This window comes from Kitasatospora sp. NPDC059795, from assembly GCF_042732175.1.
Classification (GTDB): Bacteria; Actinomycetota; Actinomycetes; order Streptomycetales; family Streptomycetaceae; genus Kitasatospora.
This window is the reverse complement of sequence record NZ_JBHWID010000012.1, coordinates 56800-112881: the sequence shown is the minus strand read 5'-3', so window position 1 is coordinate 112881 and position 56082 is coordinate 56800. Positions and strand designations below refer to the sequence as shown.

General features: G+C 73.1%; 51 protein-coding genes and 2 pseudogenes (2 of these 53 cut by a window edge). 25 read left to right on the top strand and 28 right to left on the bottom strand.

From position 1 onward, the window contains the following. Nucleotides 1–434: the start of a thiopeptide-type bacteriocin biosynthesis protein gene (locus tag ACFV4P_RS24045; RefSeq protein ID WP_380474290.1), read on the bottom strand. 3220 nt of this gene lie to the left of the window's left edge; the window shows 434 of its 3654 coding nt (coding positions 1–434); it begins with the start codon at nt 432–434; its stop codon lies off the left edge, out of view. A gap of 480 nt (nt 435–914) precedes the next feature. Between ACFV4P_RS24045 and ACFV4P_RS24040 the strand changes: the two genes are divergently transcribed. Beyond that, nucleotides 915–1049, top strand: coding sequence for a hypothetical protein (locus ACFV4P_RS24040; RefSeq protein ID WP_274536992.1), 135 nt, complete (start codon nt 915–917; stop codon nt 1047–1049). Between the two features lie 87 nt (nt 1050–1136). Here ACFV4P_RS24040 and ACFV4P_RS24035 read toward each other — a convergent pair whose 3' ends face one another. From ACFV4P_RS24035 to ACFV4P_RS24020, 4 genes and pseudogenes are all read right to left on the bottom strand, one after another. Next, complete coding sequence (locus ACFV4P_RS24035) at nt 1137–2054, bottom strand: JmjC domain-containing protein (protein WP_380474287.1); 918 nt, start codon at nt 2052–2054, stop codon at nt 1137–1139. A gap of 303 nt (nt 2055–2357) precedes the next feature. Then, nucleotides 2358–2669, bottom strand: a pseudogene (locus tag ACFV4P_RS24030) (uracil-DNA glycosylase); the annotation flags it as partial. A 57-nt stretch (nt 2670–2726) separates the two neighbouring features. Next, entirely contained in the window at nt 2727–2942 is a 216-nt protein-coding gene (locus tag ACFV4P_RS24025; protein WP_380474284.1) for a DUF397 domain-containing protein, read from the bottom strand. Further along, complete coding sequence (locus ACFV4P_RS24020) at nt 2875–3840, bottom strand: Scr1 family TA system antitoxin-like transcriptional regulator (protein WP_380474547.1); 966 nt, start codon at nt 3838–3840, stop codon at nt 2875–2877. Before ACFV4P_RS24020 ends, ACFV4P_RS24025 begins: the two co-directional genes overlap by 68 nt. 102 nt (nt 3841–3942) lie before the next feature. Here ACFV4P_RS24020 and ACFV4P_RS24015 point away from each other — a divergent pair, with 102 nt between their 5' ends. The 3 genes from ACFV4P_RS24015 to ACFV4P_RS24005 all read left to right on the top strand — a co-directional run bounded on the left by ACFV4P_RS24015 (nt 3943) and on the right by ACFV4P_RS24005 (nt 6939). Further along, a complete protein-coding gene (locus tag ACFV4P_RS24015; RefSeq protein WP_380474281.1) occupies nt 3943–4509 on the top strand; it encodes a hypothetical protein in 567 nt (188 codons plus the stop codon). Nucleotides 4510–4837: 328 nt separating this feature from the next. Next, complete coding sequence (locus ACFV4P_RS24010; RefSeq protein ID WP_380474278.1) at nt 4838–5752, top strand: radical SAM protein; 915 nt, start codon at nt 4838–4840, stop codon at nt 5750–5752. A 53-nt stretch (nt 5753–5805) separates the two neighbouring features. Beyond that, nucleotides 5806–6939: a 50S ribosomal protein L11 methyltransferase gene (locus ACFV4P_RS24005; RefSeq protein ID WP_380474275.1), complete on the top strand. Its 1134-nt coding sequence runs from the start codon at nt 5806–5808 to the stop codon at nt 6937–6939. Between the two features lie 91 nt (nt 6940–7030). On the opposite strand, the gene ACFV4P_RS24000 is transcribed toward ACFV4P_RS24005, so the two are convergent. Genes ACFV4P_RS24000 through ACFV4P_RS23990 form a run of 3 tightly spaced genes read right to left on the bottom strand, consistent with a single transcriptional unit; the run spans nt 7031 to nt 9091 of the window. After that, the gene (locus ACFV4P_RS24000; protein WP_380474272.1) at nt 7031–7708 is read right to left on the bottom strand and encodes a uracil-DNA glycosylase; all 678 of its coding nucleotides are present in this window, start codon (nt 7706–7708) and stop codon (nt 7031–7033) included. Nucleotides 7709–7743: 35 nt separating this feature from the next. Next, nucleotides 7744–7989, bottom strand: a complete 246-nt coding sequence (locus ACFV4P_RS23995) for a hypothetical protein (RefSeq protein ID WP_380474269.1) — start codon at nt 7987–7989, stop codon at nt 7744–7746. Nucleotides 7990–8005: 16 nt separating this feature from the next. Beyond that, entirely contained in the window at nt 8006–9091 is a 1086-nt protein-coding gene (locus ACFV4P_RS23990) for an amidohydrolase family protein (RefSeq protein ID WP_380474266.1), read from the bottom strand. Nucleotides 9092–9211: 120 nt separating this feature from the next. Here ACFV4P_RS23990 and ACFV4P_RS23985 point away from each other — a divergent pair, with 120 nt between their 5' ends. The 3 genes from ACFV4P_RS23985 to ACFV4P_RS23975 all read left to right on the top strand — a co-directional run bounded on the left by ACFV4P_RS23985 (nt 9212) and on the right by ACFV4P_RS23975 (nt 12479). Continuing rightward, the gene (locus tag ACFV4P_RS23985) at nt 9212–10294 is read left to right on the top strand and encodes a pyridoxal-phosphate-dependent aminotransferase family protein (protein ID WP_380474264.1); all 1083 of its coding nucleotides are present in this window, start codon (nt 9212–9214) and stop codon (nt 10292–10294) included. Nucleotides 10295–10416: 122 nt separating this feature from the next. Beyond that, a complete protein-coding gene (locus ACFV4P_RS23980) occupies nt 10417–11763 on the top strand; it encodes an AAA family ATPase (RefSeq protein ID WP_380474262.1) in 1347 nt (448 codons plus the stop codon). Continuing rightward, a complete protein-coding gene (locus ACFV4P_RS23975; protein WP_380474260.1) occupies nt 11760–12479 on the top strand; it encodes a hypothetical protein in 720 nt (239 codons plus the stop codon). The genes ACFV4P_RS23980 and ACFV4P_RS23975 overlap by 4 nt, the downstream gene beginning before the upstream one ends. 1 nt (nt 12480) lies before the next feature. On the opposite strand, the gene ACFV4P_RS23970 is transcribed toward ACFV4P_RS23975, so the two are convergent. Further along, nucleotides 12481–13203, bottom strand: a complete 723-nt coding sequence (locus ACFV4P_RS23970; RefSeq protein ID WP_380474258.1) for an SMI1/KNR4 family protein — start codon at nt 13201–13203, stop codon at nt 12481–12483. 140 nt (nt 13204–13343) lie between these two features. On the opposite strand from ACFV4P_RS23970, the gene ACFV4P_RS23965 reads away from it, so the two are divergent. Next, nucleotides 13344–14954, top strand: a complete 1611-nt coding sequence (locus ACFV4P_RS23965; RefSeq protein WP_380474256.1) for a TauD/TfdA family dioxygenase — start codon at nt 13344–13346, stop codon at nt 14952–14954. 98 nt (nt 14955–15052) lie between these two features. On the opposite strand, the gene ACFV4P_RS23960 is transcribed toward ACFV4P_RS23965, so the two are convergent. Further along, on the bottom strand, nt 15053–16636 hold the full coding sequence (locus tag ACFV4P_RS23960) for an MBL fold metallo-hydrolase (RefSeq protein ID WP_380474254.1): 1584 nt from the start codon (nt 16634–16636) through the stop codon (nt 15053–15055). Nucleotides 16637–17085: 449 nt separating this feature from the next. After that, nucleotides 17086–17265: a hypothetical protein gene (locus ACFV4P_RS23955; protein WP_380474551.1), complete on the bottom strand. Its 180-nt coding sequence runs from the start codon at nt 17263–17265 to the stop codon at nt 17086–17088. On the opposite strand from ACFV4P_RS23955, the pseudogene ACFV4P_RS23950 reads away from it, so the two are divergent. After that, nucleotides 17243–17527 (top strand): annotated as a pseudogene (locus ACFV4P_RS23950) (phosphatase PAP2 family protein); the annotation flags it as partial. The gene ACFV4P_RS23955 and the pseudogene ACFV4P_RS23950 overlap by 23 nt on opposite strands. Nucleotides 17528–17710: 183 nt before the next feature. Here ACFV4P_RS23950 and ACFV4P_RS23945 read toward each other — a convergent pair. The 4 genes from ACFV4P_RS23945 to ACFV4P_RS23930 form a co-directional block, all read right to left on the bottom strand. Beyond that, nucleotides 17711–18415, bottom strand: a complete 705-nt coding sequence (locus tag ACFV4P_RS23945) for a response regulator (RefSeq protein WP_380474252.1) — start codon at nt 18413–18415, stop codon at nt 17711–17713. A 43-nt stretch (nt 18416–18458) separates the two neighbouring features. Further along, nucleotides 18459–19877, bottom strand: a complete 1419-nt coding sequence (locus ACFV4P_RS23940; protein ID WP_380474249.1) for a sensor histidine kinase — start codon at nt 19875–19877, stop codon at nt 18459–18461. Nucleotides 19878–19943: 66 nt separating this feature from the next. Then, nucleotides 19944–20099, bottom strand: coding sequence for a hypothetical protein (locus ACFV4P_RS23935; RefSeq protein ID WP_380474247.1), 156 nt, complete (start codon nt 20097–20099; stop codon nt 19944–19946). A 149-nt stretch (nt 20100–20248) separates the two neighbouring features. Further along, nucleotides 20249–22486 (bottom strand): SpoIIE family protein phosphatase, encoded by a 2238-nt coding sequence (locus tag ACFV4P_RS23930; RefSeq protein ID WP_380474245.1) that lies wholly within the window; start codon nt 22484–22486, stop codon nt 20249–20251. Nucleotides 22487–22607: 121 nt separating this feature from the next. On the opposite strand from ACFV4P_RS23930, the gene ACFV4P_RS23925 reads away from it, so the two are divergent. Next, nucleotides 22608–22811, top strand: a complete 204-nt coding sequence (locus ACFV4P_RS23925; RefSeq protein ID WP_073814792.1) for a hypothetical protein — start codon at nt 22608–22610, stop codon at nt 22809–22811. Nucleotides 22812–22872: 61 nt separating this feature from the next. Here ACFV4P_RS23925 and ACFV4P_RS23920 read toward each other — a convergent pair whose 3' ends face one another. Both ACFV4P_RS23920 and ACFV4P_RS23915 read right to left on the bottom strand, forming a co-directional pair. Next, entirely contained in the window at nt 22873–23277 is a 405-nt protein-coding gene (locus tag ACFV4P_RS23920) for a RidA family protein (RefSeq protein WP_380474242.1), read from the bottom strand. 42 nt (nt 23278–23319) lie between these two features. Continuing rightward, entirely contained in the window at nt 23320–24087 is a 768-nt protein-coding gene (locus tag ACFV4P_RS23915; protein WP_380474240.1) for a GntR family transcriptional regulator, read from the bottom strand. Nucleotides 24088–24376: 289 nt separating this feature from the next. On the opposite strand from ACFV4P_RS23915, the gene ACFV4P_RS23910 reads away from it, so the two are divergent. The 7 genes from ACFV4P_RS23910 to ACFV4P_RS23880 all read left to right on the top strand — a co-directional run bounded on the left by ACFV4P_RS23910 (nt 24377) and on the right by ACFV4P_RS23880 (nt 30261). Then, nucleotides 24377–25543 (top strand): ABC transporter substrate-binding protein, encoded by a 1167-nt coding sequence (locus ACFV4P_RS23910; RefSeq protein ID WP_380474237.1) that lies wholly within the window; start codon nt 24377–24379, stop codon nt 25541–25543. Between the two features lie 8 nt (nt 25544–25551). Next, nucleotides 25552–26586, top strand: coding sequence for an ABC transporter permease (locus ACFV4P_RS23905; protein ID WP_380474234.1), 1035 nt, complete (start codon nt 25552–25554; stop codon nt 26584–26586). Continuing rightward, nucleotides 26574–27404, top strand: coding sequence for an ABC transporter permease (locus ACFV4P_RS23900; protein ID WP_380474232.1), 831 nt, complete (start codon nt 26574–26576; stop codon nt 27402–27404). The genes ACFV4P_RS23905 and ACFV4P_RS23900 overlap by 13 nt, the downstream gene beginning before the upstream one ends. 23 nt (nt 27405–27427) lie before the next feature. Continuing rightward, nucleotides 27428–28510, top strand: a complete 1083-nt coding sequence (locus tag ACFV4P_RS23895; RefSeq protein WP_380474230.1) for an ABC transporter ATP-binding protein — start codon at nt 27428–27430, stop codon at nt 28508–28510. Between the two features lie 164 nt (nt 28511–28674). After that, the gene (locus tag ACFV4P_RS23890; protein ID WP_380474227.1) at nt 28675–29334 is read left to right on the top strand and encodes an HAD family hydrolase; all 660 of its coding nucleotides are present in this window, start codon (nt 28675–28677) and stop codon (nt 29332–29334) included. Beyond that, the gene (locus ACFV4P_RS23885; protein WP_380474224.1) at nt 29334–29654 is read left to right on the top strand and encodes a DMT family transporter; all 321 of its coding nucleotides are present in this window, start codon (nt 29334–29336) and stop codon (nt 29652–29654) included. The genes ACFV4P_RS23890 and ACFV4P_RS23885 overlap by 1 nt, the downstream gene beginning before the upstream one ends. A gap of 58 nt (nt 29655–29712) precedes the next feature. Further along, entirely contained in the window at nt 29713–30261 is a 549-nt protein-coding gene (locus tag ACFV4P_RS23880) for a DUF6584 family protein (RefSeq protein WP_380474222.1), read from the top strand. Nucleotides 30262–30294: 33 nt separating this feature from the next. Here ACFV4P_RS23880 and ACFV4P_RS23875 read toward each other — a convergent pair whose 3' ends face one another. From ACFV4P_RS23875 to ACFV4P_RS23860, 4 genes are all read right to left on the bottom strand, one after another. Next, complete coding sequence (locus tag ACFV4P_RS23875) at nt 30295–31521, bottom strand: glycoside hydrolase family 3 N-terminal domain-containing protein (protein WP_380474219.1); 1227 nt, start codon at nt 31519–31521, stop codon at nt 30295–30297. Nucleotides 31522–31625: 104 nt separating this feature from the next. After that, nucleotides 31626–32306 (bottom strand): phosphonatase-like hydrolase, encoded by a 681-nt coding sequence (locus ACFV4P_RS23870; RefSeq protein WP_380474217.1) that lies wholly within the window; start codon nt 32304–32306, stop codon nt 31626–31628. 34 nt (nt 32307–32340) lie between these two features. Next, nucleotides 32341–33462 (bottom strand): TIGR03364 family FAD-dependent oxidoreductase, encoded by a 1122-nt coding sequence (locus tag ACFV4P_RS23865; protein ID WP_380474215.1) that lies wholly within the window; start codon nt 33460–33462, stop codon nt 32341–32343. Nucleotides 33463–33569: 107 nt separating this feature from the next. Then, nucleotides 33570–34208 (bottom strand): phosphatase PAP2 family protein, encoded by a 639-nt coding sequence (locus ACFV4P_RS23860; RefSeq protein WP_380474213.1) that lies wholly within the window; start codon nt 34206–34208, stop codon nt 33570–33572. Between the two features lie 190 nt (nt 34209–34398). On the opposite strand from ACFV4P_RS23860, the gene ACFV4P_RS23855 reads away from it, so the two are divergent. From ACFV4P_RS23855 to ACFV4P_RS23845, 3 genes are all read left to right on the top strand, one after another. Continuing rightward, nucleotides 34399–34767: a BlaI/MecI/CopY family transcriptional regulator gene (locus tag ACFV4P_RS23855; protein WP_380474211.1), complete on the top strand. Its 369-nt coding sequence runs from the start codon at nt 34399–34401 to the stop codon at nt 34765–34767. After that, nucleotides 34764–35750 carry a M56 family metallopeptidase gene (locus ACFV4P_RS23850; RefSeq protein WP_380474209.1) on the top strand — a complete coding sequence of 329 codons (987 nt, stop codon included), beginning with the start codon at nt 34764–34766 and terminating at the stop codon, nt 35748–35750. Before ACFV4P_RS23855 ends, ACFV4P_RS23850 begins: the two co-directional genes overlap by 4 nt. Before the next feature lie 113 nt (nt 35751–35863). Continuing rightward, the gene (locus ACFV4P_RS23845) at nt 35864–37270 is read left to right on the top strand and encodes a GAF domain-containing protein (protein WP_380474207.1); all 1407 of its coding nucleotides are present in this window, start codon (nt 35864–35866) and stop codon (nt 37268–37270) included. Here ACFV4P_RS23845 and ACFV4P_RS23840 read toward each other — a convergent pair. Further along, entirely contained in the window at nt 37189–37686 is a 498-nt protein-coding gene (locus tag ACFV4P_RS23840; RefSeq protein ID WP_380474205.1) for an SsgA family sporulation/cell division regulator, read from the bottom strand. The genes ACFV4P_RS23845 and ACFV4P_RS23840 overlap by 82 nt on opposite strands. Before the next feature lie 285 nt (nt 37687–37971). On the opposite strand from ACFV4P_RS23840, the gene ACFV4P_RS23835 reads away from it, so the two are divergent. Next, the gene (locus tag ACFV4P_RS23835; protein ID WP_380474204.1) at nt 37972–38859 is read left to right on the top strand and encodes a hypothetical protein; all 888 of its coding nucleotides are present in this window, start codon (nt 37972–37974) and stop codon (nt 38857–38859) included. 489 nt (nt 38860–39348) lie between these two features. Here ACFV4P_RS23835 and pepN read toward each other — a convergent pair whose 3' ends face one another. Next, complete coding sequence (gene pepN / locus ACFV4P_RS23830; protein WP_380474202.1) at nt 39349–41841, bottom strand: aminopeptidase N; 2493 nt, start codon at nt 41839–41841, stop codon at nt 39349–39351. A gap of 139 nt (nt 41842–41980) precedes the next feature. On the opposite strand from pepN, the gene ACFV4P_RS23825 reads away from it, so the two are divergent. The 3 genes from ACFV4P_RS23825 to ACFV4P_RS23815 all read left to right on the top strand — a co-directional run bounded on the left by ACFV4P_RS23825 (nt 41981) and on the right by ACFV4P_RS23815 (nt 47633). Further along, a complete protein-coding gene (locus tag ACFV4P_RS23825) occupies nt 41981–43159 on the top strand; it encodes a TerD family protein (protein ID WP_380474545.1) in 1179 nt (392 codons plus the stop codon). 91 nt (nt 43160–43250) lie between these two features. Further along, a complete protein-coding gene (locus tag ACFV4P_RS23820) occupies nt 43251–47093 on the top strand; it encodes an RHS repeat-associated core domain-containing protein (RefSeq protein WP_380474200.1) in 3843 nt (1280 codons plus the stop codon). A gap of 9 nt (nt 47094–47102) precedes the next feature. Continuing rightward, nucleotides 47103–47633 carry a hypothetical protein gene (locus ACFV4P_RS23815; RefSeq protein WP_380474198.1) on the top strand — a complete coding sequence of 177 codons (531 nt, stop codon included), beginning with the start codon at nt 47103–47105 and terminating at the stop codon, nt 47631–47633. Between the two features lie 66 nt (nt 47634–47699). On the opposite strand, the gene ACFV4P_RS23810 is transcribed toward ACFV4P_RS23815, so the two are convergent. Together ACFV4P_RS23810 and pruA are read right to left on the bottom strand one after the other, a co-directional pair. Then, a complete protein-coding gene (locus ACFV4P_RS23810; RefSeq protein ID WP_380474196.1) occupies nt 47700–48629 on the bottom strand; it encodes a proline dehydrogenase family protein in 930 nt (309 codons plus the stop codon). Between the two features lie 91 nt (nt 48630–48720). Continuing rightward, nucleotides 48721–50349, bottom strand: a complete 1629-nt coding sequence (gene pruA / locus ACFV4P_RS23805) for an L-glutamate gamma-semialdehyde dehydrogenase (RefSeq protein ID WP_380474194.1) — start codon at nt 50347–50349, stop codon at nt 48721–48723. A gap of 352 nt (nt 50350–50701) precedes the next feature. Between pruA and ACFV4P_RS23800 the strand changes: the two genes are divergently transcribed. Continuing rightward, nucleotides 50702–52297, top strand: coding sequence for a PucR family transcriptional regulator (locus ACFV4P_RS23800; protein ID WP_380474192.1), 1596 nt, complete (start codon nt 50702–50704; stop codon nt 52295–52297). Between the two features lie 65 nt (nt 52298–52362). Here the strand turns inward: ACFV4P_RS23800 and ACFV4P_RS23795 are convergent, their stop codons facing one another. The 3 genes from ACFV4P_RS23795 to ACFV4P_RS23785 all read right to left on the bottom strand — a co-directional run. Next, the gene (locus ACFV4P_RS23795; protein WP_380474190.1) at nt 52363–53868 is read right to left on the bottom strand and encodes an alkaline phosphatase PhoX; all 1506 of its coding nucleotides are present in this window, start codon (nt 53866–53868) and stop codon (nt 52363–52365) included. 143 nt (nt 53869–54011) lie between these two features. Then, nucleotides 54012–55118, bottom strand: coding sequence for a hypothetical protein (locus ACFV4P_RS23790; protein WP_380474188.1), 1107 nt, complete (start codon nt 55116–55118; stop codon nt 54012–54014). A 181-nt stretch (nt 55119–55299) separates the two neighbouring features. Next, nucleotides 55300–56082, bottom strand: the end of a protein-coding gene (locus ACFV4P_RS23785; protein ID WP_380474186.1) for a hypothetical protein. Its footprint extends 810 nt past the window's final position; only the last 783 of its 1593 coding nucleotides appear in the window; its start codon lies off the right edge, out of view; its stop codon occupies nt 55300–55302.

Here is a 56082-nt window from a genome sequence, read left to right as displayed (position 1 = left end):
TCCGCACCGGCTGCGACCCCGCGCTCGGGCAGGTACGGCAGAACCAGCCGGTCACCGCGCACCACCGCCTGCTGGTCCGCGACCAGCAGCAGGCCGGGCAGAACGGCCGGATCGGTCCGCAACCGGTCCAGCAGCGGGAGCAGCCAGCCGAGGTCGGGGCGCAGCAGGCGGCGGTGGCCGCCGGCCCACCGGATCTTGGCCGCCGTGTCGAAGCGGGCGGGGGCCACGGCGGCCATCAGCCCGAACGGGGTGGGCCGGGTCGACATCCTCAGCCGGTAGCGGCCGACGGCCTCGGCCGCGCGACGCAGCGCGGCGGGCCGCAGCACAGCCCCGACGGCGACCTGCGCGAGCTGGTCGGCCAGCGAGGGGCTGGAGATCTCGATCGCCTCCCGCAGCACCGGATCGGCGGCGGCCTCGGCAAGGTACTCGGCCATCGCAGCCCGCCTGGCGTCCTCACCCCCGAGGCTCCCGACGCCCCCGACGCCCCCGACGCCCCCGAGGCCCGCGAGCCCCCTGAGCTCCCCAAGGCCCCCAAAGTCCACCGGTTCGGAGTCCACCGGTTCGGCCGGGACGGTCCTGCGGTGCCGGCGCGGCAGTGCCGGGCTGCGCAGCAGAACCGGCCCGGTGGCTGTGAAGAGTGGGTCCTGCCGCGCCGCCGCTGTCTCGCCCACAGTGCTCCTCACGCCGGTCGGGTGACTCCTGGGTGCCGTCGGCCGAGTTCGGACGGCATCCGGGTTGTGTATCGCGGCGATCGAGAACTGTCCATGGCCGATCGACCGTAGACGGATCGAGTCGATGATTGACCGAATACGATCGCCCGGCGGCGCAGAACCATTGTCCGGCCGGTCGCCCACTGCCTAACGTCCGATGCTGTCCGCCGCGTCCGATGCGGCAGCGAGGAAAGGGAGGCTCACATGGCCGACGACATGAACGAGCTGTTCGACCTGGACGTCCACGACCTGATCTCCACCGAGTCCGACGCGGCGGAGCAGGCCAGCATCAGTGACCTCTGCGTCACCGGGTCCTGCCACCGCCCGTACTGCATCTGACGCTTCGGCACCCACGTCAGAGCGGGGCGCGGCTGCCCGGACCGTGCGAACGGTCCCGGCTGCCGCGCCCTTGTGTGCGTTCCCGGCCTACACCGGGTCCTGACCCAGCGGCCCGTGCGGCCCGTGCAGCCCGTTCTCGTCCACCGTGGGCAGCGGTCCCCTGGCCAGGCGCAGCAGTTCCTCGGGGGTGAGTGCGGCCAGCCGCTCCCGGCCGAGCCGCAGCAGCTCGGCGGCGGTGGCCAGCAACTCCGCCTCGGTCGCGGGGCGTTGCGGCAGCGTCGCGGCCCGGCCGCCGCCCGCCAGCCACTCGCCGATCGCTCCCCACATCCCTCCGGTGCCCGCTTCCCGGACGGTGAAGGACAGGTGGACGGAGAGCCCCGCGTGGCCGGTCGCGGCATGCGGGGCGCCACGCGGCACGTACAGCACCTGCCCCGCCCGGAGCACCGTGGCGAGCGCCACCGGGCCGGGCTCCGGGGCCGGCCCGGGGTGCCAGCGCCCGTCGGCGGGCGCCTCGTGGACGGTCCACTCCTTCTCGCCGGCCAGCTGGACGACCAGCACGTCCGCGTCGTCCCGGTGCACGTCGAGCCCGCGCCGGCCTGGTCCGGTGGCGAAGCAGAACGCCTCGGTGCGCCGACCCAGGGTGCGCGCGATGTCGGCGGCCAGCGCACGCACGGACGGGTGCCACTGGTCCAGTTGCGGCAGCAGTAGCGTTGCTCCCTCGGCCAGCAGCGCACCGATCCGCTCGGGGTCGGCGAAGCCCTGCTCGCGACGTCCGGCCACGGTGCGGGTCGTGCAGAACTCCGCGGCCGGGACGACCTCCCCCGCCCGGACCATCTCGACGTACGGCACCCGCAGCAGCCCGCCGCGCAGCACCTCGTCCAGATCCTTCGGCCCGGGAACCCCGGCGGGCCAGGCATCCGGGGCGAACACCTCCGGCTGCCGTTTCGCCAGCAGCTCGACGAAGGCCGCCGTGTCCCCCACCAGTCCGGCCAGTGCTCCCGCCATCGTCCGTCCTCCCGCTCCCGCGACCGATCCGGGGCCGGCCGTCCCCCACCACTACGAACCGCGACCGGCCGCCGGTCCACCCCCGCCCGACCGATCGGTCGGCTATCGGCCACCTTTGCGCGGGCTTCACCGGCCGGCCACATCACCGCCGCCGCCACGACATCGCAGTTCACGGGACGTTACGTCCGGTAATCTCCGATCGGAGCGCCGAACCTCGCGAACTCCGCTCCGGCGGAGGTGATTTAGATCACAGCAACCGCGCCCGGCAGCCGACCGTACAGGACCGATTCGCCGCGCGCGCCGTTACGGCAGCCGCCAATCCACCGGCTGCCCGCCCTGGCGGACCAGCAGGTCATTGGCGCGGCTGAACGGGCGCGAGCCGAAAAAGCCGCGGTCCGTAGAGCGCGGCCTCGGATGCGCCGACTCGATGCCGCGGTGACCGTTGGCCTGACGGGTCTGCATGGCCAGCGCCCGGTTGAGCAGCAGCAGCACGCCCTGGTTCGCCCACGGCGTCAGGTCACCGTTGGACGGCGGCGGGAAGCCCAGGTCGGTGCTGTACTCCCGGTAGATGTTGATCAGAATGGACGGGTACGACGGCCCTGGACGCGCCCGAGGCCAACTGACAAGACCCCCCTCGCACCTGGCGAGGGGGGTCTTCTGCTGTTCCCGAGGTCAGGCGTTGCCGAACCGCCCATCCTTGACGGCCTCCACGAAGGTGTTGAAGGCGGCTCGGGAGACGACCAGCGCCGGCCCCTGGGGGTCCTTGGAGTCCCGGACAGGCACATGCGCCGCTGACACGTCGGCGCCGATCTCGATGCAGTTACCGCCGTTGTTGCTGTAGCTGCTCTTCACCCACCGGACCGTCGACAAGTCGATGATCTTGCTCATGTGAGAGCTCCTTCCTAACCGCCTGAATCAGGGCAAGTGAAGCGACCGTCGAGAGGGACTCCACCTGAAGCTGATCGTAGTCTCTGGCCCAGGCCGTGACTGTGTCTCGATTCCGCTCAAGGTGGCCTCGCGCCTGCGACTCCGCATACCCGATGACCACGCGATTGGGCAGGGTCAGCAGTACCAGCGGCATCGTGAATGGCGCGTACTCGCCCAGGTCGAACGGGGCAACTTGGATAGTGATTCGAGGGTGCTTGGCCAGCTTCTCCAGGTGAGCCAGTTGAGCTTCCATGACGGCCGGACCGCCCACTGGACGGCGGATGCAACTCTCGTCCATGACGACGTGGACAAGCGGCGGCACGGGCCGATCCAGCAGCTTCTGACGGACAGCCAGGAAGCCTACTCGGGCGTCCGCCTGCTCCTGACTGATGCCACTTCGCTGAACAGCCGCCGCGGCCAGCGCGGATGCGTAGGCCGGCGTCTGAAAGAGCCCGGGGATCACGCCAAGCTCGTACGCCTGAAGTCGCCGACACTTGCCCTCCGCCTCGGCGAACTCCTCGAAGCCCTCCAGCAGATTCGCCGCCAGGTACCTCCTGAACAGCTCCTCGAATCTGCCACCCGCGCCGAACACCTCGTCCGCCTTGACCGCAAAGTTAAGACTGACTGGCTTCCTCGCTCTTTCGACGTACGACACGAGCCCGGCCGAGTACTGCATGCGGCGCGCCAGTTCATCCTGGGACCAACCTCGCCCCACCCTTGACCTGCGAAGTTCCGCGCCAAAGCGCAAAGCTGGAGGTAACGTGGCGTCAACTTCCGGCTCTTCTTGCAATGTTGACCTTCTTAACTCGCAGGATCCGTCAGGAGTCAAGCCCTGGCGATCGTAGTGCCCCGCGCCCATGCTGATCACACGCCGACAGCGGAGCGGAACGGGTGGTGATCGCCCGCCTCCCGCCTGCCCATGACGTCGGAGCCAGTACTCACGGATCGGATCGAAGCTGCCATGACCACGGACACGGACGACATGGTGCAACGCGACTACAAGGCGAAGCCGGCCACGTCGCGTCACGGTACGCACGCCCTGATCACGGTGGCGTACGACGTGGTGTCGGTGCCGGAGGAGGAGCCCGTGGTCCTCGTCCTCAAGGCGTTCGAACCGGAGAAGCCAGGCCGCTGGGGCCTCCCGGGTGGAAGCTGGGGCAGGTACCCGGAGGAGACGCCGTTCGACACCGTCAGGCGGCTCGTCGAGGCCCGGTTGGGCATCGTGGCACCGATCTCCCCCGTCGTGCTCGGCGTCGACTGGACGCCGCAGGCCCGGTTCGCGCCCGGCATGAACTACATCTTCGACGGCGGCGTCCTCCCGGCCGCGTCCGCGGAGCAGATTCGGCCCGTGCCGGGCGGTGGCTATGCCGACGTGCGCATCCTCCCGCCGAGCCGCTTCAGCGAGATCGACATCGACCACGCGGCGGCGGCGCGCATCAGCCTGGCGCTGGCCCAGCGCCGCTCCCGAGCCGGCGTCCTGATGACCATGCGGGGCGAACTCATCTCGATCCCCGCTTCCCGCGCGTAGCGCCCCTCACCTGCCCGCAGCACCCGCCGGGGGGCAGGGGCGTGGTGCACCTCCGTCCGCCCGACGGGCCCGTTCCGCCGGCCGGGCTCGACAGGTTTCTCCGGCAGCAGGACGCGCGCCTTGTCGGGCCCCCGCCACCCGTCGTTGATCTGAGCGACGGCACGTCACCACAGGCTCCGCCCGATTCCCCAGGCAGTGCCGATCCGGGGTCGCCGAGGGGGTGGCCGGGATCGGCAACACCCGTCCTGGCGAAAGGAATTGGGGTGCCTCTGCCGGGACGGGGATCGTTCACACACCAACATGAAGGGGGTCCACTGTGACCGCGATCATGGATCGCCCCACGGCGTTCGCCGTGCCCGCGTCGGTCGAGCTGGAGCTGACCGGCAAGTGCCGGCTCTCCTGCGGCCACTGCTACAACGAGTCCGGACCCGCAGCGTCGCACGGCACGATGACGCCGGACGACTGGCGGACCGTCATCTCCGAGTGCGCCGAACTCGGCGTCACGACCGTCCAGTTGATCGGCGGAGAGCCCACCGCGTTTCCGGGCTGGGCGGACCTCGTGGACCACGCGCTGAGCGTGGGCCTGGACGTTGAGGTCTTCTCCAACCTGTACCACGTCACGGACAAGGGCTGGGCCGTACTCTCCCGGCCCGGTGTCAGGCTGGGCACCTCGTACTACTCCGTCAACGCCGGGGAGCACGACCGGGTGACCAACGTCGCCGGGAGCCACGCGAAGACCCGGGCCAACATCGTCGAAGCCCTCAAGCGCGGTATCCCGATCCGGGCCGGGATCGTCCGCTGCCACGACGGACAGCTCGAAGAACTGGCCCGTCAGGAGTTGTTGGCGCTGGGCGTGCACCACATCACCCTGGACGACGCCCGGGGAGTGGGCCGGGCCGGCGACGGGCAGGCGCCGACGACGGACGCGCTGTGCGGCAACTGCGCCCGTGGACGGCTGGCCGTCCTCCCCGACGGCACCGTCGCCCCGTGCGTGATCGGCCGGTGGCTGGGGTCCGAGAACGTGAAGGGACCGGGCGGACTCCGAGGTGTGCTCGGTGGGCAGGCATGGGCGAAGACCGCTGCCGGCATCCCGCCGAAGCGCACCCCCGTCATGGGCGCCTGTACGCCGAACGACAGCAACGACTGCGACCCGAGCAACACGCCCGCCTGTGCGCCCGCGTACGGCATCGCTCCGGTTCCGGTGCCGCTCGGGGGGTGCCTGCCGAACGACAGCCGGAGCTGAGCCCCGACCGAGACGGCGTGCAACCCTGCTTTCGGTCTGTAGAAGGGGACTTGATGAGCTGGACGAAGTACGCGCACGACCTGTCCAAGCAGACGACCGACCCGGATTCCCGGTGGCGACGCCCGGTTGCGGAGGTGCCCCGGCACCTGTTGATGCCCCGGTGGTGGGAGCCCGCCGAAGGCGGCGGCCGGCGACTCCAGGTCGGCGAGGACGACCCGGACCTCTGGTTCCGGCGCGCCTACGGCCACCAGTCGGTGGTCACCAGCGTGGGCGGGCTCCACGCAGACCACGCGACGCCGGGCGACGTTCCGGTTGGACGTACCACGAGTTCCGCCACGCTCACGGCGCTGGTGGTCAAGATGCTGCGGCACGGCCGGATCGGCGACGACCACACCCTGCTGGACGTGGGCACCGGAGCCGGCGGGCTGACGGCCCTCGCCTCCATCAGGCTGGGCGCGCACCGCGTCACCAGCGTGGACGTGGACGGGTACCTCTCGTTCGCGGCGAAGGCCCGTCTCGGTGAGATGGGCCTGAGGCCGGAGTTCATCACCATGGATGCCACCGGCCCGATCCCCGGTGAGTACGACCGGATCGTTGCCACGGTGTCCGCGCGTCCGATCCCGGTCTCGTGGCTCCGGGCACTGCGCCCCGATGGACGGCTCGTCACCACCATCGCCGACACCGCCCTGATCCTCACCGCCTGGAAGGACCCGGACGGCGGTGCCACCGGCGTTATCGAGCGGGACTGGGCCGGGTTCATGACCACCCGCCACGGCCCGAACTACCCGCCGAAGCTGGAGCACGTGTTCCAGGCGGCCCGCGAAGGTGAAGGCGAGGAGGTGAAGACGTACCGGTACCCGGTCGCGGACATTCGGGAGCACTGGGAGACGTGGTCCATGCTCACGATCAACGTGCCGGGCGTCGAACTCGACTTCGAAGCGCGCCCCGGCAAGCGAACCGCTCACCTCGCACACCCCGACGGATCGTGGGCCCGAGCGGAGGCGGAACGCTACGAGCCGCCGACGGTCCACCAGAGCGGGCCGCGCCGGCTCTGGGAAGACCTGGAGCGGATTCGGAACTGGCGGGAGGTCGAGGGCGGCCTTCCGCTGTACGGCTGCAAGGCCCGAATCGACCCCGACGGCGTGATTCACCTGTCCCGCGGACGCTGGGCGGCCGTAATTACCTGACGGACAGAACCATGCGATCAGACGGTCCACTGCCTGAGCCGCACCCCACCCAGCCCCGTCCGCATGAGCAGTGGCGGACGGGGCTGTTGCACTAAGGCAGCCGCCAATCCACCGGCTGTCCGCCCTGGCGGACCAGCAGGTCGTTGGCGCGGCTGAACGGGCGGGAGTTGAAGAAGCCGCGGTCGGCGGAGTACGGGCTCGGGTGCGGCGACTCGATGCTGGGCACCTGGCCCAGCCACGGCCGCAGTTCCTGCGCGTCGCGGCCCCACAGGATCGCGACCAGCGGGCCGCCGCGCGCCGCGAGCGCCTTGATGGCCTGCTCGGTGACGGCCTCCCAGCCCTTGCCGCGGTGGCCGTTGGTCTGACGGGTCTGCGTGGTCAGCGCCCGGTTGAGCAGCAGCACGCCCTGGTTCGCCCACGGCGTCAGGTCACCGTTGGACGGCGGCGGGAAGCCCAGGTCGGTGCTGTACTCCCGGTAGATGTTGATCAGACTCTTCGGAATCGGCCGGACGTCCGCGCCGACCGAGAAACTCAGACCGACGGCGTGGCCCGGCGTCGGGTAAGGATCCTGACCGACGATCAGCACCCGGACGTCCGCGAACGGCTGCTGGAAGGCCCGCAGCACCTGCGGCCCCGGCGGCAGGTACGTGCGGCCGGCCGCGATCTCGGCGCGCAGGAAATCGCCCATCACGGCGACCTGTCCGGCGACCGGCGCAAGGGCCTCGGCCCAGCCGGCTTCAACAACTTCGTGCAAGGGTCGTGCAGCCATGACGGAAGCCTATCGGCCGCACCGACAATGCCAGTTCAGCAGGTCGCCGCCCCCGGCCGCACCCACCGCGGCGCCCGCCCGTCGGGCGCCCCCGGACTCGCGAAGTGGAACGGCACCCGCAACGCCCGCGCCACCGCGACGCCGATCATCTCCGCCGCCACCGCGATGTGCGGCCGCCCGTCGTCGCTCTCCTCCGAACCGAGGTGCCGGGACGCCGTGCTCGCGTACACGCCCAAGCCGTCGGCCGACCACAGCGCGAGCACCTCCTCGTCCGCCGTCACGGCGCCTCCCGCTGCCTCACACCACCGCGCCGTTGAGCACGATGTGCCGCGGCGCCCCCAGGACCCGCAGGTCCGCGCGCGGGTCGGCGTCGTAGACCACCAGGTCGGCGGGGGCGCCCTCGGCGAGGCCGGGGCGGCCCAGCCACTCGCGGGCGGACCAACTGGCGGCGGCCAGGGCCTCGTTGGTGCTGAGACCGGCCTTGGTGAGTTCGATCGCCTCCTCGGCGACCAGGCCGTGCGCGAGCGAGCCCCCGGCGTCGGTGCCGACGTAGATCGGGATGCCGGCGTCGTGCGCGGCGCCCACCGTCGCGTAGCGGTTCTCGTGCAGGCGGCGCATGTGCGCGGACCACTGCGGGAACTTGGCCTCGCCGCCGTCGGCCAGGGCCGGGAAGGTGGCGATGTTGACCAAGGTCGGGACGATCGCCACGCCGCGCTCCACGAAGGCGGGGATCAGTTCCTCGGTGAGGCCGGTGGCGTGCTCGATGCAGTCGATGCCGGCGGCCAGCAGGTCGGGCAGCGACTCGGTGGCGAAGCAGTGCGCGGTGACCCGCGCGCCCTCGGCGTGCGCGGCGGCGATCGCCTCGGTGAGCGCGTCGCCGGGCCAGCACGCGGTGAGGTCGCCGGCGCCGCGGTCGATCCAGTCGCCGACCAGCTTGACCCAGCCGTCGCCGCGCCGGGCCTCGGCGGTGACGTACGCGGCGAGGTCGCCGGGCTCGATCTCGTGCGCGTAGTTGCGGATGTAGCGGCGGGTGCGGGCGATGTGCCGCCCGGCACGGATGATCTTCGGCAGGTCGTCGCGGTCGTCGATCCACCGGGTGTCGGCGGCGGAGCCGGCGTCGCGGATCAGCAGAGTGCCGGCGTCCCGGTCGGTGAGGGCCTGCTTCTCGCTGGTGGCCCGGTCGACGGCGCCGTGCGCGTCCAGGCCGACGTGGCAGTGGGCGTCCACCAGGCCGGGCATCGCCCAGCCGGTGAGGGTCACGGCGGGCTCGGCGGTGGGCCGCTCGAAGGTCACCCGGCCGTCCACGGCCCAGAGTTCGTCCCGGACGTCGTCCGGTCCGACCAGCACCCGGCCCCTGATGTGCAGCACCCCACCGTCGGTCATGCCTGGCACTGTACTCGGCGCCTGTGCGGGCGCACAGGACGATCTGCGGCAGACTGTTCGACGGCGGACCTCCCGTGCCGCCCCGGCGAAATCCCTCCGCTGCCCGAAAGGTCTTCCCGCATGCTGCTCGACCTCCCGCCGATGACCGCCGCCCGGTTCGCCGCGATCGAGGACAAGGTGGCGGCGCTGCTGCACACCGAGGCCGACGTGATCGTGACCCAGGGCGAGGCGCTGCTGCCGCTGGAGGCGGCGATCAAGGGCGCGGCGCACCCGGGCTCGACCGCGCTGAACATCATCACCGGCCCGTACGGCCAGACCTTCGGCGGCTGGCTGCGCGACGCGGGCGCCAAGGTGGTGGACCTGGCCGCGCCGTTCGACGCCGCCGTCACCGCCGAGCAGGTCGCGGACGCGCTGCGCGCCAACCCGGAGATCGACTTCGTCTCGCTGGTGCACGCCGAGGCCGCCACCGGCAACACCAACCCGGTCGCCGACATCGCCGCCGTGGTGCGCGAGCACGGCGCGCTGCTGATGCTGGACGCGGTGGCCTCGGTGGCCGCCGAGCCGCTGCTGACCGACGCCTGGGGCATCGACCTGTGCGTGATCGGCGGCCAGAAGGCGATGGGCGGCCCGGCCGGCGTCTCGGCGGTCTCGGTCAGCGATCGGGCCTGGCAGCGGATCGAGGCCAACCCGGCCGCACCGCGCCGCTCCTACCTCTCGCTGCTCGACTGGAAGGCCCGCTGGACCGACGCCGGCCGCACCCAACTGCCGCACGCCCCCGCCCAGTTGGAGATGCTCGCGCTGGACGCCTGCCTGGACGCGATCACCGCCGAGGGCCTCGACGCAGTCATCGCCCGACACCGCGCCGCGGCCGCCGCCACCCGCGCCGGCGCCACCGCGCTCGGCACCGTCACCCCGTACGTCCGCCTCGCCGAGCACGCCGCCCCGGTCGCCACCACCCTGCGCACCCCCGAGGGCCTGGACGCCACCGAGCTCGCCGCCGAACTCCACCGCCACGCCCCGCAGTTGCCCATCCAGGCAGGCGGCGGCGCACTGGCCTCCCGGATGCTCCGCCTCAACCACTACGGCCCGGCCGCCACCGCCGAAACCGTCATCGCCACCCTCGAAGCCCTCGCCCAGGCCACCGCCACCCCCGCCGCCCCGGCAGTCACGGCGGCCACCGAGGCCTGGGAGCAGGCGATCTGACGGCCCGACACCGTCGATCAGGAGCGAACCGGCAGGTGCGGCAAGGTCTCGTGAGAGCCTGATCGACACTCGGCGGCCTGCGCCGAGACCGCGTCGGCCGCCGAAGTGAAGAGGGAGTGCGGGTGTACGTCACCAGAGTCCAGCTCAGGAACGTCAAGGGCTTCAGCGGGAAGCGGGCCGTGGACCTGCGCCTGGAGGGGAAGAGCGGCTGGACGGTCCTGGCCGGGCGCAACAGCTCGGGCAAGTCCACGGTGCTCCAGGCGATCGCGCTGGCACTCTGCGGCCCGGGCGTCGCCCGGTCCCTGGTGACGGACTTCACCGGGTGGGTCACCACCGGCGCCAAGAAGGGCGAGGTGGAGGTCCATGTCACCCATGAACCGTCCCTGGACGGCTTCGTGGGCCCCGGGAACACGCCCCAGCGAGAGATCTCATTGGGGCTGCGGTGGACGCCCCCGTCCAACGAACAGGACCACGGTGCCCGGCCGGTCCTGGACACCCTGACGCCCAGGATCAAGAACGGCCCCCGCGGCCCGTGGGCGGAGAACCCGGTCGGCTGGTTCTACGCGGGCTACGGGCCGTTCCGGCGTCTCACCGGCGGATCCAGCGAAGCCCAGCGCCTGATGATGAACCAGGGGCCGAGAGGCCGTCTGGCCACTCTCTTCCACGAGGATGCGTCGCTGGCCGAAGGGGTCGCCTGGCTGATCGACCTGCGCCTGCGGGCGTTCGAGGAGGGCACCCGGGAAGGCGTCGCCGAAGGCCTGCTCGACATCGTGCTCGACCTGCTGGGAGACGGCCTGCTGCCGGACCAGTACCAGATTCAGCGCGTGACAGCGGACGGCTTGTGGGTGGCCGAGACGGGCACGGAGGGCAGACGCTTCCCGCTGAAGGAGATGAGTGACGGCTACCGGACGGTGGCAGCGCTGGTCCTCGACATCGTCCGCCAACTCCACCACACCTACGGCTCGTTGTCCTTCATGGGGACCGGCAACGGGGGCCTCGCCATCGCTTCGCCCGGTGTCGTGCTGATCGACGAGGTCGACGCGCATCTGCACGTCACCTGGCAGCGCAAGATCGGCGATTGGCTGCAGGAACACTTCCCGAACATCCAGTTCATCGTCACCAGCCACAGTCCCTACATCTGTCAGGCCGCCGACCCGAGGAGCCTGATCCGCCTGCCCGGGGTGGACGAGCAGCAGCCGGCCGCGATCGTCGACGACGACCTCTATCGGCGGGTCGTCTACGGCAGCGGGGACGACGCGGTGCTCTCGGAGCTCTTCGGCCTGGAGACGCCCTACTCCAGCCGCGCCGAGCAGCAGCGGAGGCGGCTGGTCGCGCTGGAGAGCAAGGTGTACGCCGAGACCGCCTCCGAGGACGAGATCACCGAGTACCACAACCTGGCCGACCTGCTCACGAGTTCGCTGTCCAGCAGGGTGGCCGAGGTGTCCGCCCGGTTGGAGCAGGACCGGTGATCCCGCTCCGGCGGATACCGCTGCCGACGAACGCCGAGACGCTGCTGACCAAGTGGAGCGGCCGTGTCTCGGACGCGGGCGGCAGTTCGAAAGCGGCACGTGACCTGTGGGTGAGAGCCGCCTCGCCGAAGAAGCACGTCCGAGGCGCACTGGAGCCGATGGCCCGCGGCAATGTCCGGTGCATGTACTGCGACGACAGCCGAGCCACGGACATCGACCACTTCCAGCCGATCGAGAAGGCGCCGCTGCGGACGTTCGTCTGGGCGAACCACCTTCTTGCCTGCTCCTACTGCAACAGCAACGCCAAGAGGTCGCTCTACCCGGTCGACCAGGACGGCACATGTCTGCTTGTCGATCCGACTGTCGAGGACCCTGCCGACCATCTGGTGCTGCTGCTGAGGAGCGGCGAGTATCTGGCGGTGAACGACTCCCCGAAGGGGCAGCAGACGATCGACGTGTTCGGCCTCAACCGGAGAGATCTGGTCAAGGGCCGCTTGGACGCCTTCGACCGCGCCTGCTCCAACATCCGCGACTGGTTCGTTCTGATCCAGGACGACGACCCGCACGCCGACCGCTTGGCCCAGGCCTTGTTGGATTCCCCGTTCATCGACGTCGTCCACGCGATGACCCGGCTCGGGCCGGCCGTCGCCCCCGCCGTCGTCGGACAGCGCACCGTGGCCGCGCTCGACGCCTGGCGGTCGGTGCACAGCTTCTGAGTCAGTGTTCGAGCCAGGGCACCGGGAGTTCGTCGCAGATCGCGTCCAGCGCCTCCTCGTCCACCGCACGCACCGCCAGCCAGGCGCCCTCCTGGAGCACCAGCAGGGCGTCCGGCCGGGCGAAGAAGCGGGTGTCGATGCCGTCGGCGTGCACGCGCGGCAGTTCCGTCCAGGCGGTCAGGTCGGCCGGATCGATCTCGGCGCCGTCCACGTGTGCGCTGTCGTCGAGCAGGGGTTCGGCGAGCACGATGCCCAGGCACTCGGCCGAGAAGCGGGCCGTCCACGGGGTGATCTCCAGCTGCACGGACGGCGCGACGTCCGGCCAGCCCACGGTCGGCGGGTCCTCCTGGTCGAGTGCGGTGAGCGGGATGCCCCAGTAGGCGCAGGACTGGTTCTCGACCCGGTACACCAGGCAGTCCTGGTCGATGTACAGCTCTTCGGGCGGCAGCAGGGTGTCCTGGTTGCTGGTCAGGTCGGGGCGGTTGCCGAGCAGCCGGTACGCCTCGCGCAGGGCGGCGGGCAGTTTCAGGCCCAACCGGGCCTCGGCCGCGTCGAGTCGGACGTCGCTCCAGCCGCCGCCCGGAGTCAGCGGCGTGCCCCAGAAGGCGGCGATGTCGGCGATCAGCCGCCACGCGGCGGCACGGTCGGCGAGGGCGGCGGGCAGGTCCCGGGACAGGTCGCGGGCGAGGTCACGAGCGAAGTCACGAGCGAGGTCGAGCGTCATGCCCGGCACGCTAACGCACCCCACGGACAGGGTTCGGCTGCCGGTGGCCGACCGTTCACCGGCTGGGCAACCGGCGGACGCAAGCGGGCACTTGGCTGAGGGCCCCCGCGAAGTTGTCTGTACAACTGGAGGCTGCTCCGATGTCCGTCCCCGTCCCCAACCCCTACTGGCTGCGCGACAACTGCCCGTGCGCCGAGTGCCGCAACCCGCGCAGCGGGCAGAAGCGGTTCCAGATCGGCGACCTGCCGGACGACCTGACCGCCGCCGAGGCCGTCGAGGACGCGACCGGCCTGAGCGTGCTGTGGTCCGACGGCCACCGCTCGCACTACCCGACCGACTGGAACACGCCCGACGATGCGGCCGACGACGCGGCCGACGACGCAGCCCGCGACCACCGCACCGAGCACGGCAAGCGCCTGTGGGAGGCCGCCGACTTCGCCCGCGGCCTGCCCGAGGCCGACTGGTCGACCTACCTGGCCGACCCGGAGGAGAAGATCGCCGTCCTCGCCGCCGTCCGCCGCTCCGGCTTCGCGGTACTCCGCGGCGTCCCCGTCGAGGAGCGCCAAGTCCTGGCCGTGGCACGGAGTTTCGGCTACGTCCGGGACACCAACTACGGCGAGCTGTTCGACGTCCGGGTCGAGCCCGACGCGGTGAACTTCGCCTTCACCGACGCCGCCATCGCCCCGCACACCGACAACCCGTACCGCGACCCCGTCCCCACCCTCCAGCTGCTGCACTGCCTGCGCAACGAGGCCGCCGGCGGCGACTCCGGCCTGGTGGACGGCTTCCGCGCGGCCGCGCTGCTGCGCGAGGAGGACCCGGAGGCGTTCGCGCTGCTCGCCCGCACGCCGGTGCCGTTCCGCTACCGCGACCGCACCGCCGACCTGGCCGCCGAGCTGCCGATGATCGGCCTCGACCCGCGCGGCGCGATCCGCGAGGTCCGCTTCAACAACCGCTCCATCGACACCGTTCGCACCCTCGACGGCGCCGAGCTCGACGCCTTCTACGCCGCGTACCGGCGCTTCGCGGAGATCACCCTGCGACCCGCCCTCCAGTTGGAGTTCCGCCTCGGCCCCGGCGACTGCCTGATCTTCGACAACACCCGCCTGCTGCACGCCCGCACCGCCTTCGAGCAGGCCGGCGGCCGCCACCTTCAGGGCTGCTACGCCGACCTCGACTCGCTCTCCTCGACCCTGTCCGTGCTGCGGCGCAACGTCGCCGCCCTCGACGAGCTGGAGGCGCTGTTCGCGGGCGAGGGCGCCGGCGAGTACCTGGGCGAGGCCGTCACCATGGCCGAACACATGCTCCAGGCAGGCCAGTTGGCCCGCGCCGCGGGTGCCCCGCCGGCGCTGGTGGCCGCCGCGCTGCTGCACGACATCGGCCACTTCCACGGCAGCGGACTGGAGTTGATGGCCGGCGCCGACAACCGCCACGGCGCGACCGCCGCCACCTGGCTCTCCCGCTTCTTCGCCCCGGCCGTCACCGAGCCCGTCCGCCTGCACGTCCCCGCCAAGCGCTACCTCTGCGCCGTCGAACCCGACTACTTCGCCAAGCTCTCCCCCGCCTCGGTCCACACCCTCGGCCTCCAGGGCGGCCCGATGACCCCCGCCGAGGCCGAGGAGTTCGCCGCCGGCCCGTTCGCCACCGACGCGGTCGCCGTCCGACGGTGGGACGAGGCCGCGAAGGACCCGTCGGCCGCCACCCCGACGTTCGCCGAATTCCGGTCGCTGCTGCTGGAGTTGATGGGCTGACCCGGTTCGGTCCGCTGCTGCCCGGGTTCCCGGGCGGTGTCCGCCGCGGCTCGGCGCTCACGCTGCTGCGCCACCGGACGGACACCGCCCTGTCGCCGCTACCAGCGCCACTCCTGCCGGCCGTACAGGTGGCCGGCCTTGATGCCGCGACCGCGGCACCACTCCAGGAACTCCTCGATCTGCTTGATCTGGTAGGTGTCCTCGTTGTACGTGGTGGCCATGACGTGGCCCAGCCACGGCTCCTCGCCCATCGCGTAGACGTAGGCCTCCTCGACGCCGAGCTCGGTGAGGATGTCGCCGGCCTGCTTGGCGTCGGAGCCGGACAGCTTGCGGGAGTTGCTCATCTTCTTGGTGACCGGCTTGGTCAGCAGCGCCTGGTACAGCCAGGTCAGCGGCGCGCCGTCGCACTCCATGCCGACGAAGGCGATGTCGGCCCTGCCCAGGTGGTTGCGGATGTAGCGGTAGAGCTTCGGCTCGATGCCGGAGGAGTCGGCGCCGACGAAGATCTTGCGGCCCGCCAGTTCCACCCAGTAGGTCGACTTGCTGCGGATGTCCAGGTCGCAATGCTCGCCGAGGAACGGGGTCGCGGTGACCTTGCCGCCGGGGAACGGCACCTCCTCGAAGTCGTCGACCTCGACGACCTCGAAGCCGAGGTGGCGCAGCACCAGGGCCATCGACGGGTCGGCCAGGTTGCCGCGGGAGGGGCGCGGAACGACGACGGCGCCGACCCGGCCGCGCAGCTGAAGCAGCGTCTCCAGCACGATGTGGTCCTGGTGGCCGTGGGTGATCAGCACCAGGTCGATGAAGTCCGGGAGGTCGTCGAGGGTGTAGCGGTCGCCCTGCGAGTTGTCCGCGGAGATGAAGGGGTCGGTGACGACGGTGCCCTCGGGGGTCTGCAGCACCAGGCAGGCGTGGCCGAAGTAACGGATCCGGCCGCCCTCGCCGATGTGGCGGTCCGTCGACAGGCTCGGTTCGTCGGCCAGCAGGCCGAGCAACTGCTCTGTCTGGGCGTCGTCGAGGCCGAGGGCGTCGCGCAGGTGGCCGAGGGTGGCGCCGTGCACGCGGGACTTGAACAGCTCGGTCAGGCCCGGGTGGTTGAACGGGATCCGGAGATCGAGCACGTTCGGGTCGGTGAGGCGCGGGGTGCTGAGGATGAACGGACGCTCGGTGTCCGGCTCCAGGGAGAGCTGCACGGACTGCCGGGCCTCGGTGTAGGCCGGGCTCAGGTAGGCGAGCGGCTCCATGAACCGGACCGCGGCCTGGTTGTCGGTGTCGTAGGCGAGTTCGACGATGCCGCCGAGCTCCTCGGGCAGCTGCGGGTAGAGCGGGGTCAGGTCGAAGCCGGTGGCGTTGGCGCGCAGCAGCTCCTGGCCCTCGGCGATCGCCTCGGCGAAGCGGAGCATGTCGGCGCGGTCGCGCTTGATGGTGGCGAGCAGCTCGCGCACCTCCTCGACGCGCTCCTCCGGGATGTTGACGTAGTAACCGCCGCGCAGCTCGGGGTTGCTGCTCGCCGCGATGTGAACCTGCGGGGACTGCAGGTACGACTCCAGCAGCGGAACCTGCCGGAATGCCAGGTTCATCGCCGCCTGCACCGGCGCGACGGTGTAGAGCCAGGCGTAGAACCGGTCCACCAGCGGCTCGACGATGGTTCGGGAACGCAGATACTTCAGCTGTTCTTCCATCAGTGACCTTCCCCGATTGTCGGAAACACGAATTCGGCCGACCCTTCCCGCGCGGGGAGTCCGGCGCGTCCCGCCGGACGGGCCCCGGTCACCGTCGCACCGGACGCCGGAAGCGAGGTGGAGAAGTGCTGGAAGCCCTCGGCCGACACCCCGACGTCCGCCGAATTCCGTTCGCTGCTACCGGAGTTGATGGGATGAGCCGCTGTCAACCCTGACCTTGGTCAGGGGTGCCGGTTGACTTTCGGGCCGGGTGGAACGGGTGTCCCGGCTCATAGCGTCCGGCCCATGACGTTCACCCATCACAGGAAATCGAGGCGGCCCGGCCCGCCGGAAGCCCCCGGATCCGGGCCGGCCCTCGCCGTGACCCTGCTCATCGCCGGGGCCGCGGCAGTGGCCTGGCTGGCGCCCGAGGGAGGCGGCGGCGAGCCTGCGCCGTGGTCCACCGACGGCTACCGCCGGGTGGCGGAGGCCGTCGGCAACGCCCCGCACGCGGTGGCCTCGCAGGCGGCGCCCGCCACCGAGGCCGGGCTGCTGGTGCTCGGGCTGCTGCTGGCGTTCTGCTGGTGGACGGCCCGGGCCCGCCGCGCCACCGGGGCGGTCGCGGGCGTGGCGCTGGTCGGGCTCGGCACGGTGCTGGCCTACGCGGCGAGCGAGGTGCTGAAGGCCGTCCTCGACGAGGAACGGCCCTGCCGGGCCCTGGCCGGACTGCCCGGCCCGGCCGTCGCGGACTGCCCACCACCCGGTGATTGGTCGTTCCCCAGCAACCACGCCACCCTGGCGGCCGCGCTGGCGACGGGCCTGATACTGCTGCGTCCGCGCTGGACGGTGCTGGTCGTCCCGGTCGGCGCGGCCACGGCCGCGCTGCGGGTGGCGGCCGGGGTGCACTACCCGCACGACGTGCTCGCGGGCGCCGCGCTCGGCGGCGCCGTCACGGCGGCCGTGGTCCTCGCCCTGCGACCGGCGGCCACCGTCGCCGTGGCCGCCCTGTCCGGGGTGCCCGTCCTCGGCGCGCTGCTGTCCGCGCGGGCCTCAACCCAACAAGCCCCAACCCAACAAGCCCCGGCCCTGCAAGCCTCAGCCTCGCGGGCCGCCCGCGCAGCCCACGCCGAGGGTCAGCCCGGCCTCGTGCGCGAGGACGGCGGCCGCCGCCCGGTTGGCCACTCCCAGCCGCGCCAGGATGGAACTGACGTGGGCCTTCACCGTCCCTTCCACCACGCCCAGCCGGCGGGCGATCAGGCCGTTGGACAGTCCGGCGGCGACCAGCGTCAGCACCTCCCGTTCCCGGGCGGTCAGCGCGGCCACCTGTTCCCGGGCGGCGGCACGCCGGTCGGCGGGGCCGCCGGCCCCGGTGGCGGCCAGGTGGGCGACCACCCGGGCGGCCACCTTGGGTGAGAGGTAGGCCGCCCCGCCCGCCACCGCGTGCACGCCGGCGAGCAGTTCCTCGGGCTCGCCGGACTTGATCAGGAACCCGTTCGCGCCGCCGCCGAGCGCCCGCAGGATGTAGTCGTCCTCGCCGAAGGTGGTCAGCATGAGTACCCCGGTGGCCAGGCCGTTGCGGCGGATCTCGGCGGCGGCCGCGATGCCGTCCGTGCCCGGCATCCGGATGTCCAGCACGGCGACGTCCGGCCGGTGCTGCCGGACCAGTTCGACGGCCTCCCGGCCGTCCCCGGCCTCGGCGACGATCTCGATGCCCGGGTCGGTGGCGAGCACCGCGCGCAGCCCCGCGCGGATCATCGGCTCGTCGTCGGCGAGCAGCACCCGGATCGGTGCGGTGGTCATCGGCAGCTCCTGTCAATCGTTTGATGGGTGGGGACGGGTGCGCTCAGGACGTGAGCACGTCGCGCGAGACCAGCCGGGAGCCCCGGAAGCAGAGCCGGTACGCGTCGCCCGCCCGGTCCACGAACAGCTGGGCGGTGATGGCGTAGTGCACGCAGGAGACGCCCTCCCCCGACGGCGGCGCGGGCGTCGCCGGCCCGCTCGGCGGCCGGTACGGCAGCCGGTGGCCCGGCAGCACCCGCTCGACCGACGCCTGGTCCTGCCCCACCTGGAGAGTCGCGTAGACCTCCGGGTCCAGCACCGACAGGCTGACCACGTACAGCGTCCACACCCGCAGCGCCACGGTCAGCAGCACGGCCGTCGCCACCGGGACGAGCACCACGGCAGCCAGCGTCCGGCCCACCTTGCGCCGGGCCCGCCGAAGTTCGCGCACCGGCGACGGCGCGGCGGCCGGCCCCGGCGGGACGGGCCCGGCCGGACGGCGCGGCAGCACGGCCGCCACCTCGAACCCGCCGTCCGGGCAAGCCCCGTGGGCGAACGTGCCGCCCGCCAGCCGCACCCGCTCGGCCAGCCCGACCAGCCCGCGCCCGCCGCCGACCGCCGCCGTCCCCACCGGCATCCCCACCGGCATCCCCACCGGCACCGGACCATTGGCCACCCTGACGCGCGCACCGTCGTCCGCGTACGCCACCTCCACGGTGACGGCCGCCCCCGGGGCGTGCTTGGCCGCGTTGGTCAGCGCCTCCTGCACCACCCGGTACGCGGCGTGCTCGGCGGCGCGCGGCAGCCCGTCCGGCACTCCGGCGATCGTCGAACGGACGTCCAGGCCGGCGGCAGCCGCCTCGGCCACCAGGTGCGGGATGTCCGAGTCCGCCGGTCCGCGCGCCGCGTCGCTCTCGTCCCCGGCCCGCAGGACGCCGATCACCTCGCCGAGCCGGTCGACGGCAGCGGCCGCCCCCGCCCGGAGCTCCTGGACCGCCTCCCGGTGCGGCGCGGCCAGGCCGGCGGCGAGGGTGAGCGCCCCGGCGCGCAGGGCAATCAGGCTGAGGTCGTGCCCGAGGGCGTCGTGCATGTCCTGCGCGATCCTGGCCCGTTCCCGCAGCCGGGCCTGCTCGGCGACCAACTGCTGTTCGCGCTCCAGCCGTTCGGCCCGTTCCCAGCCGGCCCGCACCAACTCCTGCGACTGCCGCCAGAACCGTCCCAACAGCCACGGCCCCATCCCGGCGCACACCGCGAGCGCCACGAACCGCAGCCCCAGCACGATCCACGAGGGCACCGATCCGATCACCAGCACCCCGGCCGCCACCAGCAGGCCGAACACCACCACCGCCGGCCGGACCCGCTCCGTCCGCAACCCCGCCAGGAACGACAACCCGACCGCGGGCAGCACCCACCACAGGCTCGTCACGCCCAGCCCGACACACACCGCCGCCGTCACGGGCAGCGCCGCCCCACTCATCCGCATGCCCACGACCCTACGAGGAACGCCCCGTCGGCGAATCTGCCGAAAGTCATGCCCCGGTCGCCGTCCTCACCGCGAGGACTGCACGACGACCTGCTCGCCCTCCCCGCGCGGCTCCTCGAACTGGGCGACGTACCGGTCGAACAACTCCCCGTCGACGGTGACGCCGTTGGCGCCCACCTCGCCCCCGGCCCGGTGCTCCCGGCTTCGTGTCGCCTCCTGCACTCGGCCGCGCAGCTTCCGCGCCCCCAGGGCAACACGGTCGCCGCCATGGTCACGCAGGGGTACCGGGGCCGCGGTCGCCCGCGTCGCGACTCCGTCCGAGCGCACACGGCGCCACGACGGCGGCCCGACGCAACTCCGGCCCGGCGCCCCTACTGTTCACGGCCGACCCCCAGTTCGAACCAGACCACCTTGCCGACCGGCTTCCGGGACGCTCCCCAGCGGTCGGCGAGCCGGCTGACCAGCAGCAGGCCGCGGCCACTGTCGGCGAGCGGGTCGTCGTCGTTCAGCGCCGGGAGTTCGTGGTCGTCGTCGCAAACCTCGATCAACAGCCGGTCTGTGCAGACCAGTTGGAGATCGACCGGCAGGTGCGCCACCCGCTGGGCGTTGGTCACCAGCTCGCCGGCCAGCAGTTCGGCGGTGAACGACAGATGGTCCAGCCCCCACTGTTCGAGCCGGGCCCGCACCCACTGTCGGACCATCCGCACGGCGGTGGGGTGGAGCGGCACCACGAAGGTCGCCACCCTGTCCTGCGGAATGCCGTCCAGCCGGGCGGCCAGCAGGGCGACGTCGTCCCGCCGGTCCGGCAGCGCGCCCAGGAGGAGGGTGCAGGCGTCGTCCGGGCCGTCGTCCGGCCCGATCAGTTCGCCGCACAGCTCGGCCAGCCCGTCGACCAGGCTGTCGCTGTACAACACCAGCATCGCGCCGTCCGGGACGTCCACCTGCTGGGTGACGAACGGAATCCCGCCGACCCCGATCGGGACTCCCGGCGAAATCGGAAGCAGTTCGCCCCGACCGTCCCGATGCACCAGCACCGGCGGGGTGTGCCCGGCCGAGGCGACCTCGCAGGTCCGGTTGATCGGGTCGTAGACGGCGTACAGGCAGGTGGCGAGGTGGTCGTCGCCCAGGGTGTGGGCCAAGTTGTCGAGGTGGCGCAGCAGTTGGCCGGGCGGCAGGTCGAGCGCCGCGAACGCCTGCACCCCGGCCCGGAACCGGCTCATCGCCTGCGCGGCGGGCAGCCCGTGACCCATCACGTCGCCGATCACCAACGCCACTCGGCTGCCCGGCAGTTGGATCGCATCGAACCAGTCGCCACCGGCCCCGGCTTCCCCGCCGCCCGGCACATAGCGGTGGGCGATCCGGGTCCCGGGGAGGCGCGGCGGTTCGGTCGGGATCATCGACCGTTGCAGGGCCGACGCCAGCCGACCCTCCGCCTGGTACAACCGGGCACTGTCCAGCAGCAGCGCGCCACGTTCCGCAAGCCCCGACAGCAGCTCGATGTCGGCCCGCTCGAACGGCAACCGACTGGGTTCCCGGACCAGTTGGAGGGCCCCGAACGCCTCGCCCCGGACGGACAGCGGCAGTGTCAGCGTCGAATGCGGCAGATCGTCGTCCAGCTCTCCGGGCACCGGGGCGAGCGACGGAACGCCGTCCCGAAGCACTCGCCTCGCCTCGTCGAACTGGCGCCCCGGATCCTCGAACTCGTCGTCGCCCGACTGGAAAGCCATCAACGACGAGTCCTGGCCGGGGACTCCGAGATACGCGGGCCGCAGGAACACCTTCGCGGACGTCGCCCAGACCGGAACGAACACTTCGCAGAGCTCGGTCGCGGTGGCGAACAGATCCGGTTTCGTGCCGACCTTGCGCGCGAACTCCCGGCCGAGCACCGCCGCCGGCGACTCCAACTCCGCCCGGTACCTCAACTCCCGTTCGTGCCTGGCCCGTTGGGTGGTGAGCGCGGCCTCCGCCGCCAGCAGCCGTGCCTCCAGCCGGACGCACTGGTCCTCCGCGTCGTGCCGCAGCTCCTGGGCCCGCGCCAGCTCGGTTCGCAGCAGGTCCAACTCCCGCCTGAGCTCCCGCAGTTCTTCCCGCGCGTGTTCCGTCTCGGGCCCGTCCGCCCACCGCTCCAACTCCCCCGGCCCGGCCCCGTACCGCGCCGCGGCCCGGTCGGCCTCCAGTTGCCGGTAGCGCTGTTCGGCCTGGTGCGCCTGCGCCTCGGTCGCCTCCAGCGAGCGCAGCAGGTACCGTTCCCGCACCCCCGCCAACTGCAACTCGCGTTCCGCCGAGCCCAGTCGGTCGCGCAGCTCCTCGACCTCGTGCCGCGAGGCGTTGCGCACCTGCAACGCCGCCATCCGCAGCCGGTGCACGTGCTCCTGCACCTCCGGGGTGACGGACTCCCCGGTGGTCTCGGCGACCTGCCGCAGTAATTCCTCCACAAACTCCTTGGGGGCGATCCGCGCGCCGCTGAAGTACCGCGAGACGCTGCCCTTGTCGCGGTTGCAGCGGGCCGCGTAGCGGGTGAGCGAGATCCCCAGCGCCTGGAACAGCTGCTCCAGGAAGGCCGTGAACGCCGCGACTTCCGGCTCCCCGCCCCGCGGTTCGAGCGTCATCGACCCGATTCCCCTCCCCGGCCGTTGCCGGAAAGTGGCAACCCGTTGCGCCTGGCGCAACCCTCGACCTGCGTCGAAGACTAGGAGAAATCCTCAACCCCCCGCAGCGAAAGGCACATTGATGTTCACCGCAGTCGTCCGACAGCTCGCCGCCTGCCAGCGCGCAGTGGTCGTGGCCCTGGCCCTGCTCCCCGTGATCCTGGTGACGGTGGCCTGCCTGCCCGCCGTCCTGCTCCTCCCCGCGTTCCCCGGCGGCATCCGCCGCCTCACCGCCCTGCTCACCCTGCTCCGCCGCTGGACCGACACCGTCCTGTCCCGGAGCTAGGCAGGAAGCGCCCAAGGCAGTCCCGCGTCACGGCGCCCCACCGGCAGAAGTGGCGGCGCCGTCACTCGGGCAGCGCCGCCGTCAGGTCGATCTCCACCAGCTGGCCGCGGTAGCCGAGCGCGGTGACGCCCAGCAGCGTGCTGGCGGTGGCGAACGCGGGCGCGAGCGGCCCGGCCTGCAAGTGGTCCCAGGCGGCGGCGAGTTCCTCCGCCCGGTCGCTCACCACGTAGATCACCGACCGCACCACCCGCTCGGGGCCGACCCCGACCGCCCCGAGGGCGACCAGCGAGTTGGCGACCACCTGGTCGATCTGCGCGAACAGGTCGCCCTCGCCGACCAGGACGTCGTGGCGGTCCATCGGGCACTGCCCGGCCAGGTGCGCGGTGCGGCCGGCTTCGACGACGGTGATGTGGGCGTAGTCGGTCGGGTGGAGTTCGGCGGGGCTGATGCGGGTGATGTCGGTCATCCGCCGATGGTCGCCCACCCGCGGGCCGGCCGCATCCGAATTTCAGTCGTTCTCCCGGGCGTGCCGCGAAAGTGCCGACGAGGCAAGGGAGTTGTGGATCGAGAACGCCACCGTCCCGGGCAGGTACCGGTCCTGGGACCACTCGACGGGCGTGCCGGTGGGGTCCGTCGTGCGGCGCTTCTCGCGCAGCAGCGGGCTGCCGCGCCGGCAGCCGAGCAGGCGGGCGTCGTCGGCGTTGGCGCCGACCACGTCGATGGTGTGGTCGGCGTCGCTGAACAGGATGCCGTGTTCGCGCAGCGGTTCGGTGTGGGAGACGGCGTCGGGCGGGAGTTGGGCGACGAGTTCGCCGACCCGGGGCGGGTAGACGGTGCGTTCGACCATGACGGGGGTGCCGGAGAGGGTGCGCAGCCGGAGCATGGCGTAGATCTCGGTGCCGGGTTCGAGGCGCAGGTGTTCGCGTTCGGCGGCGTCGGCGGGGCGGCGGACCATGGATTCGAGCCGGCCGCCGGGTTCCTCGCCCATGGAGCGGGCCCAGTGGGTGAAGGAGAGCAGCTCGGAGAAGGACTGGACCCGGGCGCTGCCGAGGACGACCCGGCGGGTGCCGCGGCGGGAGGTGACCAGGCCGTCGGCGCGCAGCAGGGCGAGGGCCTGCCGGACGGTGCCGCGGGAGACGCCGTACTGCTCGGCGAGGGCGCCCTCCGCCGGCAGCCGTCCGGCGTCGCCGAACGAGCCGGAGGTGATCGCTTCGCGCAGGTCGGCGGCCACCTTGCGGTAGAGCGAGCCGGCGGCGCTGTCCTGGTCGGGTGCCACGTGCGTCGAGTCCCTTGGCTGGTAAGGAGATTGGGCTGTGTCCGCGCTGTGATCGCGCGTACACCATTGACTGTAGCCGCTGCTGCCGCGCCCTCCGGCGCGGGGCGCGACCGTTCCGACAGCCGCCCCCTGCACTGGGCCGTCCGTTCACTTTCCCGTCACCGGCCTCGGGCGTACTTACCTCGGGCGACGGAAGTTGGCTGGCCAACTTGGCCGCGGACATGCCGCGCCGCGCACCGAACACCCTCTTGTGATCTCTGCAGCTCCACTTCCTCCAGGAGACCCTCCCGTGACCGTGCACCGCCACCGCGCCGCCGCCCTCGCGGCCGTGCTGACCGCTGCCGCGCTCTCCCTGTCCGCCTGCGGCTCCGCCGGCTCGACCGCCAAGTCCGGCGACGCCAAGGGCGGTGCGGGCAACGCCAAGACCGCCACCTCGCTGGCCGACTTCGGCGGCATGGACGGCCTGGTCGCCGCCGCGAAGAAGGAGGGCAAGCTGCACGTCATCACCCTCCCGCGCGACTGGGCCAACTACGGCAAGCTGATGGACGACTTCAAGGCGAAGTACGGCATCGAGATCGAGGACGAGAACCCGGACGGCTCCAGCCAGGACGAGATCAACGCGGTCAAGTCCCGCAAGGGCCAGGACCGCGCGCCCGACACCCTGGACCTGGGTTCGGCGTTCGCGCTGTCCGCCGCCAAGGAGGGCATCCTCGCCCCCTACAAGGTCGCGTCCTTCGACAAGATCCCGGACACCATGAAGGACCCGGCCGGCCTGCGGGTCAACGACTACGGCGGCTACGTCTCGATCGGCTGCGACGCCAAGAAGGTCGCGGTCTGCCCGACCACCTTCGCCGACCTGCTGAAGCCCGAGTACAAGGGCCAGGTCGCGCTGAACGGCAACCCGACCAAGTCCGGTTCGGCGTTCGGCGGCGTGTACGCGGCGGCGCTGGCCAACGGCGGTTCGCTGGACAACATCCAGCCCGGCATCGACTTCTTCGCCAAGCTGAAGCAGTCCGGCAACTTCAACCCGGTCGAGTCCACCCCGGCGACCGTCGAGAAGGGCGAGACCCCGATCTCGATCGACTGGTCGTACCTGAACGCCGGCTACACCGACGAGTTCAAGGGCAAGGGCGTCGACTGGAAGGTGTCGATCCCCTCGGACGGCTCCTACGCCCAGTTCTACAACCAGGCCATCAACAAGGACGCGCCGCACCCGGCGGCCGCCCGCCTGTGGATGGAGTACCTGTACTCGGCCGAGGGCCAGAACGGCTTCATGGGCGGCTACGCCACCCCGGCGCTGTTCGACGCGATGAAGAAGGACGGCACCCTGGACACCGCCGCCGCGGCCAAGCTGCCGGTCGTCGAGAAGCCGTTCACCACCTTCCCGTCCTCGGAGCAGATCGACGCGGCCAAGAAGGTCGTGACCGAGAACTGGGCCAAGGCGATCGCGGGCTGATCACCGAAATGACCACGGCTCCCACCCCGGTGCCGGCCCCGGCCGCCGCTGACCTCAGCGGCGGCCCGGGGGCCGCGGGCACCGCCACGAACTCCCCCACCCTCCCGAACTCCACCCTCCCGAACTCCGCCCCGACGAGCTCCGCCCCGCCGAGCTCCGCCCCGCCGAGCTCCGCCCCGAAGGCCTCCGGACGCCGCCTGCTGCGCGGCAAGTCCTGGCTGGCCACCGTCCCGCTGCTGCTGTTCTTCCTGATCGGCTTCGGCCTGCCCGCCGTCGCCATCGTCACCGGGGCGTTCACCGTCTCCAGCGACGCGGACACCGGCGCGGGCTCGTTCACCACCGCCAACGTCACCGACTCGGTGCAGGGCGCCTACTGGACGGCCCTGGTCTCCAGCGTGAAGCTGTCCGCACTCACCGCGCTGATCGGCACCGTCGTCGGCGTCCCGATCGCACAGGCGGTGCTCACCTCCCGGTTCCGGGTGCTGCGCGAGGCGGTGCTGACCGCCTCCGGCGTGCTCGCCAACTTCGGCGGCCTGCCGCTGGCGTTCGCGTTCGTCGCGACCCTCGGCAACGCCGGCGAGCTGACCAAGATGTTCCACCTGACCGACCACGGCTGGTCGCTGTACAGCTTCACCGGCCTGACCATCGCCTACCTGTACTTCCTGGTGCCGCTGATGGTCCTCACCATCACCCCGGCCCTGGAGGGCCTGCGGGTCCAGTGGCGCGAGGCCGCCCAGAACAACCGGGCCACCAGCCTCCAGTACTGGCGGCACGTCGCGCTGCCGATCCTCTTCCCGTCCCTGCTCGGCGGCTTCGTGCTGCTGTTCGGCTCGGCGTTCGCCGCGTACGCCACCGCCGCCGCGATGGTCGGCGCGACCGTCCCGCTGATCAGCCGGCAGATCGCCGACGCGCTGTCCGGCAACGTGCTGACCGGCCAGGGCAACCTGGCGTTGGCGCTCAGCCTCGACATGATCATCGTCGCCGTCCTGGTGATGGCCGTGTACCTGCCCCTCCAGCGTCGGAGTGCCCGATGGCTCAGCTGATCTCCCGTCTGCGGGTCTGGCGCGGGGCGGTCCTGCTGCTGGCCGGCCTGTACTTCCTGATCCCGATGGCCGCCTCGGTGTGGTTCTCCATCGACGACGTCAACGGCACCATCGCCTTCGACGCCTACACCGGCCTGATCTCCGCCCCCGGCTTCACCGACAGCCTGGTGCTCACCCTGGAACTCGCCGTCGTCACCGTCGTGGTGCTGCTGCTCCTGCTGGTGCCCGCCATGATCGCGGTCCGGCTCGGCTCGCCGAAGCTCCGCCCGCTGCTCGAAGTGGTCTGCACCCTGCCGCTGGTGGTGCCGCCGGTCGCCCTGACCGCCGGCCTGATCGGCGTGCTCCGCTGGGGCCCGGACTACCTGATGGACACCCCGTTCTTCCAGACCTTCGTGTTCATCCAGCAGCCGGAGTTCCCGCTGGTCCTGGTGATCGCCTACGTGCTGATGGCCCTGCCGCTCGCCTACCGCGCCCTGGACTCCGGTCTGCGCGCCGTGGACGTCCGCACCCTGGTCGAGGCCGCCCGCAACTGCGGCGCGAGCTGGCCGCGCGCCGTCGTCCAGGTGATCCTGCCGAACCTGCGCGGCGCCCTGCTGAACGCCTCCTTCCTCACCCTGGCCCTGGTCCTCGGCGAGTTCACCACCGCCTCGATCCTCGGCTACCAGCCCTTCGCCGTGTGGATCTACTCGGTCGGCAACAGCCAGGGCCAGATGTCCGTCGCGGTGTCCGTGCTCAGCCTGCTGATCACCTGGGTGCTGCTGCTCCTGCTGGCCGCCGCCGGCCGCGAGCGCCGCCACAAGACCGCCACCGCCTCCTGAGCCTCTCCCGGAGACCACCACCCATGAGCACCGCCACCCTCGCCCCCGCCGGACGCACCACCACCAGAGCCACCGTCGAATTCCGCTCCCTGCGGCGGCAGTTCGGCACCACCACCGCCCTCGACGGTCTCGACCTGACGGTCGAACCGGGCGAACTCCTCGCCCTGCTCGGCCCGTCCGGCTGCGGCAAGACCACCGCGCTGCGCATCCTCGCCGGGTTCGAGACCCACGACTCCGGCGAGGTCCTGGTCGACGGCGAGGACATCACCCGGATCCCCGCCCACAAGCGCGACGCCGGCATGGTGTTCCAGTCCTACAGCCTCTTCCCGCACCTCACCGCCGCCGACAACGTCGCCTTCGGCCTCCGCATGCGCGGCGTCGCCAAGGCCGAACGCCGCAAGCGCGCCCACGAGTTGCTCGAACTCGTCGGCCTGCCGCAGCGCGCCGAGCACTACCCGCACCAGATGTCCGGCGGCCAGCAGCAGCGCATCGCCCTCGCCCGCGCCCTCGCCCTCCAGCCGCGCGTCCTGCTCCTCGACGAGCCGCTGTCCGCGCTCGACGCGAAGGTCCGCCTCTCGCTCCGCGAGGAGATCCGCCGGCTCCAGCAGGAACTCGGCATCACCACCCTGTTCGTCACCCACGACCAGGAGGAGGCCCTCTCGATGGCCGACCGGGTCGCCGTCCTGCGCGCCGGACGGCTCGAACAGTGCGCGACGCCCTCCGAGCTGTACTCCCGGCCGGCCACCGCGTTCGTCGCCGAGTTCGTCGGCACCATGAGCCGCATCCCGTGCTCGCGCACGACCGACGACCAGGTCGAGGTCCTCGGCCGCCGGCACCCCGTCGACGGCGACCTCCCCGCCGACGGCGACCTGCACGTCCTGGTCCGCCCCGAGAACGTCGAACTCACCCCCGCCGCGGACGGCCCCGCCCAGGTCGTCGCCGCCTCCTTCCTCGGCGCCGTCACCCGCCTCACCGTCCGCCTCACCGACGGCACCGAGATCAAGTCCGACGTCCCCACCGAGACCGCCACCACCCTCCCCCTCGGCACCCACGCCACCCTCACCCTCCCGCCCCGCCCCGTCCTCGTCGACCGCGCCACCCCCTGACGCCCCGCCACCCAGCCTGCGCCCCACCAGGGCTGGGGGAGAACTGCGCGAAGCGGAAGGCGTCGACCCAAAACCCGCCCGCCGACAGCCGGTTGCACCACGCAGTGCTTCCCCGACCCTCAACCTCCGCGCCCTGGCCCGACATGCCCACGTAAGGTACCGCCATGCCTGCATCCCACCCCGCCGCCGTCCTGTTCGACATGGACGGCACCCTGGTCGACACCGAGCACCTCTGGTGGCAGGCCGCGGCCGAACTCGCCGCCGAACTCGACCTCACCCTCACCGACGCCGACCTCCCGGACGTCCTCGGCCAGGCCGTCGAGCACACCGCGGCCCACCTGTACCGCTCCAGCCGCACCACCCGCGCCGAGTCCGAGCTGATCGAGCACCTCAACGACGCCTTCGCCGCCAAGGTCGAGGCCGAGATCGTCCCCCGCCCCGGCGCCCTCGCGCTGCTCGCGGCCCTCCGCGAGGCGCAGGTCCCCGCCGCCCTGGTCTCCGCCTCCCCCCGCCGCGTCGTCGATCTCGTCCTGCACGCTCTCGGCCCGCACTGGTTCACCACCACTCTCGCCGCCGAGGACACCCCCCGCACCAAGCCCGCCCCGGACCCGTACCTGGCCGCCGCCGCGCGTCTCGGTCTCGCCCCGGCCGCCTGCGTCGCCGTCGAGGACACCCCCACCGGCGTCGCCTCCGCGCACGCCGCCGGCTGCGCCGTCCTGGCCGTCCCGTCCGCCGTCCCGATCGCGGCCGCCGACGGCATCACCGTGCTCGACAGCCTCGAACACGCGGACCTCGCGTTCCTCGGCGCCCTCACGAGTTCCTGATGCCATACCTGCTGCTCGCACTCGCGATAGCCGGCGAGGTCTGCGCCACCAGCCTGCTGAAGCTCACCGAGGGCTTCTCCCGGCTGTGGCCCAGCCTCGCCGTCGCCACCGGCTACGTGCTGTCGTTCTTCCTGCTGGGCCGCGCCCTCAAGCACATCCCGGTGTCCGTCGCCTACGCCGTCTGGTCGGGCGCGGGCACCGCGGCCGTCGCCGCGATCGGCGCGACCTTCTTCGGCGAGTCGCTGGGCCGCCTCCAGTGGTGCGGCATCGCCCTGGTGATCGCCGGCGTCATCCTGCTCAACCTCCGCTCCACGCACTGACGACGCCCCGCCGAAAGCCCGTTGACGCACCACCCGCCGGCCCGGAACGATCACTGCCATGAGCGTCGAATCCACCCTGGCCAAGGCCGCCGCCGACTGGCGCGAGCGGCGGTACGGCCTCGCCCGACGCCGCCTGTACGGCCTGCTGTCGAGCTACCCGACCGACCTGACGATCCGCCTCGCGATCGCCGACTCCCACGGGTACGACCCGCCCCAGGCCGGCCGCTGGAACTACCTCGACGACTCGCTGACCACCACCGAACTCGCCGCGTTCGAAGAGCAGTTCCGCGACCCGGCCCGCCGCCTCGCGGTCCTGCGCTGGCCCGACCCGGACCGCAACCCGCCGTCCACCCCGACGGCCCGCCGCCGTCTCGCCGCCCTCCACCGCGCGGCCACCGGCAGGGCCCCGGACTGGCCGGACCACCCGGAGGACGCCACCGCCCCCGCCCCGCCCCCGCGCGAGCCGGAGCCCCCGCGCCCGCCGCTCCCACCGGCGCCGCCGATCGCCCTGCCGTACCGCAAGCCCGAGCCCCCGGCGCACCTCTGGCCCAAGCGGATCGCCCTGCTGCTCTGCCTCGCCGCCCTGGCCTGGCTCTACTTCCGCTGACCGCGCCCCGCAGCAACTCACCTGCCGGCCACGCTACTTGAGCGACCCCCGCAACGCCTCCACCCGGTCCGCGGACGCGGTGAACGCGTCCCGGTCGAGGTCCCCGGAGTCCAGCGCACCGGCCAGCGCGGCGGCCGCCTGGTCGCCCTGCCCGACGTCCCGCGCGGAGCACAGGATCAGGTCGACACCGGCCCCGGCGACGGCGAGGGCCCGCTTCGCGGTGCCGCCGACCGGGTCGAGCGCCTTCGCCTCCAGCGCGTCCGTGACCGTGACGCCCTGGTAGTTCAGCCGCCCCCGGAGCTCGTCGCGGACGACCGTGCCGGACATCCCGGCGGGGGTGCCGGGGTCGAGCGCGGGGTAGACGGCCCAGGACAGCATCACCAGCTTGACGTCGGCGGCGACCGCGTCCCGGTACGGGCGTTCGTCGACGGTCCGCAGCGTGTCCAGGGAGACGTTGAGCGTCACCGGCTCCTCGTCGGTGTTGGCCCCGGCGGGCGCGCTGCCCAGCCCCGGGAAGTGCTTGGCGGTGGCGGCGACCCCGGCGCCCTGCTGGGCCTTGATGAACGCGGAGCCGAGCCGGCCCACGACGGCGGGGTCGGTGCTGTACGAGCGCTGGGCGCTGTCGGCGAAGTCACCGGGGGTGCGGTAGACGTCGAGGACGGGTGCCAGGTTGAGGTTGAGTCCGAAGCCCGACAGGGTCGCGGCGGCCTGCCCGCCGGTCGCCGTGGCGGCGGCCGTCGGGTCGGCGGCGCGGCCGACGTCCTTCGCGGACTGCCCGGGCCCGCCGGGCAGCCGCCGCACCAGGCCGCCTTCCTGGTCGGTCATCAGCAGCAGCGGCCGCGGGTTCGGGGCCTGCTGTTCGGCCTGCCGCAGCTGGTTGACGGCGGTGCGCAGCACGGACGGGTCGCTGCCGACGTTCTCGGCGAAGAAGATCACCCCGGCGACCCGGCCTTCGCGGATGCGCTGCAGCAGCGCGGCGGGCGGCGTGGTGCCGGGGTAGGAGTACACGATCCGCTGTCCGGCCAGTTCGGCGGAGCTCGCCGCGGACGCGGGGGCGGGCGTCAACGAGGCCGAGGCGGACGGCGAGGGCGACGCCGAGAGCGAGGGCGACGGCGAGGGCGACGGGCTCTCCGGCTCGGGGCTGCCGGCCGTCGGGCTGGGCGACGGGCTGCCGCCGCTGCCTGCGTTGCCGGGCGATCCACAGCCGGCGGCCAGCGCCAGGCCCAGCACGAGCAACAGTCCGACCGACCTCGATGACATCGACATACCGTCAGACAAGCATGCGAACTACCTCGGATCCAGCACCCGCGCGGCCCCGGGGCGTCAACGCCACCCCGGGGCCGCACACACCGCCTGACCGGGCGTCAGCCCAGCAGCACCGCCGGCAGCTCCGCGATCGAGCCGAGCACGTGCGTCGCGCCGTCCGCCCGCAGCCGGGCCTCGTCGTGGGCGCCGGTGAGCACGCCCGCCACCACGGACGCGCCGGCCCGGGCGCCGGTGAGCATGTCGTAGCCGGTGTCGCCGGCCACCGCGATCTGCCGGACCGAGTCGGTGCGGGTGCGCAGCAGCGCGGTGAGCACCATGTCGGGGTAGGGGCGGCCGCGGCCCGCATCGGCGGGGCACAGCGTCAGGTCGGCCACGGACTGCCAGCCGAGCGCGTCCAGGATCCGGTCCTGGGTGGTGCGGGCGAAGCCGGTGGTGAGGACCACCTTCAGGCCCCGGCCGCGCAGTTCGGCGATCGCTTCGGCGGCGCCGGGCAGCGCCTCGCAGCGGCCTTCGTCGACGAGGCTGTCGTAGGCGGCCTCGAAGGCCAGGTTGGCGGCCTGGGCGCGGTCCTCGTCGCCGAACAGGTGGCGGAAGACCGAGATCTTGGACTCGCCCATGGTGGCGCGGACGTGCGCCAGCATCGCGGTGTGCTCGGGGCTGCCGGTCTCGACGCCCTGGGAGCGGGCGGCGGCGGCGAAGGCGAGCTCCACCAGGCCGTCGTCGGCGACGGTGGTGCCGGCCATGTCGAGCACCACCAGGGTCACATCGTGCGTGGTCATGTTCTGCCCTTGCAGTCGTTCGGGAGTGGTGGGCTCAGAGGCCGGCGAGGTCGGCGGTGGTCTCGGCGATCGCGGGCGAGCAGGTCATGCCGCGTCCGCCGGGGCCGGTGACCAGCCAGGTGCCGTCGGCGACCTGCTGGCGGTGCACGACCCGGGTGGTGTCGACGCACTGGGCGTAGACGCCGGCCCAGCGGCGGCGGATCTTCGGCAGCGGCCTGCCGAGCAGGGCCTCGGCGACCTCGGCGACGTGCTCGTACGGGTCCTCGACGACGTCGAAGCCGAACGGCTGCTCGTACTCGTGGGTGTCGCCGATGGTGAGGCCGCCGTCCTTGCGCTGGACCATCAGCAGCTGCATCTTGTGCTCGGCGGCGACCGGCGGCTGCGGCTGGACGGCGCGCAGCGCGTCCAGCTCGGGGCCGGCGAAGGCGGGGTAGTAGCGGAACGAGTCGCCGTCGGCGACGGAGGTGGTGAGGGTCTCGCCGAGCGGGTCGGTCTGCATCATCTGCAGGCGGACCCGGCGCACCGGCAGGTCGGGGGCGAGTTCGCGGACCAGGCCGCCGAGCCAGGCGCCGGTGCACAGGATCACCTGGTCGCCCCGGTGCAGCTGCCCGTGGTCGTCGCGGACGGCGGCGGCGCCGACGACCTCGCGGACCTCGCGTCCGGGCAGGAAGGTGTAGCGGCCGGTGGCCTCCAGCGCGGCGCGCAGCGCGGGCTGGGCGACCCGGGATTCGACGGCGCCGTCCCGGGTGCAGTGCAGTCCGCCGAGGAAGTCGCCGCGCAGCGCCGGGTTGACGGCGCGGACCTGGTCGGCGTCGAGCAGGCGGTAGCCGCGGGCGGCGGCGTCGGGCAGCTCGACGGCGGCTTCGGCGACGGCGAGTTCGGCCTCGGTGCGGGCCAGCGTGAGCGAGCCGTTGGGGCGGAACCCGAGGCCGGGGACGCGTTCGCCGATCTGCTCCCAGAGTTCGCGGGCGCGCAGCGCGACCTCCAGCTCCTCACCGGCGGCGCGTCCGCTGACCCAGACCAGTCCGAAGTTGCGGACGGACGCGCCGCGCGCCTCGGCCTCGCGCTCCAGGTGGACGACCTCGTGGCCGCGCTCGACGGCCTGCCAGGCGTGCATGGTGCCCAGCACGCCCGCTCCTACGACGATTACCTTCATGCGGACAGGCTCGGGCGTCGAGGTGGCCGCAGGTCGTCCGGATCGGGTCGGTCAGGTGAACCGCCCGCAAGAGTTGTCCATACAACCTGGGCCGCCGGCGGGGCGGGTCAGGCCGCTCCGGCGCCGAGGACGGGGCCGAGCGGGCCGGTGCGCAGCCGGTCCACCAGCGGTGCGGCCCGTCCGGCGAGCAGTGCCAGCGGGATCGCGACCAGGACGCCGACCAGCGCGCCGACCGCCACGTCGTGCGGGTAGTGCGCGCCGACCCAGACCCGGGAGGCGCCCATCAGCACGGCGGCGACCAGGCCGATCCAGCCGAGCCGACGGTCGGCGTACCAGAGCGCGACGGCGGCGGCGAACGCGATCACCGTGTGGTTGCTGGGGAACGACCAGTCGCCGGGGGCGGGGCAGGCCTCCAGGGTGACGGTGCCGGGGATCTGCTGGCAGGGCCGGTTCTCCTCGACCAGGCTCTTGAACACCGAGTTCACCAGGTACGCGCCGACCACGATCAGCGGCGAGGCCAGCACCCGGGCCATCACCGCCGAGTCGGCGGCCCGGGCCCGCCACCAGGCCCACACCATCAGCACCGCGAAGACGCCGAGGCCGAGCGCCGACCACTGCGTGACCAGCTGGTCGAACCAGTGCGGCGCGGCCTCGGCCCACCCGGTGATCCGGGTGTAGAGGCCGCCGTCGATGCCGCTGCCGTCGTAGGCGAGCAGGCGGGCGGGGGGATGAACGTTCGGAGTCACAGGGACAAGGTGTACCAGAACGGACGTACTGGACGGCTCGGCCGCGGAGGCGAGCAGGAGTGACTGGGGCAAGGCTGGCGGACCTCCCGTTACCTTTGGGGGTGGCCGATCCCCGGCCGCCCCCGCACGTCTACAGTGTTGTAGACGTCGATCGACAGGACTGTAGACGAATGCCGGAGGTTCGCGCGACATGACGGATTCACCCGCACGTCGCCCGTCGGGAGAGCTGGAGTCCCAGGTGCTCGCCGCCCTCTGGGCCGCCGGCGCCCCGCTCACCCCCCAGCAGGTGCAGGACGCCGTGGACGCCGACCTGGCCCGCACCACGGTCGCCACCATCCTGGCCAGGCTGCACGAGAAGGGCACCGTCGCCCGCAGCAAGGCGGGCCGCTCCTTCGCCTACACCGCGACCGTCCAGGACGCCGACGGCCTCGCCGCCCGCCGGATGCGCACCGAACTCGACCGCGGCCGCGACCGCTCCACGGTGCTCGCCCGGTTCGTCTCCGACCTGTCCGACGAGGACGAGCGGCTGCTGCGCGACCTGCTCGGGGACCAGTCGTGACCCTCGCCGTCTGGATCCCGCTGCTGCTGCCGCTGCTCGCCGCACCGCTGGCCCGCCGGCTCGCCGAACAGCTCTCCCCGCGCACCGCCGCACTCACCCTGGCCGCCACCGCCACCGCCCTCGGCACCGCCGCGCTGGCCTCGCTCGGCCTGCTCACCGTCACCGGCCTGCTGCACCTGCCGTACGCGGCCGCGCTCGCCCACTTCACCCCGGCCGGCCGCCTGCCCGACGCCCTGTCCGGGACGCAGTGGGCGCCCGCCGCGGCCGCCGCCGCGCTCGCCCTGCTGGTGATCGGCGCGTTCGCCGCCCGCACCGCCCACCACCAGCTGGCCGACCTGCGCCGGGCCCGCCGCGCCACCGGCGACGCCCCCGCCGGGCTGCGCGCCCGGCTGCGCCGCAGCGGCCCGGCCGCGCTCACCGTCCTCGACGACCACCGCGCCGACGCCTACGCGCTGCCCGGCCGGCCGCCCCGGATCGTCGCCACCACCGGCATGCTGGCCGCGCTCAGCGCCCCCGAACGCGCCGCGCTGCTCGCCCACGAACGCGCCCACCTGGCCGGCCGCCACCACCTGCTGCTGGCCGCCGCCGAGTACGCCGCCGCCTGCCACCCGGCGCTGCGGCCGCTGCGCGGCGCGCTCGGCTACCACCTGGAGCGCTGGGCCGACGAGTGCGCCGCCGCCGAGGTCGGCGACCGGGCCCTCACCGCCCGGGCGATCGGCCGCGCCGCCCTCGCCGCCTCCCGCGCCCCCGCCGACCCGCGCCCCCGGCTCGCCCCCGCCGCCGCCGGCGGCCCGGTGCCCCGCCGGGTCCGCGCCCTGCTCACCCCCGGCCGTCCGCGCAGCCGCCGCACCGCCCGCACCCTCGCCGCCCTCGCCCTGGCCGGCTGCCTGGCCGCCGCCGCGGTCACCACCGCCGCGGCCGGCCACGACCTGCACCGCGCCGTCGAAACCGCCCAGGGCGAGCGCCCCGCCCCGCACCACTGAACCGATCAGTGTGCACCGGCGGCCACCGGGCGGACGACCTTCCTTCCCCGGCTCGGCGTGTCCACGTCGACCGGCCTACGCTGACAGCCGACCGTCGAGACCCGGGGGTATCCATGCAGCACGGCAGCAGAGGCCTCCGCCCGCCGACCCGCGTGCACGCCCCCGCCCGGGCCTACGACCGGCTCATGGCCGGCGAGCGGCCCGCCCCCGACGACTGCGCGGTCCGCCCGGAGATCGAGGACTCCTGGTCCCGGCTGCGCCGCCTCGGCCTGGACCCGGAACGGTCCCGGGAGATCCACCGGCTGGCGCCCGCCGAACTGGAGGAGCTGCGCCGCACCACCGGCCTGGCCCAGGTGCTGCCGGTGCTGCGCTCCACCCTGTTCGCGCCCGGCGACTCCACGCCGCTGGTGCTCGCGGTCTCCGACCCGAAGGCCCGGATCCTCTGGATGGACGGCGAGCAGCGGCTGCGCCGCGCCGTCGACGCGATCGGCTTCGAACAGGGCGCGCTCTGGTCCGAGGAGGAGGTCGGCACCAACGCCATCGGCCTGGCCGCCCGCACCGCCCGGCCCTCCCAGGTGCACTCCGCCGAGCACTACCTGCGCAGCCACCACACCTGGAGCTGCTTCGGCGCGCCGATCCGCGACCCGCGCACCGGCCGCCCCGCCGGCGTGATCGACCTCAGCGGCCCCGCCACCGGCGACCACCACTACCTGCGGCAGCTCGCCCTGACCGCCGCCCGCCTCGCCGAGACCGAACTGCGCGCCGCCCACCTGGAGTCCCTGCACCGCCTGCGCACCGTCGCCGTTCCGCTGCTGGCCCGCTTCGGCGACCCCGCGCTGGTCGTCGACCCGTCCGGCTGGACGGCCGCCGCGGTCGGCCTGCCCGCCCCGCCCCGGCTGGCGCTGCCCGCGGAGAACTGGGAGGGCGGCGGCACGCACTGGGTGCCGACCCTCGGCGAGTGCCGGGTCGAGCCGCTCGCCGACGGCTGGCTGGTCCGCCCGTCCGCGCCGCAGCCCGCCGAGGACGCCGAGCGCTCCGGCGGCGGCCTGGTCGAGCTCGACCTGCGCCGCCCCGACCGGCCCGAACTGCGGGTCAGCGGAAGCGTCGGCTGCTGGTCGCACACGCCCAGCCCCCGGCACACCGAACTGCTCCTGATGCTGGCCCTGCACCGGGACGGCCTGAGCGCCGCCGAACTCGCCGAGGCACTGTTCGCCGACCCCGCCCGCACCGTCACCGTCCGCGCCGAACTCTCCCGCCTGCGAAGACACTTGGGCCCCCTGCTGGAGGCCCGCCCGTACCGGCTGACGGCCTGCACCCGGGTGACGGTGCACGGCCCGCACGACCCGTACGACCTGCTCCCCGGGTCGGTCGCACCGGCGGTCCGCGCCCTGCGCGCGGACCTCGCGCACGGCATCCTGCGGCTGCCCGCCGCGCCGGGTCATTCCTCCGCGATCAGCTGCGCCAACTCCTCGTCGCTGGGCAGCAGTTCGTCCTCCTGGCCGTCCGGGACGATCCGGTAGGTGCGTTCCAGCCAGGCTTTCACCTGCGGCCGGGACGCCTCCAGCAGCGCACTGCCGTACGGCGACTCCAGCGCCACGTGCAGGGTCAACCCGTGGCACGGGCAGTGGGTGGGCCACAGCTTGACGTCGCCCTGGCCGCTCAGCGAGTCCAGGCCGTCGCGCAGCAGTTCCCGCGAGAACACCCAGTCCGCCTCGTCCGGGCGGCCCGCGTGGAACGTCAGGCGCACCTCGTACGGCGCGGCGGCGTCGTAGCGGAACCTGGTCCGCACCTCGCCGACCTGCTCCTCCTCCAGCGCGATCCGCAGCACCAGCGTCTCCTCCACCACCCCGGTCGCGGCAGCGCCGGCCGGCTCGCCGCCCGTGGGGGTGGCGGCGAGCGGCTGGTCGGACGGGGCTGAGAGCGGATCGCGCGGCATGACGGCCTCCCCGAGGCGGCTGGGATCCCGCAAAGCCTGCTCCCGCGCACCCCGGCGTGCAACGGTTGCAGGGGGTTGCACGGCCGTCCCGCCCGGCCCGCTCCACCCCGTCCGGCACGGGACTCGATTCGCACCCCGGTTCGGCACCGGATCTGGCGGTCCGTCAGACCGCTGGTAGTCTCGTCCCTCCCGTGCCGTTCGTCCGGGCACCCCCGGCGGCGCGGGGTGCGGCGCGGTGTTCGGACCGGACGCCGGACGCGGACCAGACCCAGGAAGGGGAGCCCGGTGGCGCTCCGCGAGCACTCCCGGCCCGCCGCCGCGGGCCGGACCGGACGGCACGGCCGCCCCGGACCCTTCGGCGGACGGCTCCGGCTGCCCACCATCCGGTTCTCGGGCGCGGCGATGGCGATGTCCACGGTGGTCGGGATCAGTCTGGCCACCACCTGGCTGCTCAACGAGCAGCAGCAGATCGGCCGCCGCCCCGGCGTCACCGTCGGCGGCCCGCCCGTGCCCAGCCCGGACGCCTCCGAGCCGGCCCCCGGCACCACCCCCGTCGACGAGGCCGCCGGCCCGCAGACCTCCCCGGCGGCCCCGCGCGGCTCGGCGACCGCCTCCCCGCTCCCCGGCCCCGCCCCCACCCGCACCCCCGCCCGGCCCGCGGCCGTACCCGGCATCCCCGCCGCCGCCCCGCCGAGCCGCCCCTCGCCGTCGGTCCCCGTCTCGCCGTCGGTCCCCGTCTCGCCGTCGCCCAGCGACACCCCCTCGCCCCTGGCCTCGCACCCCGAGCCGGCCCCCACCGCGCCGCAGTCCCTGAGCGGCACCTCCCGCGTGGACGCCCTCGGCCGCACCGGCACCCGCCACGTGGTGCAGGTACGCCTCGACGAGACCATGACGGCCCTCCAGGTCGAGTTCCGCCTCGCCCGCCCGACGGCCCTCCCCGGCACCACCCCCGCCACCGACCTCCCCGGCGCAGTGGCCACCGTCGCCCTCGAACGCGACACCCTCGTCTACCGCTTCACCACCCCCGCCGACCTCCCCCTCGCCCCCGGCACCTACACCTTCACCGTCACCGGCGCCCTCCCCGCCCCCACCCCCGCCGCCCCCGAAACCTGGACCGCCTCCGCCTTCGCCCTCCCCACCACCCGCGCCGTAGCCGCCCGCGGCACCTTCTGACCCCGCCACGCTGCCGGCGCAGCCGCCAAGGGCCCGTCCGGCAGCATGGGCGCTCGACGCAGCCTGCCGCACACGACAGCCCGTTCCACGGCACCCCGGGACGCCGCACGCCCACCGGCCGACCTCGGCCTCCACTCCGGCGCGGCCGGGCTGCGGACGCTCCGCACCGCCCGCGCCGCCAACGCCAACTCCCACCGACGACGCGCACAGCCTCAACTCCCCGAGGGCCACCGGCCGTTCGGCGACAACCCCTCCCCACCGGGCGCACCGCCGGACCGCGCCGTCGACCGGCGTCAACTCCCGCCGACGACGCGCGCAGCGCCAACTCCCCAAAAGTCAGCGGCTGTTCGGCGCCAGCCTCTCCCCGCCGGGCGCACGCCACCGGGCCGCGCCGACGCCGGCGTCAACTCCCCCTCGACGAGCACCAGTTGCCACCGGCCGCCGGCGGGAGCCCACACACGCACTCCCGCCGGCGGCCGGTTCGTGGGCCTACTCGAATGCCGCCCGGACCGCGCGGGTGCGGCGGAGGTCGTCGGTGCAGTCGGCCAGGTTGCGGCGCAGCGACGGGGTCAACTCCTGGTCGGCGAGAGCCTGTTCGGCGGCCGTCAGGACCTCGGAGGCGGCCTGGGCGACCGGGTAGAGGGTCTCGCCGAGCTGGCGGGCGATGATGTCGCCGCGGTGGGCGGCCTCCCCGATCCGCTCGAAGTACCGCAGCGCGTACGCGCTCTTCGCGGTGTCGTCGCCGGAGGCCCAGAAGCCGCGCGCGGTGGCCTCCAGCAGCCGGTTGGACATCGCGTCGGGCGTGAACAGGTCGCGCCAGGCGCGGGCCTTGGCCTCGGCGTCGGGCAGCGCGGCCCGGCAGCGGGCGGCGCCGAACTCGGCCTCGGTGCCGGGCTCGCGGGCGAGTTCGGCCGCGATCCGGTGCTCGTCGAGCTCGCCGAGCGAGGCCAGTCGGGCCAGCCCGGCCCACCGCAGCTCGGGGCCGACCAGCAGCCCGGCCGGCACGTCCTCGCCGTTCAACCAGCCGCGCAGCTCGGCGAGTTGCTCCTCGCCGCCGGAGCTCTCCACGGCCGCCCGCAGCGCCGCCAGCCGAATCCCCTGGCCGCCGTCGCCGGCCAGCAGCGCCCGCGCGGTGCGGCTGATCGCCGCCGACCCGGCAGCCCGCCGGTCCCCGGTCAGGTACCGCCCGACCACGTGCACGTGCGCGAACGTGAGCACCGCCTCGACGATCGCGTCGGCGGTCTCCGCGGGAAGGTGCCGCTCCATCAGGTCGAGGTAGACCGCCGGGTCGAGCTCGGCGTCCCGGACGAGGTCGCGGGCCTGTGCCCACAGCACGGCCCGGGTGACGTCGTCCTCGACCGCGGAGAGCGTCTCGGTGACGAGCTGCCAGGAGTGCGCGTCCAGTCGGATCTTCGCCCAGGTGAGGTCGCTGTCGTTGGGGACGATCAGCTGCGCGCCGGCCTCGACCAGCGCGGGCACGGCGACCCGGCGGCCGGGGCCGAGTTCGACGGCGACGCGGCCGACGGGGACGACCCGGCCGTCCTCGACGCGGTAGCCGCCGACCTCGATCAGGTGCGGCCGCTCGCCCTCGTTGACGACGGTGAGCGCGGTCAGGGTGCCGTCGTCGGCGCGTTCGGCCTCGGCGCGCAGGGTGTCGACGCCGCTGGTGCGCAGCCAGCTCTCGGCCCAGCCGTGGACGTCGCGGCCGCTCGCGGCGGCCAGCGCGGCGAGGAAGTCGGGCAGTTCGGCGTTGCCGTACAGGTGGTCGGCGAAGTAGGCGTTCAGGCCGGCGAAGAAGGCCTCGTCGCCGAGCCAGGCGACCAGCTGGCGCAGCGCGGAGGCGCCCTTGGCGTAGGAGATGCCGTCGAAGTTGACCATCGCCTCGGCGACCGAGCGGGTGCCGTTGCCGGCCACCGGGTGGGTGGAGGCGCGCTGGTCGGCGTCGTAGCCCCAGCCCTTGCGCTGCACGGAGAAGCCGGTCCAGGTGCCGGTGAAGCGGGTGGATTCGGCGGCGATCCGGTAGCCGAGCATCTCGGCGAACGACTCGTTCAGCCACAGGTCGTCCCACCAGCGCATGGTGACGAGGTCGCCGAACCACATGTGGGCCATCTCGTGGCAGATCACCATGGCGCGGCGTTCGTGCTCGGAGAAGGTGGCCGGGGAGCGGAACAGCATCTCGTCGCGGAAGACCACGCAGCCGGGGTTCTCCATCGCGCCCCAGTTGAACTCGGGGACGAACGCCTGGTGGTACTCGCCGAACGGGTAGCGCTCGTCGAAGAGTTCGTGCAGCCGGTCGAAGGAGGCGGCCGTCACCTCGAACAACTCGGGTGCTTCGCGGTCGAGTTCGGCGGCCAGCGAGCGGCGGGCGTGCAGGCCGAGCGGGATGCCGTCGTGTTCGCCGTAGACCGAGTGCAGCGGGCCGGCGACGACCGTGAACAGGTAGGTGGAGATCGGCTTGGTGGCGGCGAACTCCCAGTGCCCGCCCTCGGACTTGACCGGCGCGCCGTTGGAGACCAGGGTCCACTCGTCGGGGGCGGTGGCGGTGAGGGTGATCGGGGCCTTCAGGTCGGGCTGGTCGAAGCAGGCGAACACCTTGGCGGCGAGGTCGGGGCCGCAGGTGGCGTACAGGTAGACGGCGTCGTCGGCCGGGTCGGTGTAGCGGTGCAGGCCTTCGCCGGTGCGCGAGTAGCGCATCTCGGCCTCGATCAGCAGCTCGTTCTCGGCGCGCAGGCCGGGCAGCGCGAGGCGGTTGCCGTCCAGGGCGGCCACGTCGAGCGGCTGCCCGTTCAGGACGGCCCGGTGCAGGGTCGCCGGTTCCAGGTCGACGAAGGTGTCGCTGCCGGGCTCGGTGCAGCCGAACCGGATCACGGCGGTGCTGCCGAACCGGTCGGGTCCCCGGGTCAGGTCGAGGTCGACGGTGTAGCCGTGGACCTCCAACAGGCGGGCACGGACAGTTGCTTCGGCTCGTTGCAGTGCTGGCATGACTGCATGCTTGCCCAGCCCGCCCGGGCCCGGCAAGCGCGTTCGACCCGGATTCGCTGGTGGCGTACCCGGGGTGTTCGAGAGTGACGGCTAGGGTGTGTCGCGGCGGCGAGTCGAGGAGGAGCACGTGACGTCTGTTCTGGTGCAGGGCGGCAATGCGTCGCTCGGTGCGGGCCGGGTCGTGGTGGAGGTCACCGCGCCCAAGCAACTGGACGTGTCGGCGCTGCTGCTCGACCAGTCGGGCAAGGTCCGGTCGGACGCCGATTTCGTCTTCTTCAACGCCCCGAACGGCCCGGGCGTGACGCACCGCCCGGCCGCCGGCGCCACCCCGGACGCGATCAGCGTCGACACCTCGGCGGTGCCCGCCGCCGTCACCCGGATCGTGGTCACGGCCTCCCTCGACGACCGGCGGGCGACCTTCTCCGGCACCGAGCCCACCGCGACCGTCCGGGACGCCGACAGCGGCCGCGCGCTGTTCACCTTCACCCCGCCGCGGCTGGGCCGGGAGACCGCCCTGGTGGTGGTCGAGGTGTACCGGCGCGGCGCCGAGTGGAAGATCCGCGCGGTCGGCCAGGGCTACGCCAACGGCCTGGCGGGCATCGCCACCGACTTCGGCGTCACCGTCGAGGACCAGGCCCCGGCGGCGCCCGTCGCGCCGCCGATGCCCACCACCGCGCCCACCGCCGCGCCCACCGGCGCGCCCGCCGCCCCGCCGATGCCGTCCGGCTCCCCGGCCGTCGGCAAGATCACCCTCGACAAGGGCCGGGTCAACCTGGTCAAGGGCGGCTCGGTCTCGCTGGAGAAGGCCGGCAAGCCGTACCTCGCCTCGGTCCGGATGGGCCTCGGCTGGGAGCCCGCCAACCGGGGCCGCGGCATCGACCTGGACGCCTCGGTGATCGCGTTCGACGCCAAGCGCGAGAAGGTCGACACCGCCTGGTTCATGAAGCTGTCCGTCTTCAACGGCGCGATCGCCCACTCCGGCGACAACCTGACCGGCAAGGGCGGCGGCGACGACGAATCCATCACCGTCCACCTCGAAGGCCTGCCCGCCGAGGTCTGCGGCCTGGTCTTCGTCGTCAACTCCTTCTCCGGCCAGAAGTTCACCGACGTCAAGAACGCCTACTGCCGCCTGGTCGACGCCGCCACCGGCGAGGAACTCGTCCGCTTCGACCTCACCCAGGCCGAACCCCGCACCGGCGTCGCCATGTGCAAGCTCGTCCGCCAGTTCTCCGGCGAGTGGGTCATGACCGCCCTCGGCGAATACGTCGACGCCAAGACCGCCCGCTCCATGGTCAAGCCCGCCGCCGCCATGCTCTGAACCGCCCCCGCAACCGCCCTCCGCGCACTACCGTCTCTCCCAGCACGGCATCAACCGACCTACTGGGCACGGCCGTTCGCGGGGGGCTGCGGTGAGCAACCAGATCGTCAAGGCGCTGGAGCACGGGGCGCAGAAGCTCGGCAAGACGTTGGCGGAGGACGCCGGGAAGGCGTTGAAGGGCTTCTACCGCAAGGCCGGCGACAACCTGAAGAAGGTCGCCAAGAACGTCCGGGAGGTGGAGGAGAAGCACGCCAAGGACCTGGAGAAGATCTTCAAGGGCGACGGCAAGGGCGGCCTCCCGCACCCGCGTTCGGGCGACGGCGGCCGCGGCAGGGGTGGCGGCTCGCACCCGAAGGGCCGGGGCCGCGACCAGGTGAAGAGCCCCCGCACCGAGGGCCGTCCCCAGGACACCCGGTGCGGTGGCGGCGAGCCGGTCGACATGGCCACCGGCCGGATGTACATCGACCACCTCGACGCCTCGCTACCCGGCTCACTGCCGCTGGAGTTCACCCGCAGCTTCGAGTCCGGTCTGCTGACGGGACGCTGGATGGGCCCGAAGTGGATCTGCACCTTCGACGAGCGCCTGGAGATCGACGAACAGGGCGTCGTCCACATCCGCGCCGACCGCATCACCCAGGCCTACCCGCACCCCGAACCCGGCGACCCGGTCCACGCCTCGGCCGGCTCCCGCCGCGAACTCGACTTCAACGACGGCCTGTTCACCGTCACCGACCCCGCCACCGGCCTGGTGCGCACCTTCACCCCCACCCCGGACGGCGACGAAGCCCTCCTCACCGAGGTGCGCAACCGCCACGGCCGCCACTACACCCTCGCCTACGACGAGGACGGCGTCCCGCTCTCCCTCACCCACTCCGGTGGCTACCAGCTCCTCGTCACCGTCGACAACGACCGCATCACCGCCCTGCGCCTGGCCAACGCCACCGACACCGGCGGCGACGCCCTGCTGATGCGCTACGGCTACACCGACGGGCACCTGTCGGCCGTCTACAACTCCAGCAGCAAACCGCTGCGCTTCGCCAACGACAGCGCCGGCCGCGTCCTGTCCTGGACCGACCGCAACGACTCCCGGTACCACTACACCTACGACTCCCACGACCGCGTCACCGACGAGGGCGGCGGCGACGGCACCCTCCGCTTCCGCTTCACCTACGGCGACCCCGACCCCACCACCGGCCTCAGGACCCACACCGAGACCAACGCCCTCGGCCACACCACCACCTACCGGGTCAACGAACACGCCCAGATCACCGCCGTCACCGACCCGCTCGGCCACACGGCCCACTACCAACGCGACGAGTACGACCGCCTGTTGGCCGTCACCGACCCGCTCGGCCGCACCACCCGCCACGAGTACGACGGCGCCGGCGACCTCGTCGCCCTCACCCACCCCGACGGCAGCCGGGCCACCGCGTCCTACCACGCCACGGCGGGCCTCCCGGTACGGGTCACCGATCCGGGAGGCGGCAGCTGGCTCCAGGACTACGACGAGCGGGGCCTGCGGACCTCCCTCACGGACCCGCTCGGCGCCACCACCGCGTTCTCGTACGACGAGGCCGGCCACCTCACCGCCATCACCGACGCGCTGGGCCACACCACGCACGTCCGCTGCGACGCGGCGGGCCTGCCCGTCGAGATCGGCCGGCCCGCCGGCGCCCCCGCCCGCTACCTGCGGGACGCCTTCGGCCGCACCACGGCCGTCACCGACCCGTCGGGCGCCACCACCCGGTTGACGTGGACCACCGAGGGCAACCTGGCCTCCCGGACGACGCCCGACGGCGCCACCGAGTCCTGGGCCTACGACGGCGAGGGCAACTGCCTCACCCACACCGACCAGCTCGGCCGCACCACGAGCTACGAGTACACCCACTTCGAGACGCTCTCCGCCCGGATCACACCCGACGGCGCCCGCGTCGAGTTCACCCACGACGCCGACATGCAGCTCGTCGCCGTCTCCGACGCCCTCGGCCGCCAGTGGCAGTACCGCTACGACGCGGCCGGGCGGCTCGTCGGCGAACGCGACTTCCACGGCCGTACCCGAAGCTACGAGCTGGACGCCGCAGGACAGTTGACCGGCACGATCCTGCCGCTCGGCACGCTGATCCGCTACACGTACGACCTGATGGGCCGGCTGACGGAGAAGGACGCCGCGGGACGGACGACCCGCTACGCCTACGACGACGCCGGGTTCCTGGTGGGCGCCGCCAACCCGGACGCCGACGTCACCCACACCCTCGACGCACTCGGCCGGCCGATGGCCGAGGTGGTCAACGGCCATCGCCTCACCCACACCAGGGACGTGCTGGGCCGGCGCACCACCCGCTCCACTCCCACCGGCCACACCACCACCTGGACGCTGGACCCGGCCGGTCGCACCACCGCTCTGGCCACCTCGGGCGGCGCCCTCGACTTCGAGTACGACGCCACCGGACGCGAACGGCAGCGGACCATCGCCGGCCGGGTGACGCTCGCCAGCAGCTGGGACGACCTCTACCGGCTGACCGGTCAGACCCTGACCGCACCCCGAGGGCTCCTCCAGCAGCGGACCTACACCTACCGCCCCGACGGCAACCTCTCCCGGGTCGACGACCTCCTGACCGGCACCCGCACTTTCGAGCTGGACCTGGTCGGCCGAGTGACCGCGGTCGACGCCGCGACCTGGTCCGAGAGGTACGCCTACGACGCGGCCGGCAACCTCACCACCGCCGATTGGCCCGCCACCCGCGCCGCCCGAGCGGCCGTCGGGGACCGCGACTACGCCGGCACCGAGCTGATCGGCGCCGGCCGGGTCCGGTACGAACACGACGCCGCCGGCCGGGTGACCCTGCGCCAGGTCACCCGCCTGTCCAAGAAACCCGACACCTGGCGATACACCTGGGACGCCGAGGACCACCTGGTCGCGGTGACCACCCCCGACGGCGCCCGGTGGCGCTACCTGTACGATCCGTTCGGCCGCCGGATCGCCAAGCAGCGTCTCGCCGGCGACGGGACCGTCGAGGAGCAGACCGACTTCACCTGGGACGGCCCGACCCTCGTCGAACAGACCACCCGGGCACCGTACCTCCCCGGTCCGCACACCCTGAGCTGGGACCACAAGGGCCTGGCCCCGGTCGCCCAGACCGAGACCGTCGCCGGCCAGGACCGGACCGACCGCCGGTTCTTCGCCATTGTCACCGACCTGATCGGCACCCCGACCGAGCTCGTCGATCCCGCCACCGACACGATCGCCTGGCGCACCACTCCCACCCTGTGGGGCTGCACCACGTGGCCCGGCGAGAGCTCCACCTACACCCCGCTGCGCTTCCCCGGCCAGTACTACGACCCGGAAACCCGCCTCCACTACAACGTCAGCCGCTACTACGACCCCGAGACCGCCCGTTACACCAGCCCGGATCCGCTCGGCCTCGGCCCCGCGCCCAACCCCGACGCCTACGTCGGCAACCCCCACACCTGGACCGACCCGCTCGGGCTGTCGGCGCACCCCACGGTGCCGACCACCCGGGGACAGGCGGGCCGCCGGGCCCCCGTCGTCGACATCGACCGGGCGCAGCCCGGCTGGTCCCTGGATCAGCGCATCGGTCAGGCCGAGTCCCGGCTGCCCGACTTCGCGCTCAACAACCGCAGCGCCAGGACCAGGAACCGCACGTACGTGGCCGCCGTGCACACGGAGACCGGGGACATCGCCTGGGCGTCGTCGGGAGGCGGGTACTGCGCCGAGGGCAACGCACTGCTCGCCCTCGGCGGCGATCCGAGCAAGGTGAAATTCACCGGCGCCCTGACCGTGGACGACGCCACCAAACCCTTCACGGCCGTCCCCAAACGGGTCTGCGTCAACTGTCAGGGGGACTATCCGGACCGGTCGATCTTCGTTCCGGGGGTGCTCGGCGAACCGGGCGGACCGTGGGGCGACCGTTAGGATCCCGGCATGACATTCGTGGAATCGGAGATCAAGGCCCGGGATTGGGGTCAACTGCGGTGCGGATGCGGCCGATCGGGCGCCCACCTCGCGGACGACCTGCTCCGGTTGGCGCAGCGGACGGACGACGACCCGCACGGCGCCCGGCCGTTCGACGGGCACGCCTTCGACGATGTCGTCCTGTACGAGCCCGCACCGGCGATCGTCCCGGTCGCCCTGGCGGCGATCGCCGAGCTCCGGGTGCCCGCGGCCAGGGCCAGGTTCCTCGACCTGCTGCTGTCCCTGGTAGCGGGCGACGGCACCGCGACCGAAATCGCCCGCGAGGGCAGGGACTTGGAGCAGGAGGCGATCTCCGCCTGCCAGGCCGGCCAGTGGCTGCTGTGCGCAGAGGTGCTGTCCGGCGGCTCGGGCGACCTGCCGACCAGGGCCTTCGAGGTGCTCACCGTGATCGACGACGACCGGTCACGCCTCGAACGCCTCTGCCGAACAGCCGGCGACGCCATCGACCACTACGCGAAGCCACCGTTCCAGGACCTGTGACCCACCACGCCGAACGGGGCCCCACGACATCAAGCCGTGGGCCCCGTACGGGAGTTGACGATACCGTCAGCCGCGAGTCGCCATCGCCCGCAGGAAGAACGTCAGGTTCGCGGGGCGCTCCGCGAGGCGGCGCATGAAATACCCGTACCACTCCTGCCCATAAGGGAGGTAGACGCGCATCGTGTTGCCGGCCTCGGCGAGGCGGAGCTGCTCCTCGGGGCGGATGCCGAACAGCATCTGGTACTCGAAGGAGGTGGTGTCGCGGCGGTTCCACTCGGCCAGCTGGCCCGCGATCTTGATCATGTTGGGGTCGTGCGAGGCCACCATCGGGTAACCCTCGCCCGCCATCAGGACCTTCAGCGCGCGGACGTACGCGAGGTCGACGTCGCGCTTGCCCTGGAAGGCCACCGACTCGGGCTCCTTGTAGGCGCCCTTGCAGATGCGCACCCGCGAGCCCTCGTGGGCGAGGTCGCGGCAGTCGGCCTCGGTGCGGCGCAGGTACGCCTGGAGGACGACGCCGAGCCACGGGAAGTCGGCGCGCAGTTCGCGGGCGATGGAGAGGGTGGAGTCGGTGGTGGTGTGGTCCTCCATGTCGAGGGTCACCGTGGTGCCGGCGTCGGCCGCCGCCTGGCAGATCCGGCGGGCGTTCTCCAGCGCGATCTTCTCGCCGTCCACGGGCAGGAACTGGCCCACCGCGGAGAGCTTGACGGAGACCTCGGCGTCGGCGGCGAGGCCGGTCTCCTTGAGGGCGGTCAGCAGGTGCTCGTACGCCAGGGCGGTGCCGGCGGCCTGGGCGGCGTCCTTGGTGTCCTCGCCGAGGTGGTCGAGGGTGACCTTGCGGCCGCTGTCGACCAGCGTCTCGGTCGCGCTCACGCCCTGGTCGAGGCGGTCGCCGGCGACGAAGCGCTCGACTATCGCGTGGGTGGGCGGGAACTTCTCGACCATGGTGCGCACCTGCGGGGAGCGCGAGGCGGCGAGGAGGGCGGAACGGAGCATCGTGGACTCCCGATCAAGGATCAGCTGCTGGTGGCGAGAGGTGCGGGGCGGCCGGGGTGGCGGCCGCCCCGCGGGTGGCACAGGGCGAAGGTCAGCCCATGTGCGGGTAGCGGTAGTCCGTCGGCGGGACGAACGTCTCCTTGATGGACCGGGTGGACGTCCAGCGCATCAGGTTCTGCTTGGCGCCGGCCTTGTCGTTGGTGCCGGAGGCACGCCCGCCGCCGAAGGGCTGCTGGCCGACGACGGCGCCGGTCGGCTTGTCGTTGATGTAGAAGTTGCCGGCCGCGTTGCGCAGCACGTGCATCGCGTGCTCGACGGCCGTGCGGTCCTGGGCGATGATCGAGCCGGTCAGGCCGTAGGTCGACACCGACTCCATCTGCGCGAGCATCTCGTCGTACTTCTCGTCCTCGTAGACGTGCACGGCGAGGATCGGGCCGAAGTACTCGTCCTTGAAGTACTCGGCGGACGGGTCCTTGCAGACCAGCACGGTCGGGCGGACGAAGTAGCCGACCGAGTCGTCGTAGGTGCCGCCGGCCAGGACCTCGACGTCCGGGTCGGCCTGCGCGCGGTCGATCGCGGCCTTGTTCTTGGCGAACGAACGCTCGTCGATCACGGCGCCCATGAAGTTCGCCAGGTCGGTGACGTCGCCCATGGTGAGCCACTCGACCTCGTCGCGGAAGTCGTCCTTCAGCTCGGCCCAGAGCGAGGCCGGGACGTACGCCCGGGACAGCGCCGAACACTTCTGGCCCTGGAACTCGAACGCGCCGCGGGTCATCGCGGTCTTCAGGATCGCCTTGTCGGCGGACGGGTGGGCGACCAGGAAGTCCTTGCCGCCGGTCTCGCCGACGATCCGCGGGTAGGTGCGGTAGCCGGAGATGTTGGTGCCGACCTCGCGCCACAGGTGCTGGAAGGTCGCGGTGGAGCCGGTGAAGTGGATGCCGGCCAGCGCCGGGTGCTTCAGCGCGACCTCGGAGACGGCCAGGCCGTCGCCGGTGACCATGTTGATGACGCCCTTGGGCAGGCCCGCGGCCTCCAGCAGACGCATCAGGTAGTGCGCGGCGAACTGCTGCGTCGGGGACGGCTTCCAGATCACCACGTTGCCCATCAGCGCGGGCGCGGTCGGCAGGTTGAGGGCGATCGCGGTGAAGTTGAACGGGGTGATCGCGTAGACGAAGCCCTCCAGCGGGCGGTGGTCCATGCGGTTCCACACGCCGTCCGAGGAGACCGGCTGCTCGGCCAGGATCTGCCGGGCGAAGTGCACGTTGAAGCGCAGGAAGTCGACCAGCTCGCAGGGGGTGTCGATCTCCGCCTGCTGGGCGGTCTTCGACTGGCCGAGCATGGTGGCGGCGGCCAGCGTCTCGCGCCACGGGCCGGCCAGCAGGTCGGCGGCGCGCAGGAAGATCGCGGCGCGCGAGTCGAAGGAGAGCGCCTGCCAGGCCGGGGCGGCGGCCAGCGCGGTGTCGATGGCCTCGCGCGCGTCGTCCTGGGTGGCGTTGCGCAGGGTGCCGAGCCGGGCCGCGTGGTGGTGCGGCTGCACCACGTGGATCTCGGAGCCGCCGCCGAGGCGCTGCTCACCGTTGATCGTCATGGTCAGCTGGATCGGCCCCTGGCCGCCCAGCTCCTTCAGCTTCGCCTCCAGGCGGGCCCGCTCGGGGCTGCCCGGGGCGTAGCTGTGGACCGGCTCGTTCACCGGCGCGGGGACCTGGGTCACAGCATCCATGGCGCACGCTCTCCTTCTCGTCATGGGACGCCGACGGGGATCACACGTCGGCCATGGACGAACGCTATTCCCCGTCCTCGGCACCTGATGTTGGCCGCGCCGCCAAAGTCCCCCGCTCGCCGTTGTCCGCCCGGACGAACACCGTCACGCCCCGGTCACGGCCGCCCGATCCTGTCCGGCTCACTAAACTCGGGAGCGGGATGTTGTCCGACCCGACGAAGACCCGACGAAGACCCGACGAAGACCCGACGAAGACCCGACGAAGACCTGCCGCCGACCCGCCGACCTCCCTCCCGCCGACCCGCCGACGACCCGCCGAAGACCCGCCGACGACCTGCCGAAGGACCCGCACATGAACGGCCTGCCGCTGCGCCAGCTGCTGATGTCGCTCGGCGAACCGCTGGTCGAACTCCAGGCCGCGCCGGCCGGCCTCGACGTCCCGGTCCGCCACGTCGCCATCCTCGACCCGGAGGACCCGCCGACCGCCGCCCCCGGCGAACTCGTCCTCGCCATCGGAGCCCGCGGCCGCGCCGCCCTCCCCGCCCTGCGCGCCGCCGGCCGCGCCCGGGCCGCCGCCGTCGCGGTCAAACTCGACGGGCCCGGCCAGGCCGACGCCCTCCGCGAGGCCGCCACCGAGGCCGGCGTGGCGCTCCTGTCGGTCCGCCGCGAGACCCGCTGGGAGCACCTCGACTCGCTGGCCCGCACCCTGCTCAGCGGCCCCGACAGCACCGAGCCCGGCGAGGCCGACACCGGCGACCTGTTCTCGCTCGCCCAGACCGTGGCCGTCCTGACCGGCGGCATCGTCTCCATCGAGGACACCTCCAGCCGGGTCCTGGCCTACTCCCGCACCTCCGACTCCGACGAGGTCGACGACCTCCGCCGGCTGTCCATCCTCGGCCGCCAGGGCCCCGAGCCGTACCTCGCCAAGCTCCGCGAGTGGGGTGTCTTCTCCCACCTGCGCGGCTCCGACGGCGCCATCGAGATCGCCGCCCACCCCGAACTCGGCATCCGCCGCCGCCTCGCCATCGCGATCCGCTCCGGCGCCCAGCCCCTCGGCACCATCTGGGTCCAGGAGGGCGCCCGCCCCCTCACCCCGGCCGCCGCCCAGTCCCTGGTCGGTGCCGCCCGCGTCGCTGCCGGTCAACTGGTCCGCCGCCGAAGGGAGTTGACGGCGGACGCCCGGCTCACCCAGACCCTGCTCACCGGCCTGCTGGAGGGCTCCACCGGCCCCCAGTCCCTCGCCACCCACCTCGGCCTCGACCTGCGCCGCCCGACCACCGTGCTCGCCTACGCCCCGGCCGCCACCGACGGCCGCGACGCCGAACTCTCCCGCGACGAGGTCACCGGCCTGATCTCCGTCCACACCGCCGCCCGCCACCGCGGCGCCCTGCTCGCCCCCGTCGACTCCCGCGTCTACGTCCTGCTCCCGGAACTCCCGCCCGGCCTCCCCCAGGCCACCCTCCGCGACTGGGCCCAGGAGACCGTCGACGCGGCCCGCGCCCACCTCGCCATCCCGCTGCGCGCCGCCATCGGCCCCACCGTCCCCGGCCTCGCCGACGTCCCCGCCTCCCGCGCCCAGGCCGACCGCATCCTCGACGCCATGAGCCGCGGCAACGTCGCCCCCGACGTCGCCGCCCTCCAGGACGTCCAGGCCGAGGTGCTGGTCTCCGAAGTCCTCGCCCTCCTCCAGGACCGCCCGGAACTCCGCGACCCCCGCCTGACCGCCCTCACCACCTACGACGGCCGCCACCAGACCCGTCTCGCCGAGTCCGTCCTCGCCTACCTCGACGCCCTCGGCGAGGTCCGCACCGCGGCCGACGCCCTCCACATCCACCCCAACACCCTCAGATACCGGGTCAGAAGAGCCGAACAGCTGACGGGCCTCGATCTCACCCAACCCCAGCAACGCCTCCTGGCCATGCTCCAGTTGAGGCTTGCCGAAAGCTGAACAAGGTCCGCCCGGGGGAGAGCGACAACCCTCCCCGGGCGGACCCGGACCCATCGGTCAGCGCGTCACATCCGGTGCCACGGCCCCGTGATCGCCAGCATGATCCCCGGCTCCTGGATGTTGGCGAACAGCGTCCGCCCGTCGTGCGAGAACGTCACGCCCGTGAACTCGCTGAACTCCGGCGCCTCCGCCGTCCCGTTGTTCAGCTCGTTGCGCGCCAGCGCGTACGTCCGCCCGTCCGTCGTCGTCCCGAACAGGTGCTGGAGGCCGTTGCCGTCCTCCGCGATGATCAGACCGCCGTGCGGCGAGACGGTGATGTTGTCGGGCCCGTCGAAGTTCCCCTTGTCCGTCCACACGTCCGCGTTGACGCCGAGGATCACCTTCAGCGTCAGCGTCCGCCGCGCCGGGTCGTAGAACCAGACCTGCCCGTCGTGCTGCAGCGGCGACTCCTCGCGCGCGAACGACGACACGAAGTAGATGCCGCCGTCGCCCCACCACATGCCCTCCAGCTTGCGGGCCCGGGTGATCTCACCGTCCTTGAACTGCTTGCGGATCGAGGTGGTCCGCGCGTCCCGGTCCGCGACCTTGACCCAGTCCGCGCCGTACGTGGTGCCGGGCTTGGTGGCCCGCGACAGGTCGTCGACCAGCCTGCCCTGCGAGTCGAACGCCTTCAGCGCCTCCAGCACGCCCGCGTCGGCGGCCAGCGTGCGCAGCTTGCCCTTGCCGTGCTTGAAGCCGGCCGGCGGCGTCCAGCGGTAGAACAGGCCGTTCGGCTTGGAGGCGTCCTCGGTCAGGTAGGCGTGGCCGCGCTTCTCGTCGATGACGACGGCCTCGTGCGCGAACCGGCCGAAGGCCTTGATCGGCTGCGGGTTGCGGTTGGCGTCCTGGTCGTGCGGGTCGACCTCGAAGACGTAGCCGTGGTCCTTGGTGAAGCCGTTGGTGCCGGCCTTGTCCTCGGTCTCCTCGCAGGTCAGCCAGGTGCCCCAGGGGGTGGCCCCGCCGGCGCAGTTGGTCGCGGTGCCGGCGATGCCGACCCACTCCCGCACCTTCCGCTTGCCGTGGGCGTGCCCGTTGCCCTTCCCGTGGCCGCCCTCGTGCCCGTTCCCGTGCCCGTTCCCGTGCCCCGACACCTCGACGACGGTGCAGCCGCCGGCCGCCTTCGGGTCGTACACGTAGCCGTCCAGCAGCGGCACGGGGTGCGCCCAGTTCGCCCGCGGCCCGGCCAGCTCGTGGTTGTTGACCAGGAGCGTCGCGCCGTGCCGCCCCTCGAACGCGGCGGTGCCGTCGTGGTTGCTGGGCGTGCTCTCGCCGGTGACCAGGCTGGTCCGGCCGGAGTGCGTGATGATCTCGTACGCGAAGCCCTTCGGCAGCGCCACGATGCCGTGCGGGTCGGACACCAGCTCGCCGTAGCCGACCGCGGCGTGCCCGCCCTTGGCGACGGCGGCGTCACCCCCGGCGGGGGCGGCGATCGCCCCGGGGGCGGTGGCGAGCACCTCGGCACTGCCGGCGATCAGAACGCCGGCGCCGAGCACGGTCGAACGGTTCAACAAGTCCCGGCGGGACAGCGACATGACGGTCACTCCTGAGGGGAGAGGGCGGGTCGGTGACCGACAGAGTCCGGGCCCGGAATGAACCGGACGTGAACCCGACACGGCGTCAACGCACCGATCCGCCAACCGTTTTGCCAACCGAAGATCGCCCCATGACCAGCGCTTTACCGCCGCCCGCCGTGCTGGGTACGCTCGACCCGCCACTGCTCCCACGCGGTCAGCCAGGCGTCCTCCGTGCCGGACGGCAGCTCGGGCGTACCCCCCGCCCACAGCCGCTCCCAGGCCCGCTGCGCGGGCAGGCTCGGCACCTCGCTGGCGAACACCGTGTACCGCACCACCTCCTCGACGGCCGCGATGCCCTCCGCGGTGCCGGTCAGCCAGTCCACGTGGTGGGCGAGCCGGCCGAGGTGGTTGACCATCGAGGTGACGGCGCCGTCCGCCTCGCCCTCGGTCTCGGAGGCGAGCCACATCTGCTGGCGCACCACGGTCTCCCAGCGCGCCTTGCGGTCCTCGCCGCGCAGGTGCCGGGGCAGCCGCGCGGAGCGCCCGGCGCGCAGCTGGGACGCCATCGCGGTGGCCCGGGCGATGCCGTGCTCGACCAGTTCGCGGTGGGCGGCCAGGCCGAGTTGGCCGGGCGTCGGCTCCGCCGCGGGCGCGGACGCGGCGGGACGGCGGGCGGCGAGCGTCCGCAGCAGCGCGGTGCGGCCGATGATGTACTGCTCGAAGTCGTCGATCCGGCGCAGTTCGACGGCGCCGGGCGGCACGCCGCGCCCGGTGACGGTGACGGTCACGCCGTCCATCCACAGCCGGCCGGCCCAGACGGTGCCGGCGCCGGGGCGGCGGTCCTCGTGGATCTGCAGGGCGCGCGGGTCGCCGTCCACGCTGATCCATTCGCGCAGCGCCCGAACGCCGCCGGGAGTGTCGCCCTCGTCGACGCCGAGCTGCTCGAACACCCGGTCGCGCTCGTCCTCGACGACGTCCTCCAGGTCGGGCAGCGGTCCGGCGAGCTCCGCGCCGGGCCGGTAGGTGCGGACGGTGACGTACGGGCCGTCGGCGCGGTTCCAGTCGCCGGAGCGGACCTCCGCCCAGCCGAGTTCGCCGTCGTCGACCTGGTACTCGGCGAGGACGTCCCGCCCGGGCAGGCCGCCCGCGCGGTGCTCCCAGCCGAACACCGGGAACCCGGCCCCGGCCATCACCCGTCGGCTGTACGCCTCCTGGTCCGCGTAGACCTCCTCGATCTCCCACGGCCCGCTCGCGTGCTGCCTCTTCATTACTCGCCGCACCCCCGGCACTCGCCACACCGTTCTGCCACCGGGCGGGCCCGGCGGATTCCACCGCCGGGTGGGGCCCGACGACGCGCCCCACCATACGGCCAGGGGAACCTGTCGATCCATCAGCTCCGTGGCGGCCTTCCGACAGGTGGACGCGGCGGGTGCACGCCCTGGTTGCCGGTCAGCCCCCGGCCCGCAGCGAGCGCGCCTTGATCGCGGCCCGCCGCGCCTCCTTGGCGACCTTGCGGTCCAGGTGGAGCCCGCCGACGGCCTCCAGCACCTCCGCCGTCAACGGGTGCGGCACCCGCCACATCTCGCCGAAGTAGCTCGCCGGGTTGTCGGTCACCGGAAGGTCGGCGATCACCGCCTGCAGGCGGCCGCCCTCGCCGGCGGTGAGGAGCAGCACGGCGGCCACCGAGTCGACCACCCGCCACAGCGCGACGGGGCGTTCGGCGGCGGCGACGTCCTCGCCGCGGGCGCGCAGCCACTCGCGGGCCAGACCGCCGAGCTCGGGGTCGTCGACGGCCTCGCGGACGGCGGGGACGGCGGCGTCGCCGATCTGGTCGAGCCCCAGCGCGCTGAAGTAGCGGCGCACCGGCGACTGCACGTCGCGCCCGCGCCCGCCGGCCAGCAGCTCGCGGGCGGCCCCGGCGGCGTCCTCCCTGGCGGCCAGCCAGGCCTTCAGCTCGGGCTCGGCGAACAGGACGCCGTCCGCGGCGAGCGCGCGCAGCAGCGCGGGGCCGTCGTGGTCGGCGAGGTCGCCGACCAGCGGGGCGTCGAAGCCGTCGGCGATCAGCCACTCGCGGACGGCGTACTGGCCGAGCGGGGTCAGCCGGACGGTGCCGAAGCGGGCGGCGTCCTCGTCGGTCAGCGGCCGGTCGGGGTCGACGGCCGCGCCCTCCTCGTCGTCCTCCTCGAACAGCTCCGGGTCGATCGGGGTGTGCTCGACCAGGCCGAGTTCCGC

What these genes read in the sequence shown, in the direction of transcription:
- ACFV4P_RS24040 (WP_274536992.1), top strand. Translation starts at nt 915, where the DNA reads ATGGCCGACGACATGAACGAGCTGTTCGACCTGGACGTCCACGACCTG.
- ACFV4P_RS24035 (WP_380474287.1), bottom strand. Translation starts at nt 2,054, where the DNA reads ATGGCGGGAGCACTGGCCGGACTGGTGGGGGACACGGCGGCCTTCGTC.
- ACFV4P_RS24025 (WP_380474284.1), bottom strand. Translation starts at nt 2,942, where the DNA reads ATGAGCAAGATCATCGACTTGTCGACGGTCCGGTGGGTGAAGAGCAGC.
- ACFV4P_RS24020 (WP_380474547.1), bottom strand. Translation starts at nt 3,840, where the DNA reads ATGGGCGCGGGGCACTACGATCGCCAGGGCTTGACTCCTGACGGATCC.
- ACFV4P_RS24015 (WP_380474281.1), top strand. Translation starts at nt 3,943, where the DNA reads ATGACCACGGACACGGACGACATGGTGCAACGCGACTACAAGGCGAAG.
- ACFV4P_RS24010 (WP_380474278.1), top strand. Translation starts at nt 4,838, where the DNA reads ATGGATCGCCCCACGGCGTTCGCCGTGCCCGCGTCGGTCGAGCTGGAG.
- ACFV4P_RS24005 (WP_380474275.1), top strand. Translation starts at nt 5,806, where the DNA reads ATGAGCTGGACGAAGTACGCGCACGACCTGTCCAAGCAGACGACCGAC.
- ACFV4P_RS24000 (WP_380474272.1), bottom strand. Translation starts at nt 7,708, where the DNA reads ATGGCTGCACGACCCTTGCACGAAGTTGTTGAAGCCGGCTGGGCCGAG.
- ACFV4P_RS23990 (WP_380474266.1), bottom strand. Translation starts at nt 9,091, where the DNA reads ATGACCGACGGTGGGGTGCTGCACATCAGGGGCCGGGTGCTGGTCGGA.
- ACFV4P_RS23985 (WP_380474264.1), top strand. Translation starts at nt 9,212, where the DNA reads ATGCTGCTCGACCTCCCGCCGATGACCGCCGCCCGGTTCGCCGCGATC.
- ACFV4P_RS23970 (WP_380474258.1), bottom strand. Translation starts at nt 13,203, where the DNA reads ATGACGCTCGACCTCGCTCGTGACTTCGCTCGTGACCTCGCCCGCGAC.
- ACFV4P_RS23965 (WP_380474256.1), top strand. Translation starts at nt 13,344, where the DNA reads ATGTCCGTCCCCGTCCCCAACCCCTACTGGCTGCGCGACAACTGCCCG.
- ACFV4P_RS23960 (WP_380474254.1), bottom strand. Translation starts at nt 16,636, where the DNA reads ATGGAAGAACAGCTGAAGTATCTGCGTTCCCGAACCATCGTCGAGCCG.
- ACFV4P_RS23945 (WP_380474252.1), bottom strand. Translation starts at nt 18,415, where the DNA reads ATGACCACCGCACCGATCCGGGTGCTGCTCGCCGACGACGAGCCGATG.
- ACFV4P_RS23940 (WP_380474249.1), bottom strand. Translation starts at nt 19,877, where the DNA reads ATGCGGATGAGTGGGGCGGCGCTGCCCGTGACGGCGGCGGTGTGTGTC.
- ACFV4P_RS23930 (WP_380474245.1), bottom strand. Translation starts at nt 22,486, where the DNA reads ATGACGCTCGAACCGCGGGGCGGGGAGCCGGAAGTCGCGGCGTTCACG.
- ACFV4P_RS23925 (WP_073814792.1), top strand. Translation starts at nt 22,608, where the DNA reads ATGTTCACCGCAGTCGTCCGACAGCTCGCCGCCTGCCAGCGCGCAGTG.
- ACFV4P_RS23920 (WP_380474242.1), bottom strand. Translation starts at nt 23,277, where the DNA reads ATGACCGACATCACCCGCATCAGCCCCGCCGAACTCCACCCGACCGAC.
- ACFV4P_RS23905 (WP_380474234.1), top strand. Translation starts at nt 25,552, where the DNA reads ATGACCACGGCTCCCACCCCGGTGCCGGCCCCGGCCGCCGCTGACCTC.
- ACFV4P_RS23900 (WP_380474232.1), top strand. Translation starts at nt 26,574, where the DNA reads ATGGCTCAGCTGATCTCCCGTCTGCGGGTCTGGCGCGGGGCGGTCCTG.
- ACFV4P_RS23895 (WP_380474230.1), top strand. Translation starts at nt 27,428, where the DNA reads ATGAGCACCGCCACCCTCGCCCCCGCCGGACGCACCACCACCAGAGCC.
- ACFV4P_RS23890 (WP_380474227.1), top strand. Translation starts at nt 28,675, where the DNA reads ATGCCTGCATCCCACCCCGCCGCCGTCCTGTTCGACATGGACGGCACC.
- ACFV4P_RS23885 (WP_380474224.1), top strand. Translation starts at nt 29,334, where the DNA reads ATGCCATACCTGCTGCTCGCACTCGCGATAGCCGGCGAGGTCTGCGCC.
- ACFV4P_RS23880 (WP_380474222.1), top strand. Translation starts at nt 29,713, where the DNA reads ATGAGCGTCGAATCCACCCTGGCCAAGGCCGCCGCCGACTGGCGCGAG.
- ACFV4P_RS23875 (WP_380474219.1), bottom strand. Translation starts at nt 31,521, where the DNA reads ATGTCATCGAGGTCGGTCGGACTGTTGCTCGTGCTGGGCCTGGCGCTG.
- ACFV4P_RS23870 (WP_380474217.1), bottom strand. Translation starts at nt 32,306, where the DNA reads ATGACCACGCACGATGTGACCCTGGTGGTGCTCGACATGGCCGGCACC.
- ACFV4P_RS23865 (WP_380474215.1), bottom strand. Translation starts at nt 33,462, where the DNA reads ATGAAGGTAATCGTCGTAGGAGCGGGCGTGCTGGGCACCATGCACGCC.
- ACFV4P_RS23855 (WP_380474211.1), top strand. Translation starts at nt 34,399, where the DNA reads ATGACGGATTCACCCGCACGTCGCCCGTCGGGAGAGCTGGAGTCCCAG.
- ACFV4P_RS23845 (WP_380474207.1), top strand. Translation starts at nt 35,864, where the DNA reads ATGCAGCACGGCAGCAGAGGCCTCCGCCCGCCGACCCGCGTGCACGCC.
- ACFV4P_RS23840 (WP_380474205.1), bottom strand. Translation starts at nt 37,686, where the DNA reads ATGCCGCGCGATCCGCTCTCAGCCCCGTCCGACCAGCCGCTCGCCGCC.
- pepN (WP_380474202.1), bottom strand. Translation starts at nt 41,841, where the DNA reads ATGCCAGCACTGCAACGAGCCGAAGCAACTGTCCGTGCCCGCCTGTTG.
- ACFV4P_RS23815 (WP_380474198.1), top strand. Translation starts at nt 47,103, where the DNA reads ATGACATTCGTGGAATCGGAGATCAAGGCCCGGGATTGGGGTCAACTG.
- ACFV4P_RS23810 (WP_380474196.1), bottom strand. Translation starts at nt 48,629, where the DNA reads ATGCTCCGTTCCGCCCTCCTCGCCGCCTCGCGCTCCCCGCAGGTGCGC.
- pruA (WP_380474194.1), bottom strand. Translation starts at nt 50,349, where the DNA reads ATGGATGCTGTGACCCAGGTCCCCGCGCCGGTGAACGAGCCGGTCCAC.
- ACFV4P_RS23800 (WP_380474192.1), top strand. Translation starts at nt 50,702, where the DNA reads ATGAACGGCCTGCCGCTGCGCCAGCTGCTGATGTCGCTCGGCGAACCG.
- ACFV4P_RS23795 (WP_380474190.1), bottom strand. Translation starts at nt 53,868, where the DNA reads ATGTCGCTGTCCCGCCGGGACTTGTTGAACCGTTCGACCGTGCTCGGC.
- ACFV4P_RS23790 (WP_380474188.1), bottom strand. Translation starts at nt 55,118, where the DNA reads ATGAAGAGGCAGCACGCGAGCGGGCCGTGGGAGATCGAGGAGGTCTAC.